Genomic DNA, 55,318 nt, shown 5'->3' with positions numbered 1-55,318 from the left:
CATCGCCACCGAGCCACCGGCGGCGTCACCGGCCTGAGTCACCACCACCGTCTTGAGTCACCCGCCACGTACCGGCGGGTGGCTCAGCCGCGTGCGGTGTGCCGGTCGGTGATCGGTGCCCTGCTCGGGCCCAGTTCCGGCCAGTCGACGTCGGGCCGGTGCACCACCACGTCGCTGGTGCGCATCCCGTCCTGGTCCGCCCGCTCCGGGTCGAGCAGCGCCGAGAGGAGCGAGATGCCCGGGTTGTGCGCGATCAGCAGCACCGTACGGGCGGTCGGGTCCACGTCCCGGACCAGTGTCAGCAGGTCCTCCGGGTGCGCCTCGTACGCGTCGGTCTCGTAGCGCACGACGGGAGCGGGGCCGGCCGAGCCGCCCTCCGGTGGGGAGCCGGTCATGCCCATCGCCACGCCGTGCCACGTCTCCCGGGTGCGCCGGGCGGCGGAGCAGATGACCACGTCCGGCAGCAGGTCGTGCTTGGCCAGCCAGGCGCCGGCCGCAGCCGCGTCGGCCTGACCCCGTACGGCCAGGGGGCGCTGCACGTCCGGCACCACCTCGCCGGGCGGCTCGGCCTTGGCGTGCCGGAGCAGCACCAGCGTGCGTTCCCGGGCGGAAGCGTCGGTCATGTCCTCAGCTTGCCCGATTGGCGATCAGAGCGCTTGGGTAAGTCGATGGGTGCCGCAACCTCTCCGATGGCCGCGGCGGAAGGAAACGCCAGGGGACAGCCGAGGAGGCGACGAGATGGGTTTTGGTGGCAGTATCTTCCTGATCGCGTTGGGTGCGATCTTCGCGTTCGCCGTGGAGGCGGATCTGGGCTGGCTCAACCTGGCCGTGGTGGGTTGGGTGCTGATGCTCGCCGGCGTGGCCGGTCTGCTGCTCACCCTCCACTTCTGGAACTCGCGCCGTCGGGCCGTGGTCGCCCCGGTGCGCGGTGAGCGCGTGGTCGCCGAGCAGGTCGTGCCGGTGCGGGACGACCGGGTCGTGGAGGAGTACCGCGAGGTGCGTCAGCCGCGCCGCACCGTCTGACGTCAGGACGGGACATCTTCTTTTCCGGGGGCTCCGCCACGCGGCGGGGCCCCCGGATGCGTGTCCGTCAGGCGAAGAGGGCGAAGTAGATGGCGATGTGGTGGCAGAGCGCGGCCACGAGCGTGCAGGCGTGGAAGAACTCGTGGTGGCCGAAGACGGTGGGCCAGGGGTCGGGCCGGCGGAGCGCGTAGAAGACCGCGCCGACGCTGTAGATCGCGCCGCCCACGATGAGCAGCACCAGGGCGGTGACGCCCCCCTGGTGCAGGATGTCGGGCAGCATCGCGACCGAGACCCAGCCGAGCGCCAGGTAGAGCGGCGCGGAGACCCAGCGCGGGGCGTGCGGCCAGACCAGCTTGAGCGCCACGCCGGCGAGCGCGCCGCCCCAGACCAGCACCAGCATGATCGTGGCCGGCCGGGGTTCCAGCAGCAGTACGCAGAACGGCGTGTAGGTGCCGGCGATGAACACGAAGATCATCGAATGGTCCATCCGGCGCATGATCTGGTAGCCGCGCTCGGACCACACCCGCCGGTGGTAGAGCGCGCTCGTGCCGAAGAGCCCGCAGACCGTGAGGCTGTAGATGAGGCAACTGACAAGCGGGGCCCAGCCGGGTCGGGTGGCGGCGACCGCGCTGAGCACGATGCCGCAGAGTCCGGCGACGAAGAAGGCGTACGTGTGGAGCCAGCCGCGCATCCGGGGCTTACCGATGTCGACCGGCTTCAGTCGAAGCGGGGCGGGGGTGGTCACGCCATTAGGTTACGACACCGTAGGTTACTTTCAAGTAGTGCGTCCGGTCACGTGGGACGACGGTCGACCGACCCTGGTGCCGTGCGCCGGTCGGGGAGTATGGCGGCATGCGGATCCGACCCGTCGGTGCCCACGCCCTGCTGATCGACTGTGCCGACGCCGACCAGGTGGAGGCGTGGCGGGCCGAGCTGTGGCGGCGGCGGGAACGCGGCGAGCTGACCGCCGTCGAGATCGTGCCGGCGGCCACCACCGTCCTGCTCGACGGCGTGCCGGACCCGGCCACGGCGGCCGCGCGGATCGCCGCCTGGCCGCCCCGACCAGGCGCACCGAGGACCGAGGCCGCCGCCGGACTGGTCGAGGTTCCGGTGACGTACGACGGGGAGGACCTGCCACTCGTCGCCGAGCACTGGGGCGTGGACGTGCCGGCGGTGGTGGACCAGTTGCTGCGTACCCCGTTCCGGGTGGCCTTCTGCGGCTTCGCCCCCGGGTTCGCCTACCTCACCGGGCTTCCCGCCGAACTGGCGGTGCCCCGGCTGTCCACCCCGCGCTCCCGGGTGCCGGCCGGCTCGGTCGCCCTGGCCGGCCCGTACGCGGGAATCTATCCGGCGGCCTCGCCCGGCGGCTGGCTGCTGGTCGGGCGTACCGCGATGGGCCTCTTCGACGTGCACGCCGACCCGCCCGCCCGGCTCACCCCGGGCACCCGGGTACGCCTGGTGGCCGCGTGAACCCGATGGTCGAGGTGCTCCACGCCGGGGCGCTGACCACCGTCCAGGACCTGGGCCGGGCCGGCTGGGCGCACCTCGGCGTACCCCGGTCGGGCGCGCTCGACCCGGCGGCGCTGCGGCTGGCCAACCGGCTCGTCGGCAACCCGGAGTCCGCCGCCGGCCTGGAGATCACGATGACCGGCTGCGAGCTGCGGTTCCTCCGCGCGACTGCGGTCGCGGTGACCGGTGCCGGTGCCGCCGTGCGGGTCGGCGACCGCCCCGGTGACGTGGGTCGGCCGCTGTCGGTGCCGGCGGGCGCCGTGCTGCGCATCGGCCCGCCCCGCGACGGCCTGCGCAACTGGCTCGCGGTCGGCGGCGGGATCGCCGTCGAACCCGTGCTCGGCAGCCGCGCCACCGACACCCTCTCCGGGCTCGGCCCGCCGCCGCTGCGCGACGGCGACCGGCTGCCCCTGGGCGCACCGGCCGGACCGCCCGCCCCGGTGGACGTCACCGTCCCGGCGCCCACCCTGACCGAGCTGCGGCTGACCCTGCGCCTCGGCCCGCGCGACGACTGGTTCACCGCCACCGCGCTGGACCGGCTGTTCGGCAGCGCGTACACGGTGAGCCCGGTCAGCAACCGGGTCGGCGCGCGACTCACCGGCGCGGCGCTGCCCCGCGCGGTGGCCGGGGAACTGCCCAGCGAGGGCATCGTGCTCGGGGCGGTGCAGGTGCCGGCGGACGGCCAACCGTTGATCTTCCTCGCCGACCATCCGACCACCGGCGGGTACCCCGTCGTCGGGGTGGTGGACGACGTGACCCCGCTCGCGCAGGCCCGGCCAGGGACTACGGTCAGGTTCCATGGACCTCAACGCTGACCTCGGCGAGGGATTCGGCATCTGGCGACTCGGTGACGACGCCGCGTTGCTGGACCTCGTCACCTCCGCCAACGTCGCCTGCGGCTTCCACGCCGGCGACGCGTCCACCATGCGCCGGGTCTGCGAGGGCGCCGCCGAGCGCGGGGTGGCCGTCGGCGCGCAGGTCGGCTACCGGGACCTCGCCGGCTTCGGCCGGCGGCACATCGCGTACGCCTTCGCGGAGCTGCGCGACGAGGTCACCTACCAGCTCGGGGCCCTGGACGCGTTCTGCCGGCTGTTCCGCACCCGGGTCCGCTACCTGAAGCCGCACGGGGCGCTCTACCACGCCGCCGCCTGCGACGAGACCCAGGCGGCGGCGCTGGTCGCGGCGGTCGGCGACTACGACGACCAGCTGCCGGTGCTCTGCCTGCCCGGCTCGGTCCTCGCCCAACTCGCCGCCGGCGCCGGGCTGCGGGTGGTCGCCGAGGGCTTCGCCGACCGGGGTTACCTGCCCAACGGCTCGCTGGTGCCGCGAACCACAGCCGGGGCGCTGGTCACCGACCCGGAGGAGGTGGCCGCCCGGGCCGTGCGGATGGCCACCGAGCGGACCGTGGTCGCGGTCGACGGCAGCGTCGTCCCGTGCCCGGTCGAGTCGATCTGCCTGCACGGCGACACCCCCGGCGCGGTCCGCTGCGCCGAACTGGTGCGCGCCGCCCTGATCGACGCGGGGGTCGCGCTCACTCCGTTCGCGTGACGTCAGGCGTCGTCCAGGCCCCTGAGCACCAGCGGGAGCCGGGCGGCGGCACCCTCGACCACCCGCACCGGTACGCCCCAGTCCTGCCGGGTCAGGTGGCAGGCCGCGTGCTCGACGTCCGCGTCGCAGGTCGCCGCCTGCGCGGTCACCTGGAGCACACCCCCGGCCACCGTGCCGTCGACCACCAGCCGGCGGAACAGCTCCGTGCCGGTCCCCGCCCCCTCCAGCAGCAGCTCCGGCGGCGACGCCGACACCACCAGTCGCGTCGACGGGCCGTACGTCTCGTCGAGCTTCTGCCCCGGCGCGGGCGTGAAGATCACGTCCAGGGTCACCTCGCCGGCCGCCACGTCGGTGGGCTTGCGTTCGGTGCGGTGCCGGGGACCGTCGACGGTGCTCGCGCCGGCCGCCGAGAGCGCGCCGGGCGCCAGCCGGGTCAGCCGGTGCGCGGCGGACTCCACCACCAGCACCTCGCCGGCCGGGGTGAGCACCAGGTCGCTCGGCTCGGCGAGCCCCTCGGCGACCGTCGAGACCCGGTTGCTCTCCGGGTCGAAGCGGCGGACCGCCCCGTTGTACGTGTCGGCGACCAGCACCGAGCCGTCCGGCAGCGCGCACACCCCCAGCGGGTGCTGGAGCAGCGCCTCCGCCGCCGGCCCGTCGACGTGCCCGAAGTCGAAGAGCCCCTGCCCGACGGCGGTGCCCATGACGTCGTTCTCGACGTACCGGATCGCGCTGGTCTCGCTGTCGGCCACCCAGAGCCGGGCGCCGTCGGCGGAGACGGAGAGGCCGGACGGCTGCGCCATCCACGCCTCGGCCAGCGGGCCGTCGCGCAGGGCCTCGACGGTGGTGCCCGCGTACATGCCGGCGGTGCGCTTCACCGGGTCGAACCACCAGAGCTGGTGGATGCCGGCCATCGCGACGACGACCTTGTCGTCGTACCAGGCCAGGTCCCAGGGGGAGGAGAGGTCGACCGAGAGCGCGTCGTGCGAGTGGTCGTCGACCGTGGAACGCCACTGCCGGCCGGTGCCGGCGACCGTCACCACCTCGCCGTCGGCCAGCCGTACGCCGCGCAGCAGATGGTTGACGGTGTCGGCGACCACGAGGTCGTAGCCGGCCACCTCGGCGGTGTGCGCCGGCAGCAGGCACAGCCCCTGCGGCTCGGAGAAGGTGGCCGCCCCGGCGGGACCGTCGACCCGGCCCCGGCTGCCCGTGCCGATTCGCCGTACCAGCGTATCGCCGTCGGGGGCCAGTTCCGCCAGCGAGTGCCGGGCCGAGTCGGACACCAGCAGGTTGCCGTTCTCCAGCAGCACCGCCTTGCCCGGGAAGCGCAGCGTGGTCTGCGGCTCGGCGGGCGGGACGTACGGGCCGTCGCCCCGGTGCAGGGTGCCCTTCGCCTCGTGGGTGGCGATCAGGTCGTCGACGAGGCGGGCGAGCCCTTCGGCGTGACCCTCGCCGGCCATCGTCGCCACCACGTAGCCCTCGGGGTCGATCACCGACAGGGTGGGCCAGGCGCGGGCCGCGTACTGCTGCCACATGTCGAGCTCGGGGTCGTCGAGCACGGGGTGGTGGACGCCGTACCGCTCCACGGCGGCGGCCAACGCGTCCGGGTCCTTCTCGTGCTCGAACTTCGGCGAGTGCACGCCGATCACGACGAGCACGTCGCCGTACTTCTCCTCCAGCGGGCGCAGCTCGTCGAGCACGTGCAGGCAGTTGATACAGCAGAAGGTCCAGAAGTCGGCGATCACGATCTTGCCCCGCAGATCGGACAGCTTCAGCTCTCGCCCACCCGTGTTGAGCCACTGCCGGCCCCGCAGTTCGGGGGCACGTACGCGCGGTGTCGTTCCCATGCCCGCCAGCCTGCCACGTCGGGCTCGCGTCAAGTCGGACCCGTGACCCGGACGACAGCGGCGAGCCGGGCTAGCGGGCGCGGGCCCAGCCGGTGAAGCGCACCGTCAGGTCCGCCGGCGGGCTGCCGTGGTCCAGCCCGGCGAGTTCCTCGGCGGCCTCGTCGCACAGCGCGGCGAGGTGGACCATCAGCGCGTCGCGGTCCTCGCGGTACTTCGCGAGCAGGAGGAGCTTCGCCGTCGAGCAGGGCCACGCCACCCCGCAGGCGCCACAGCGCCAGGTGGGCCGGCTGGGGACGTGGGCGCGGACGTGCACCATCAGCCCACCGCCGTGCGGGGGCGGGCCGGCGGCCGTCGGGCGGGGGCGGGCCGCGCCGGGGGCGGCGCGGTGACGACCCACTCAAGGCCCTCCCGCAGTACGAACAGCTCGCGCTTCGCCACCGCGCGGCCCTTGGCGTCAAGCTGGTAGCCCTCGAACCAGAGCCAGCCGTACGGCGGGAAGCGGTCGACGAGTTCGCGGATCACGCGGACGCGCATCGGGGTCACGAACTGCGGCGACGCCGCCCGGGTCAGGTGGAGGACCTCGCCGGCCCGCAGCATCCGTACGGGAGGTGGCGGTTTGCTCCTCGGCGTGGGTGTCGGTGTCGGCCTCTCCGCGGGCATCGCTCCCCCTCGTGCGGCGGGTGGTGGGAGGGGCCGCCCGGTTGCTCGCCCAGGGCGACCCCGCAGCGCGACCGGCGGGCGTCCATCGCCCCACCGGCTCACGCCGTCTAGAAAGCACCCTGCCGAGGGTTGCCGGACAATCACACAGCGTTGTCTAATCTCCTTCGGGCAACTAGTTTGTTCCTGGGAAGGGCTGGCATGAATCACGCCTTTGTCGCGGCGCTCGCCGAAGCGGGCCACACGGCCGAGAGCCTTGCAGGTCACATAGGAGTGCACCCGAAGACGGCGGCGCGCTGGGCAAACCCTGGGCACATTCCACAGAGCCGGCATCGCGTTGAAGTAGCAAACCTGCTCGGGCGAGATGTGGACACCCTGTGGCCGGACGTCGGCCGACGACGAGAGCCGGTGTGGTTCCGGCCGTGGGTGGACATCGAGCGAGAGGCGGCCACCCTGCGCGCGTTCGAACTCGCGTGGGTACCCGGTCTTCTCCAGACTGAGGCGTACGCACGGGCGACGCTCGCGGGCGGGGTACTGACGGCCGACGCCGTAGACGACCTCGCCGACGCGCGGATCAGCCGGCAAGCGATTCTCAGACGCGAGCGCGGCCCTCTACTGGTTGCCGTACTGGACGAGGGGATCCTACGTAGACGGGTCGGCGACGACCCAGCCCTCATGGCAGCTCAGATTGCGCATCTCATCGCGTGCGTCGAACTGCCGAGCGTGCAGCTGCACGTCGTCCCGGCCGATGCGCCCAGCTATCCAGGACTGGACGGGGCTTTCACCATCGCCGACATGCCGGACGGCACGCGGGTCGCGCACGTCGATAGCCCCGCTCAGGCTCAGATCCTGGACCAGGCATCCGACCTTGTTACGCTTGAACGACGTTGGGAACGCATTCGTGGGGAGGCGCTTCCCCGGGGGCGGACTCTGAATCTCCTGAGAGAAGCGGCGAGATCATGGACATGACCGGCGCACGGTGGCGCAAGAGCACGAAGAGCGGCGGCAACGGCGGAAACTGTGTCGAGGTCGCCGACAACCTTCCCGGCGTCGTAGGAGTCCGGGACTCGAAGGACCCGACCGGCCCGGCCCTTCTCTTCGCCCCGGCCGCCTGGCAGGCCTTCGTCGCCCAGGTCGCCGACCAGTCCTGACCAACCAGACTCCCGAAAGCGCCCGTCCCTGATCCCCGGGGCGGGCGCTTTCCGTTCCCGTACCACGGTCACTGCCGTTTTCCGCATCCGCTCCACGGCGCTGCCGGCCGGAGAAACGACGGGGGGGCCACGGTCTCCCGTGGCCCCGCCGTCGTTTCGTCTGCTACTGGCCCGCCGGCTTGAGGCAGAGCACGCGGTTCGTCCCGCCGCCCTTGAGCTCCACGTGCGGCTGGGTCGGGTCGGCGCACTTGTCCTTGGCGTCCACCTTGGAGACCACGGTGAAGGCGCCCGCCTCGCCGCACTCCGCCGCCGCTGCCCCGGCCTCGCCCGACTTCTTGACGCAGCTCCCGACCGCCGGGTCGAACGCCGGGGCCGGGTCGTCGCCGCCGACCTTGCCGAGCAGCATGAGCAGCCCCAGCGGCACCGCCAGGATGAGCACCGCCGCGACGAGCACCGCAGCGAGCACCCGGCCGTTGCGGACCTTGGGCGTGGGGGCCGGCTCGGCCTTCGGCTCCGCGATCGGCTTGAACGAGTCGAAGCGGTTCGGCTCCTGCTCCGGGCCGCCCTGGTCCCACGGGCCGGGCTGCTGCGGGGGCGGCGGGAACGCCGACGGGAACGCGCCGCCCGACGTGGGCGCGGCGGTCGGGGCGGGCCCGTAGCCGGGTGCCGCGCCGGCGGCGTTCGGCGTACCGAAGGGGTCGGCGGGCCGGTCGGCGCTGTCGTGCGGCCGGACCCCGTTGACCGGCCGGTCGCTGGCCGGCGGATCGACGAAGGACGGTACGCCCGGCGGGAAGGCCGGAGGCGCGGCCGGCGAGGCGGGCGCCATCGGGGCGACCGCGCCGAAGACGGCGGTCCCGCTCGGTGCCCGGTCCCGGTCGTCGAAGCGGCCCTCGTGGCCCTGGTCGAACCGGTTGTCCTGACCCTGGTCGAACCGGTTCTCGGTGCCCTGGTCGAACCGGTTGTCCTGACCCTGGTCGAAGCGCGGGTCCGGCCCTTGGCCGAAGCGCGGGTCCGGTCCCTGCTCGAAGCGCGGGTCCGGTCCCTGGCCGAAGCGCGGATCCGGCCCCTGGTCGAAGCTGGGCGCCGGCGCGTGGTCCGGCCGGTGTCCGCGCGGGTCCTCCTGCTCCGGCTCGTCCGCCGGCTCAGGGCGGGCCGGTCGGCCGTACACCCGGGGCTGCGGCGCGGGCGCACCGCCCGGTCGCAGGGCCTGGTCGGTCGGCGGCAGCACCCGGCTGGCCAGCGGCACCGAGGCGCTCGCCGACACGCTGCCGGCGGCCGGTTCGGCGCCCTCCGACGACGGTACGGCCGCCCGCCCGCCCACCTCCGGCGAGGTGCGCGGCGCGGGGACCACCGGACCGGCGGGCGACTGCGGCTCGTCGTGCCGGGAGCCGGCCTGGGCCCAACCCGGCTGCTCCTGCTCGTACGCCGGCAGGCCGCCGTCCCGGCCGGGCTGCTCGGGGGCGAACTGGGCCGGCGGCGCGTAGTCGACGGGCGGGGCGGAGGCCAGGCTGGCGCCGGGCACCCGCTGCTCCTGCGGCGGCAGCGGCACGGCGTTGGCCGGCGAGATGCCGGGCCCCGGTGCGGGCTGGTAGATCGGGGGTTCCTCGGCCCGCTCCGGCTCCCAGCCGTTGCCGGCCCGGCCCGGGGCGGGCTCGCCCGCCTCCGCGCGGCCCCACACCTCGTCCGCCGACCACGGCTCGACGTCCGGTACGGCCGGGCGCTCGGCGGCGTTGCCGGCCCACTGCGGCGGGTTCTCCGCAGCGGGAGCCCACGGCTTCGGCCCGCCGTCGCCGGGTGCCGGGACGGAGGCGCGGCCGGGCGGGGTGGAGGTGGGCTGCGGGGCGCCCCAGCCGTTCGCGTCCCGGTCGTCGGACTGCGAGGGCATGGACGCGGCACCCCGTGCGGAGCGCTCGTCCCGGGCCGGCCACTCGCCCTGGGGCTGGTCGTCCCGGGGCGCGTCGTCGCGGGAGGCGGCCCAGGCGCCACCCGGAGGCTGCTCGCCCTGCTGCTGCTCGGTGCCGGCCCAGCCGCCGGAGCGGTTGGGGTCGTCCTGCTGCTGTCCGGGGTTCCAGCCGTTGGCGGGGTCCTGAGGGGACTCGGCGTTCCAGCCGCCGGAGCGGTTGGGGTCGTCCTGGGCGGGCCAGGGCTGGGGGGTGGGTGCGGGTGCGGGCTGCGGGACCCGGGCGGCGCCGCGGGCGGCGGGCTCGGGCTGCGCCCAGGCGGGGGACGCCTGCTCGCCGGATCCCCAGGCGGGCTGCTCGGCCTGCTGCTGGCCGCCGGGCCAGGCGCCGGAGCGGTTCGGGTCGTCCTGCTGCCAGCCGCCGGAGCGGTTCGGGTCGTCCTGCTGCTGGCCGTCGCCGGGGCGGTCGGCGTCGTTCTGCTGCGCGGCCCAGTCGCCCTGCGCGGGCCGGTCGTCCGGGGTGGCGCCGCCGGCCCAGCCGCCGGGCCGGGGCTGCTCGTCCTGCTGCTGGTCGCCGGCCCAGCCGCCGGAGCGGTTGGGGTCGTCCTGGGCGGGCCAGGGCTGGGGGGTGGGTGCGGCCGCCGGTGCGGGCTGCGGGACCCGGGCGGCGCCGCGGGCGGCGGGCTCGGGCTGCGCCCAGGCGGGGGACGCCTGCTCGCCGGATTCCCAGGCGGGCTGCTCCGGGGCGGCGTGTGGCGGCTGCGGAGCGGCGGCAGCCCAGGCCGGACCGGCCTGCTCCTGCGCGCCCGGCCATGGCGGCTGCGGCGGCTGCGGCGACGCGCCGGACGGTCCCCACTGGCCGGACTGGGCCGGGTCGGTCTGCTGCGGCGCCTGGGCGGCCCACGCGGGGGCCGGCTGCTGCTCACCCTGCGCGCCCCAGGCGGGCGGGTTCGGTCGCTCCGACGGGGGCGGGGGTGCCCAGCCCAGATCGGGGGCGCCGGCGCCGTATCCGTTGTCCTGCTGTGCCGGGCGGTCGCCGTACGGCGCCGGTCCGCCGGCGCCCGGCGACACCTCGTCCGGCTGCTGGCCGGGGTGGTGCGTGCCCTCGGACGTCATGCGTGCGCCTCCTCCATCACCTGTCGGCCGCCACTGCCGATCGGTCTTCTCGGCAGGGTGGCCGGCGTCGCCGGTGTACCGGCCGTGCCGGCTCCCCGCACCGTATCCGGTGACCGCCCGAGGGCGACCGGGGAGCACGATCGTCACTCCCCGTGGCCGGATGGTGTCGAGCGGCTTCTATCGACTCGACTGCTCCGGGTCGGCGGGCGACGACCGAAGCCCACCGTACCGGGCGCTGAGGCGAGGTGGAATCCCGGTGTCAGCCGCTGCGAAACGCCGATGACCCGCCCGGGCGGACCGGGCGGGTCATCGATCTGGAGGAGGTGAGAAAGGTTCCGGGCGTCAGCTCATGTGACGCTGGGCGATGGCGAGGATCTCTTCGCGGACCGCGGGCGAGTTGGCGGAGCGCAGCGCGTGCTCGATGGCACGGGCGCGGCGGTTGGCGTCGCGGCGGTTGCGGATTCGCTCGATCATGCTCATGGGTCTCTCCTCCTGGCTATTCGGTTGTCAGCCCCTTGATGTCTTCCATTGAACACCAAGACGGGCGCAACTTCCATCGATTGTTAGGTGAGCTGGAACACGGGCCGAACAATCGAAGGTGAGGGGGGCCTGTGACCCACGTAATCCTCTGTCTCTGGAGGCTGCCGATGCCGGGCGGTGCGCGCGCCACAAAAGGACACGGCCGGTGTGCCGGGCGTCAACCCGTCGCACACCGGCCGTTCGGCTGGCGTCAGGACCGTCAGGTCCAGGCGAGCAGCGCCGCCTCCGGGTCGGCCAGGAACTCCCCGATGTCGCGCAGGAACTTCGAGCCCAGCTCACCGTCGATGATCCGGTGGTCGAAGGAGAGGCCCAGCGTGGTGACCTGACGCGGCCGGACCTTGCCCTTGTGGACCCAGGGCATCTCGCGGACCGCGCCGAAGGCCAGGATCGCCGACTCGCCCGGGGGCAGGATCGGCGTGCCGGTGTCCACCCCGAACACGCCGACGTTGGTGATCGTCAGCGTGCCGCCGGACATGTCGGCCGGCGAGGTCTTCCCGGCCTTGGCCGTCTGCACCAGGCCGGTCATCGCGTCCGCCAGTTCGCGCAGCGAGAGCCGGCCGGCGTCCTTGATGTTCGGCACGATCAGCCCGCGCTCGGTGGCCGCCGCGATGCCCAGGTTGACGTAGTCCTTGACGACGATCTCGTCGCCGGCCCAGGTCGAGTTGACCATCGGGTGGCGCTTGACGGCCAGCAGCACCGCCTTGGCCACCAGCAGCAGCGGCGAGACCCGCACGTCGCGCCACTCCCGCCGGTTGCGGAGCCGGTCCAGGGCCTTCATCGCCCGGGTCACGTCGACGGTGAGGAACTCCGTCACGTGCGGCGCGGTGAACGCCGAGCGGGACATGTTCTCGGCGGTGAGCTTGCGTACCCCCTTGACGTGGATGCGCTGCTCGCGGTCCGCACCGAAGCTCGCGACCGCCGTGGCCGGGGCCGACACCGCGAGCGGCTCGGCCGCCGCCGTGGCCCCGCTCGCCGCCCGCTGTACGTCCTCCCGGGTGATCGAGCCCAGCGGCCCCGACCCGGTCAGCGCGGACAGGTCGACGCCGAGATCCTTGGCGAGCTTCCGCACCGGCGGCTTGGCCAGCACGGGCCCGCCGGCCGGGCCGTGACCGTTCGACGGCGCAGTGGCCACCGGGGCCGGCTGCGTCGGTGCGACCGGCTGCGCGGCCTGGGCCGGCACCGGTGTGTCGCCCTTGCGCGGTCGGCGCTTGGCCGCCGTGGTGCGCGGGCCGTAGCCGACCAGCACGGCGGTACGGCCGCCCGGGGCGGGACCGCCGATCAGGCCCGGCTCGACCGCGCCCTCGGCCGGCGCCACCTGGACCGCGGCCAGCGACGCCGCCGACGGGGTGGGCAGGGCCGCGTCCGGGGCGCCGGTCGTCGACGCCTCGATCGGCCCGGCACCCGGGTCGGTGTCGATCGCGATGATCGGCGTGCCGACCTCGACCGTGCTCCCCTCCGGGTGGAAGATCGACTGCACCTGGCCCGCCCACTTCGCCGGGATCTCGACGGCCGCCTTGGCCGTCTCCACCTCGACGATCGGCTGGTTCAGCTCGATGACGTCACCGACCTTGACGAGCCACGCGAGGATCTCGCCCTCGGTCAGGCCCTCGCCCAGGTCGGGCAGGTTGAACTCCTTGATCCGCGACATGCCGCTCACCAGCCGAAGGTGCGGTCGACGGCGTCGAGCACCCGGTCGAGGTCGGGCAGGTACTCCTCCTCCACCCGGGCGGCCGGGTAGGGGGTGTCGAAGCCGGTCACCCGCAGCACCGGGGACTCCAGGGAGTAGAAGCACTCCTCGGTGATCCGGGCCGCGATCTCCGAGCCCAGGCCCAGGTTGCCCGGGGCCTCGTGCACGACCACGCAGCGGCCGGTGCGCTTCACCGACTCGTACGCGGCGGTCAGGTCCAGCGGGGAGAGCGAGCGCAGGTCGATGACCTCCAGCTCCCGACCGTCCTCGGCGGCGGCGGTCGCCGCGTCCAGGCAGGTCCGCACCATCGGCCCGTACGCCAGCACCGTGGCGTCCGTGCCGGGCCGGACGACCCGGGACGAGTGCAGCGGGTACGCCCCCGACAGCGGGCCGTCCAGCTCGACCGGGCCCTTCTCCCAGTAGCGCCGCTTCGGCTCCAGGAAGACGATCGGGTCGTCCGAGGCGACGGCCTGCTGGATCATCGTGTACGCGTCCTGCGGGTTGGCGCAGGACACCACCTTCAGGCCGGCGGTGTGGGCGAAGTACGCCTCCGGCGACTCCGAGTGGTGCTCGACCGCGCCGATGCCGCCGCCGAACGGGATCCGGATGACCATCGGGATCCGCACCTTGCCCTGCGAGCGGTAGTGCATCTTCGCCACCTGCGACACGATCTGGTCGTACGCGGGGTAGACGAAGCCGTCGAACTGGATCTCGCAGACCGGCCGGAAGCCGCGGATGGCCAGGCCCACCGCGGTGCCGATGATGCCGGACTCGGCGAGCGGGGTGTCGATCACCCGCTGGTCGCCGAAGTCCTTCTGGAGGCCGTCGGTGATCCGGAAGACGCCGCCGAGCTTGCCGACGTCCTCGCCCATGATGACGACCTTCGGGTCGTTCTCCAGGGCCCTGCGCAGACCGGTGTTGAGGGCCTTGCCGAGGGTGAGCGTCTCCGTGGCCATCAGTGGGCGCTCCCCTCGAACGACTCCATGTACTTCGTGAACTGCGCCCGCTGCTCGTCGAGCTCGGGGGACCCGTTGGGGTAGACGTGGTCGAACATCGTCACCGGCTCGGGGTTGGGCATGGCGAGCACCCGCTCGCGCAGGTGCACCGACTCGGTGCGGGCCTGCTCGTCGACGGCCGTGAAGAAGTCCGCGTCGGCGATCTGCTGCTTCTCCAGGAACGCCTTCATCCGGGCGATCGGGTCCTTCGCCTGCCAGGCCTCGACCTCGCTGGCGATCCGGTAACGGGTCGGGTCGTCGGAGGTGGTGTGCGCGCCCATCCGGTAGGTGTAGGCCTCGATCAGGCTGGGGCCCTGGCCGAGCCGGGCGTTGTCCAGCGCGTGCCGGGTCACCGCGTACGACGCGAGCACGTCGTTGCCGTCCACCCGGACACCGGGGAAGCCGAAGCCGCCGGCCCGCTGGTAGAGCGGCACGCGGGTCTGGCGCTCCAGCGGCTCGGAGATGGCGTACTGGTTGTTCTGGCAGAAGAACACCAGCGGGGCGTTGAAGACGCTGGCCCAGACGAACGCCTCGTTGACGTCGCCCTGGCTGGTGGCGCCGTCGCCGAAGTAGGCGATCACCGCCTCGCCGTCCTCGGTGCCGGTCTTGCCGTCCATGTGGACGCCCATGGCGTAGCCGGTCGCGTGCAGGGTCTGCGCCCCGATCACGATCGTGTACATGTTGAACTTGAACTCGTTCGGGTCCCAGCCGCCCTGGTCGACGCCCCGGAACAGGCCGAGCGGCATGATCGGGTCGATGCCCCGGCAGTAGAGGACGCCGTGCTCCCGGTAGGTCGGGAAGGCCATGTCCTGCGTACGCAGCGCGCGTCCCGAGCCCACCTGCGCGGCCTCCTGGCCCAGCAGGCTGGCCCACAGGCCCAGCTCGCCCTGGCGCTGCAACGCGGTGGCCTCGGCGTCGAGCTTGCGGACCAGCACGAGGTCGCGGTAGAGCCCGCGGTACTCCTCGTCGGTGAAGTCGACGCGGTACTCGGTCCCGTCCGGGCCGGTCGCGCTCTCGATCCGCTCACCCTCCGGGGTGAGCAGCTGCACCAGCTGCGGGTCGCCGGTCGCACCCTTCTTGGACCGGGGTGCGGCCCGTCGGCCGCGACTGGAGACCCCGGGGTCGCCCTTTGCCATCCGTCTCTCCCTGTCTGTCTGCGTCGGCACCGGGGGGTCACCCGGCCGCGCAACTCGTGCGCCTGCCCGGCTGGTGCCGGACGGGTTCCTGGCGGCCGCGCCTAGCCCCGGTGGGGGTTGCCGCGCGGCGTGAGCCGGATTCTGGCCGAACCCGGATCGGGAGCGCCGGCGCCCAGCCGCGCCTGCCGCGAGGGTGCGCGGAGGTCGTGGCTGCGTTGCCGTCGTGGTCCATATTCGCATCACACGTGAGCGCGCCCACAGTGCGCCTGTCCCGGCCGATCGCGGTGGCCCGCTTCGTCGCACGGCGCGCCCGGTGTCCGTTGCATCGACGCGCGGCCGATCCGGCGATGGTTCGTCACCGTTCGGCCAGATACGCGTGTCGACACGCTGTGCAGGGTTGGCCGACCGACCGTCACTGGTCCAGGCTGATTGGCGCGGGATCGTCCGCGTCGGGGCGGTTTGCCGCTTCCTCGTGTCCGGGCGGTGCCCCGGGCGCTCGGGCCGGTCGCCGTACCGGCCCGTCCACCGTCGGAGTCGACGAAAAGGGGTGTGTGGTGTCCGAGCCAGGCCCAGATCCCACCGTTCCCCTCCTCGGCCGCCACCGGGCCGGCGGCTACCGCCGGCTGGTCGGCGCGCACCGGGCCCCCGGCTCGGGCGGGCCGTCCCGGGGCTACCTGTTCACGGTGGCACTGCTCGCCGGCACCGCGTCGATGCCGATCCTCGCCGCGATCAGCACCGGCTCCGCCACCGTCGGCAGCACGGCCCTGCCGGACGGCAGCACCCCGTTCCTCCCGACGCCCTCGGTCGGCCCCGTGGTGATCCCGGTGCCGGCGACGGGCCGCCCCCCGGTAGCCCCGTCGACCCCGTCCCCCGCCGTGGCCGACCCGGGCGACTGGCGGACCGTCGTGCCCTTCCCGCGTACGCCGATTGTCGCGGCGCCCGCCCCGCCGCCGCCACTCCGCCCGGCGGCGCGTCCGAAGCCCCCGTCCCGGCCCGGCGGCCGGCCGGTACCGCCGCCCTCGTCCCCGAAGCCCTCGGCACCCCCGTCCCCGAGGCCTCCGGCGTCCCCGAGCCCGTCGCCGAAGCCCTCGCCGAGCCCCAGCCCGAGCCCGGCACCCACGCCGACCGGCGAGCCGACGTCGGCGGAGCCGACGAGCACCCTCTCGCTACCACCGCCCGAGCCCACGGCGTCCCCGGCGCCCAGCGCGTCCCCGGCACCCGACGAACCGACCGCCAGCGCGACCGTCGACCCCGGCCCGACCACCGGCGATCCCGGCGGGACCGGGCACCGGGACGGCCGGCCGCGGGTACGGTGACGGTCGACGGCAGGTGATCCACGGCGGGGCCCCGGCCCGGTCGGAGCGCCGGGGTACGGACGGGAACGGTTCCGGGCGGCGGCCCGGGGCGGACGCAGAGGCGGGGCGCTGAGCGGGACGGGCGGTTCGGACGCGGAATCCCACAGCCGTCCGGCCGCCCCGCCACCACCCGGCCGGACCCTCCGGCTCGCCCGGTTCGTGACCGAGCTGACCGCGCCCGCCGTACTGGTCTCGGCGCTGACGCTGGCGGTCGGCTGGCACAGCGCCCAGGGCGCGCACGGGCTGGCCTGGGGACTGCTGGCCACGCTCTTCGTCAGCGGGATCCCGTTCGCGTACATCCTCGGCGGGGTGCGTCGCGGCCGGCTGACCGACCATCACGTGGGGATCCGCGAGCAGCGCCGCGTCCCGTTGCTGTTCGGGCTCTGCTCGGTCGCCGCCGGGCTGGCCCTGCTCGCCGTGCTCGGCGCGCCGCGACCGGTGCTGGCCCTGGCCGCCGCCGGGCTCGTCGGCCTGGTGGTCGCCGTGACGGTGAGCCACTGGTGGAAGATGTCGATCCACTCGGCGGTGGCCGCCGGCACGGTGGTCGTGCTGGTGCTCACGTTCGGGGCCGGGTTGCTGGCGACGGCGCCACTGCTCGTGCTGGTCGGTTGGTCCCGGGTCCGCCTGCGCGACCACACCGTGCCCCAGGTGGTCGCGGGCCTCGCCCTGGGCGCCCTGGTAGCCGCCCTCTTCTTCGCCCCCCTCCGCTAACCCACCCCCACCCCTTCCTCCCCCCTCCGGCGCCGCGCGGGCGCGGGGAGGGGAGAGGGTGGGTCAGGCGGGGTCGTCCGTGAGGCGGTGGCGGTTGGCCTCGATCCAGGCGTCGAGGGCGGCCGGGTCGTCGGGGTCGACGCCGTCGGCCATCAGCTGCGCGACGGCGGCCGTGGCGGGGCTGCGGCGTTCGCCCGTGCTGTAGAGGCGGGCGAACTCCGGCACCATCTCCTCGACGGCCGTGTCGATCTGCGTCGCCGCCTGCTCGGGCAGCCCGCGCTTACGGGCGGCGTAGCCGGCCCAGGCGCGCAGCACCCGGGGCAGCAGCGCGGCGTCGTCCATGTCCAGCACCGCGCGCCGGTGCACCCAGTCCAGCAGGAACAGCCCGGCCACGGTGGGGCTCCACCGCAACGGGTCGGCGTCCGGGAAGCTGGCCGCGTGGTCCAGCAGCAGGCTGAGGCAGAAGTGCAGCGAGGCCAGCTCTGCCCCGTCGATGGTGTCCAGGCCGAAGCGGGCCGCCTCGGGCGAGGCGAGGAACCGGCGGACCAGGTCCGTACGCTCGGCGGCGGAGAGCGGCTCGGTGGGCGCGGGGGCCGCCCCGGCCGCCTGCGGCAGCCGTGCCAGCCGGGCGCCGAGCAGGGCGCGGTCGGTGGCGAGCGAGCCCTCCCCGGGCAACTCGGTCAGGCCGTCGGTGATCGCGAGGTGGCGGGTCACCTCGGCGCGCATCCGGGCCGGCTCCTCGTCGCGGAACCAGGTCAGCTCGTCCCCGGCGCACATCTGCCGGACCTGGTCGAGGATGCGGTCGGGTGGCCCGCCGACGAAGACGTCCTTGGTGATGCCGATGTTGTGGTCGAGCAGCGTCACCACGGCGTGCGCCGGACCGCCCGCCGGGTCGTCGTAGGCGAAGGTCGCCAGGTAGGAGGTCTGGTCGCCGTACACGTCGCCGTAGGACCAGCAGCCGGTCAGGTGCACGCGGCCGAGGTGGCCGGCCCAGGCGGGGGTGGCGGCGCCCGGACGGACCCGGTCGGTGCCCTCGGCGTCGGGCACCAGCGCGGCGAACACGGAACGGATGGTGGTCGCCGCGGCCGAGCGGCGGCGGGAGGTGGCGGCCAGGAAGCCGGCCACGAAGTCCCGGACGGCGGCGTCACGTTCGGTCTCCGCGACCGAGTAGACGCTGCCGAGCAGGGCCGCGCCGAGCATCTCCGCGTCGAGGGCGTTGTCCAGCTTGGCCACGTCGCGGGCGGCGTGCAGCACCGCGTCGTACGGGGTCTGAGGCGTTCCCATCCACCGACCCTACGCCGCCGCCCGCCCCGGGACGGTACGAGCGACCCGAGCGTCCGGCCCGCGTCGCGCCGCCACGCCGCCGACCTGCGGTTGTCGTGGGACGGGATTTTCGGCTCAGCGGCCGGCGGCCTCCCCCAGGGCCGTACGGGCCTCGGCGTAGGAGGCGAGCACCGTCCGCACCGGGGCCAGCACGTGCTCCTCGCCGACCGTCGCCACCGCGTCCGTGAGGCGCCGCTCGGCCCGGCGGCGGGCGCGGCGGGCCGCCCAGCGGACGATCGGCCTGGTCAGGGCGGCCACCAGCAGCCCGGCGAGCAGGCCGCCGAGGAGCAGCAGGGTGGGCAGCGGCACCTCGCCGACCATCGGGTGCTCCAGCGCCGGCAGGCCCAGCGCGCGCAGCGCGTAGCCGAGCGCCAGCCAGCCCAGCCCGGCCAGCGCGGCCAGCGTCACCAGCCACTGGAGGCCGCCGACGAACCGCCACCAGAGCGGTCGCCGGTCCATGCCCAGGTCCGTGCCGGCCACCGCGCGGTCCAGCGCGTCCGGCAGGTCGGCGAGGCGGGAGCGGGCGGCGGCGGTCACCGCGGCCGGCCAGGCGGCGGGCAGGTCCGCCCCGGTCCGGTCGGCCACCGACCGGATCGCCAGCCCGAGCGCCGCGCGCTGCGCTGCGGTGGGGTCGGGCACCGAGGTCGCGGCGACGAGGCTCTCCGCCGGTTCGTCGCGGCCGGCGGCCGGGCCGGGCAGGTGCAGCCGGCGTAGCGGGTCGGGCCGCAGCCGCCGCCAGCCCCGGACCAACGGCCAGCCGGTGGTGGCGGCGCCCCGGTGCCGGTACGCCTGCTCGACCGCCTCGGCGACCGCCGGCACCCCGGCCGCGCCGGCGAGCGCCCGGTGCAGCCCGCTGACAGCGGCGTCGTCGGGTCCACCGGCCGGCGAGGCACCGCCGACCAGTTCTTCGAGCCCGGCCACCACCGCGTCCACGTCGCCCTGGAGCCGCCGCAGCGCGGCCTGCCGCTCGGCCACCGTGCGTTCCAGCGCCTCCCGCAGCCCGACCATGCCCGCCGGGTCGACGGCGGTGGTCGCCAGTAGCGGTACGCCCTCCAGGCCGTCGGAGTCGAGCAGCCGGCGCAGGTCGGCCAGCACCCGGGGCAGCTCGGCCGGTGGCAGCCGGTCGGCCTGGTTGAGCACGACCAGGGTGACGTCCCGGTGCCGGTGGAACTCGCGCAGGTAGTTGGTGTGGATGACGCGGTCGGCGTACTTCTGCGGGTCGACCACCCACACCACGAGGTCGACCAGGCCGAGCAGCCGGTCCACCTCCAGCCGGTGCGACCGCTGCACCGAGTCGAAGTCGGGCAGGTCGAGCAGGATCAGCCCGTGCAGGGCGGACTCGTCGTCGCCGTCCAGCACGCTCTCCCGGACGAACCGGTGCCGGGGCAGCACGCCCACCCAGTCGAGCAGGCGGTTGCCGCCGTCGAGCGGCCCCCAGACGCAGGCGTGCGCGACGCCGGTGGTGGGGCGGCGCACGCCGACCGTGGAGAGTTCCATCCGGGCGAGCGCGTTGAACAGGCTGGACTTGCCGCTGCCGGTCGCGCCGGCCAGGGCCACCACGGTGTGGTCGCGGGAGAGCGCCAGCCGGGTGCCGGCCCGCTCGACGAGGGTGTGCGCCGACACGAGCCGCGCGTCCGGCAGGTGGCCGTCGACGACCGTGAGGAACCGGCGTACGGCGTCGAGGCGGGCGACGAGCGCGTCGGCGTCCACCCGCTGGTCACCGCGGAACGCCTCGCGCATCCGTCCGACGATGTTGGTCATGACCCTCCGTCCCCGGTACCGGGCGGGCCCGCGACGGCCGCGCCGGAGAGGTCGCTGCGGTTGCGGGCGATCTCCACCCGGTTGGCGGCGCCGCGCAGGGCCTCCGCGGTGTCCGCGGCGGGCCGCGCCTGCGCCGTCCGGTCCAGGTAGCGGGCGGCCTCGTCGTCGAGCAGGGCCCGCACCCGGTCCAGCAGGTCGGCCCGGGCCTTGGCGGCCAGCGTACGCACGGCCTGGTCGCCGAAGATCGCCTGGAGCACGGTCTGCGCGGCGACGGTCGTGCCGGCCCCGGTGGCCACCTCCAGCCCGGTGGGGATGAACGCCGTCGAGGCGAACACCGCGATCATGACGGCGAGCCCGGTGGCGTTCACCGCGTACGCGGCCGTCCGGGCCACGAAGCGGCGGTCGCCGCCCTCGGCGCGGACCAGCTCCAGCACGCCCCGCTGCCACTCCCGCACCAGCCGCTCGGCCCGTTCGGGCAGGTCGGCGGAGGGGTGGGCCAGCTCAGGTTCGAGTAGCGCCGCCCCGGCGGGATGCGCCTTCCACCCGGTGTACGCGTTCTCGGCCGCCTCGGCGGCGACGCCCCGCAGCAGGGTCACCAGCTGGGACTCGATCGCGTCCCGCAGCTCGGACGCGGGCGCGGGCCGGCCGGTGACCGCCGCCACCACCCGGTCGCGGAGCCGCCCGATGCGGGCCTCCATGGTGCGGAAGAACTCGCCGGTGCCGACGAACTCCTGCCAGCGGGCCAGCACCTCGCCGCGGAGCAGCCGGCCGTCCTTCAGCCCCTGCCCGACGGTCCGGTACGCCCCCCGGTACGCGGCCAGCACCCGCTCGTCGAGCGCGTCGGCGGCGGTGACCTGATCCTCGGCGGCGTCGGCGAGCCCCTCGACCGCCGGGTGCAGCGCGGCGAGCGCGCCGTCCAGGGTCTGCCGGACCACGGCGGCGCGGGCGTCGGCGTCGGCGGCCAGCCGGGCGAACCAGGCGGCGAGCGGCGCGGTGACCCGCTCGGGCAGCAGGCCCTGCCCGTCGACCCAGGTCTCCGGCAGCACGAAGAGCGGGGCCGCCCCCAGCTCCTGCGCGGCGAGCATCTCCGACAGGTGGGCGGCGATCTCGTCGGCCGCCTCCGCAGGCACCCGGTCCAGCACCATGGCGATGACCGCGCCCCGGGCCCGGGCGCTGCGCAGCAGCTCCCAGGGGACGGCGTCGGCGTAGCGGGCGGCGGTGGTGACGAAGAGCCAGAGGTCGGCGGCGGCCAGGAGTTGACCGGCCAGGGCCCGGTTGGCGTCGACGACCGAGTCGATGTCGGGGGCGTCGAGGAAGGCCAGCCCGGCCGGCAGGGCCGGGGCGGTCACCAGTTGCAGGGTGCGCGGGTCCTCGCTGGGCTCGGTGGTGCGGGTGAGGCCGGGCAGCAGCTCGCCCTGGCGGAACCAGCCCGAGTCGGCCGGGTTGCAGACCAGCACCGGGGAGCGGGTGGTCGGCCGGAGCACCCCGGCGGCGCTCACCCGCGCCTGCACCAGGCTGTTGACAAGCGTGGACTTGCCCGCGCCGGTGGACCCGCCGACCACCACGAGCAGCGGCGCGTCGAGCCGGCGCAGCCGGGGCAGCAGGTAGTCGTCGAGCTGGTCGGTGAGGCTCCCGCCGGCGCGCCGGGCAGGCTCGGCGGAGGGCAGCGCGAGCGGGAACCGGGCCGCCCCGATCGCGGCGCGCAGGCCGGCCAGTGTGGCGGGCAGGCTGTCGTCCCCGGTGGTGGCGGGCCGGTCCTCCCCGGCGTCCGTGGGGCCGGTGCGGGCTGCGACGGTGGGCGTGCCGGCCGGGGTGGCGGGATCGCCGTGCGTCGTCACCGCTAAAGCGTGCCCGACCGACGCAAGGGAAGACAACCGATCGGTACGAACCTGGGGTTGCGTCGGGTCGGCTCAACCCCGACTTGACGATTTCGCGGGGCGTGGCACTATTGAGTCAAGTTCACTCAACTTGTGGTGGGGTCGCTGCGGGCGACGCCCGCCGGGCAGCTCGACGGGCGTCGCCCGTCACCTGCCCACGACGTGATGAAGCGAGGAAGCGAAGATGGCACGTGCGGTCGGTATCGACCTGGGCACGACGAACTCCTGCGTCAGCGTTCTGGAGGGCGGTGAGCCCACCGTCATCGCCAACGCTGAAGGCTCGCGGACGACCCCGTCGATCGTCGCGTTCGCCCGCAACGGCGAGGTGCTCGTCGGTGAGGTCGCCAAGCGCCAGGCGGTGACGAACCCGGACCGGACCATCCGCTCGGTCAAGCGGGAGATCGGCACCAACTGGTCCGTCGACATCGACGGCAAGAAGTACACCCCGCAGGAGATCTCGGCCCGCACGCTGATGAAGCTCAAGCGGGACGCCGAGGCGTACCTGGGCGAGCAGATCACCGACGCGGTGATCACCGTCCCGGCCTACTTCAACGACGGCCAGCGCCAGTCCACCAAGGAGGCCGGCGAGATCGCCGGCTTCAACGTGCTGCGGATCGTGAACGAGCCGACCGCGGCGGCCCTGGCGTACGGGCTGGACAAGGGTTCCAAGGAGCAGACCGTCCTGGTGTTCGACCTCGGCGGCGGCACCTTCGACGTGTCGCTGCTGGAGCTGGCCGAGGGCGTCGTCGAGGTCAAGTCGACGAGCGGTGACAACAACCTCGGTGGCGACGACTGGGACCAGCGGATCATCGACCACCTGGTGAAGACCTTCCGCGGCGAGCACGGCATCGACCTGGGCCAGGACAAGATGGCCCTCCAGCGGCTCCGCGAGGCGGCCGAGAAGGCCAAGATCGAGCTGTCCGCCGCCACCACCACCAACATCAACCTGCCGTACATCACGGCCGGCGCGGCGGGCCCGCTGCACCTGGACGTGACCCTCAGCCGGGCCGAGTTCCAGCGGATGACGCAGGACCTGCTGGACCGCTGCAAGGGCCCGTTCGAGCAGGCCGTGAAGGACGCCGGCATCAAGGTCTCCGACGTCGAGCACGTCATCATGGTCGGCGGCTCGACCCGGATGCCGGCCGTGACCGACCTGGTCAAGCAGCTCACCGGCAAGGAGCCCAACAAGGGCGTCAACCCGGACGAGGTCGTCGCCGTCGGCGCCGCCCTTCAGGCCGGCGTGCTCAAGGGCGAGGTCAAGGACGTCCTGCTGCTCGACGTGACCCCGCTGAGCCTGGGCATCGAGACCAAGGGCGGCATCTTCACCAAGCTGATCGAGCGCAACACCACCATCCCGACCAAGCGCTCCGAGGTCTTCACCACGGCGGACGACAACCAGCCGTCGGTGCTGATCCAGGTGTTCCAGGGCGAGCGGGAGATCGCGGCCTACAACAAGAAGCTCGGCACCTTCGAGCTGACCGGCCTCCCGCCGGCGCCGCGCGGCGTGCCGCAGATCGAGGTCACCTTCGACATCGACGCCAACGGCATCGTCAACGTCCACGCCAAGGACCTCGGCACCGGCAAGGAACAGAAGATGACGATCACCGGCGGCTCCTCGCTGCCGAAGGACGACATCGAGCGCATGCGTCGCGACGCCGAGGAGCACGCCGAGGACGACAAGCGTCGCCGCGAGGAGGCCGAGACCCGCAACCTGGCCGAGGCGCTCCAGTGGCAGACCGAGAAGTTCCTGGCCGAGAGCGGCGACAAGCTGCCGGCGGAGTCCCGTGACAAGATCAACGAGGCACTCGGCGAGCTGCGCGGCGCGCTCGGCGGCCAGGACATCGAGAAGATCAAGTCGGCCCACGAGCGGCTGGCGCAGGTCTCCCAGGAGGCCGGCTCGCTGCTCTACGCCCAGCAGGGCGAGCAGCCGGGCGAGGCCGGTCCGGGCGCGGCGGGTGCCGCGGGCGCCGGGGCGACCGGCGGTACGCAGGCCGGCGGGCCCGCCGGCGGCGCGGACGACGTGGTCGACGCGGAGATCGTGGACGAGGACAAGGACAAGAAGTGACGGTTCGTCCCGGACACGGAACCACGGCAGAGGGATGAGGTAGCCCCATGACGGAGAAGCCACGAGCCGCCGACCCGGGTGCGACCGGGTCGACGCCGGGTGGCTCCGCGCCCGCCGAGCAGGCCGGCGACGGGCCGCGGGTCGTCATCCGTGACAACCGCAAGATCAGCGAGACGTCCGAGCCGGCTGCCGCCGACGCCGGCTCGGACGCCCCGGCCGAGGGTCTGGTCGAGGAGTCCGAGGTCGTCGTCGACGAGATCGAGGTCGAGGCGACCGAGGTGAGCGGCCCGCCGGTGGTGGACGCCCCGGCCCAGCCGGTCGACGGCGGCCCGAGCGGGCTCGGCGCCGAACTCGAGGCGCTGCGCAAGGACCTCGACGAGCGGACCCGGGACCTCCAGCGGGTGACGGCGGAGTACGCCAACTACCGCAAGCGGGTGGACCGGGACAAGGGTCTGGTCACCGAGCAGGCGACCGGCGCGGTGCTCGCCGCGCTGCTGCCGATCCTCGACGACCTGGACCGGGCCCGCGAGCACGGCGACCTCGTCGGGCCGTTCGGCAGCGTGGCCGACCAGCTCGTCGCGGCGCTCGGCAAGTTCGGGCTGACCCCGTTCGGCGAGCAGGGCGACCCGTTCGACCCGACCCGGCACGAGGCGGTCGCCCACCAGACCTCGGCCGACGTCACCGAGCCCACCTGCGTACAGGTGATGCGTCGGGGCTACCAGGTCGGTGAGCGGCTGTTGCGGCCCGCGATGGTCGCAGTCGCCGACCCGGAGTAGTGCGGAACGACGACCGGACCGTCCCGCCCGCCCGCAGAGGGCCGGCGGGACGGTCGGTCCCCAGCTAGGGAAGGGGGTGGACCGGTGAGTTCCAAGGACTGGATCGAGAAGGACTTCTACGCCGTGCTGGGCGTGGACAAGGCCGCCACCGCCGACGACGTCAAGAAGGCGTACCGGAAACTGGCCCGGGATTCGCACCCGGACCACAACCCCGGCGACCCGAAGGCCGAGGAGCGTTTCAAGGCCGCCTCCGAGGCGTACGCCGTCCTCGGCGACGACGCCAAGCGGCGGGAGTACGACGAGCTGCGGTCGCTGTTCGGCTCGGGGGCGTTCCGGCGCGGGGCCCGTGGCGCCGGTCAGCCCGGTGGCGTGCCGTTCGACGTCTCCGACCTGTTCGGGGGCGCCGCGGGCGGGGGCGGTGACCGCCGCTTCGGCGGGGCCGGCTTCCAGGACCTGTTCAGCTCGATTTTCTCGGGCGGTGCCGGCGGTCCCGCCGGCGGGGCGGCGGCCCGTGGCCCGGCCCGGGGGCGGGACGTCGAGGCCGAGGTGGCCCTCGACTTCGACGACGCCGTACGCGGGGTGACGCTCCCGCTCACGCTGCGCGCCCCCGGGGTGTGCGACACCTGCCACGGCAACGGGGCCAAGCCCGGCACCCAGCCGCGCACCTGCCCGGTGTGCCACGGGGCCGGGGTGACCAACCGCAACCAGGGGTCGTTCAGCTTCTCCGAGCCGTGCCGCAACTGCCAGGGCGTGGGCACCGTCGTGGACGAGAAGTGCCCCGAGTGCCAGGGCACGGGCGGGGTCACCAAGACCCGCACGCTGAACGTCCGCTTCCCGGCCGGCGTGGCGGACGGTCAGAAGATCCGGCTGGCCGGGCGGGGCGAGCCCGGCGCGCGAGGTGGCCCGGCGGGCGACCTCTTCGTGCACGTGAAGGTGCGGCCGGACGAACTGTTCGGGCGTACCGGCGACGACCTCACGCTGACGGTGCCGGTCACGTTCGCGGAGGCCGTGCTCGGCACGGACCTGCGGGTGCCCACCCTCGACGGCACGGTGACCCTGCGGGTGCCACCGGGCACGCCGAGCGGCCGGATCCTGCGGGCGCGGGGCAAGGGGGTGGTCCGCCGTGACGGTCAGGCGGGCGACCTGCTGGTGACCCTGGACGTGGTGGTACCCGCGAAGGTGTCCGACGAGGCGCGAGCGGCGTTGGAGGACTTCGCCGCGCAGACCCCGCCGGCCGCCCGGGAACATCTCGAGGCGCGGGTACGTCGATTCAGTTGACCCGGTGTTCAGTCGGCTCGGTGGAGTGCACGCGGAGGTGAGCGGGATGTCGGACGAGTTCGTCGGCTCGGGTGACCCTGCCTACGAGGCCAAGGTGCTGATGATCTCGGTGGCGGCGCGGATGGCGGGGATGCACCCGCAGACCCTGCGCCAGTACGACCGGTTGGGCCTGGTCCAGCCGGGACGTGCCGCCGGCGGCGGGCGCCGCTACAGCGTCCGCGACGTGGTGCTGCTGCGCGAGGTGCAGCGGCTCAGCCAGGACGACGGGATCAACCTGGCCGGAGTCAAGCGGATCATCGGGCTGGAGCGGCTGCTGGAGCAGGCGCAGCAGCGGGTGGCCCGGCTGGAGGCGGAGCTGGACGCCGCGTACCGGCGGATCGCCGAACTGGAGGCGCTGGCCCGCTTCCCGGGCAGCGACCTCGTGCCGACCAACCGCACCTCCACCGCGCTGGTGGTCTGGCGTCCCCGCCGGGGCCCCGAGCGCTGACGACACCTCGCGCGCCCGGCCGCTCTCCCGCGGCCGGGCGCGGTCGTCTTTCCGCTCCCCGGCCCGGGGCCCTCGGCGGGCCAGGTGCGGTCGTCCTTCCGTTCGCGCTCGACTGCGCGGCGGCGGGCGTGGTCGCCACTGCCGGTCCGCCGCGCCCGAACGTGGCCATCCTTCCGGCCCTGGCCCCGGGTGTGCCGCCGTCGGTCGCTGTCGGCCTAGCCGTCCGCGTCGCCGTCGGCCGCTGCCGCTGCCGCTGTCGCTGTCGGCCTAGCCGTCCGCGTCGCCGGCGGAGCAGGCCTTTCCGGTGCGTCACGTCCGCCGTGTCGCCGAACACCGCTCCGCCTGAGCCACGAGTGGAACACCACGGGTGTCTCCACCCCCGGATGACACCCGTGGTGTTCCACTCGTCGCGGTTGCCGGTTTGCCGGCGGGGGAGGCACCGGATCCGCTAATCTGCGAATCAGGTCCAACCCGCTTAATCCGGACTCCAATGGCAGGGGGAGCCATGACGGAAGCCGCGAGGAAGCCTGCCCAGCAGGCGGAGGAACGGCTCGAAGAGGTGGCGAAGAACGTCCGGGAGAGATTCGACCGGGTCACCGAGGGCCGCTTCACCGACAAGGTCAAGAACGGCGCGTTCGCCGACCGGGCCGACCACGGTACCGAGCAGGGACGCGACGAGGCGAGACGCCGCGAAAAGGGTGGATCGGAGCACTGACGTTCCGCCGACGTGCGGGCCGGGACCCACGGGGGGCCCCGGCCCGTTCGTCGTCGGGGCTGCGGGCCGGGACGTTCGTGCGGGGTCCCGGCCGTTCGTCGTCAAGGCGCGGACCGGGATGCCCGTGCAGGGACCCGACCGTTCGTCGTCGGGGGCGCGGGCCGGGACGCTCGTGGGCTCCGTGCGGGGGCTGCGGCCCGTTCGTCGTCGGGGTGTGGGCCGGGACGCCCGTGCGGAGCTCCGGCCCGTTCGTCGGCGGAGAGTGCCTGCGTTGCTCAGCTCAGGCGATGCGGCGGTTCTCCCGTACCAGGCCGCCCTCGCACCAGTCCCGGTAGACGAAGAGTTCCGGGCGGGCCAGCAGCACCCGGCTGTTGTACGCCCAGGTGCGCATCAGGTCGTCGCCGTCGCGCTCGGCCTGCTCCACGAGCTTGCGGAAGCGCCGCTTCGGGTGGGCGCGGAAGTTGGTCCGGATGCCGTCGGCGGCGTAGATGTAGAGGCAGTGCAGCGCGAAGCGGCGTGCCGGGCAGGCCGGGTCCATCGCCAGGCCGAAGAGCACCGCCACCAGCCGGTCGCCGGAGACCAGCAGGTCCCAGTCCGGCGGCATCGAGGCCAGCGGTACGGAATCCGGCTGGTAGGCCCACGCCCGCAACTCGGCGGGGGTCGGGTCGACGGGGTTGGCGAAGCCGTGGAACGTCGACTCCTGCACGCTCACCGGCCAACCTTCCGCTCTGAGCCCGCGCCGACGTCGGCCATCCGCGAGCTCTGGCTGCTGGGGCGAAACGGTAACCCGGAGCGCTGATCGGCGGTAGACCCCGTGCGGAGCAATTCGGCATCCGTTGGCCGAGGGCCGACCCGACCGTACGGTCGATGCGGCCCTCGGCCAACGTCGATCAGTCCGCCACGGGTGCCGGCTGGGCCCGTTGCGCGGCGCCGCGCTGCCGCAGCCAGCGCTTGAACCACGCGAAGTCGGGCAGCCGGGCCAGCATCGGCCCGGTCACCACGGTGATCAGCACGTACGCCGTCGCGAGCGCCGCCAGTTTCGGCTCGACGCTGCCGGCTGCCACCGCGAGGCCCGCGATGACGATGGAGAACTCACCCCGTGGCACGAGGGCCAGACCGGCGCGCCATCGACCGGGTTCGGCGATGCCGACGCGGCGGGCGGCCAGGTAGCCGGTGAGGGTCTTCGTCGCCATGGTGACGATGGCCAGCGCGAGCGCGGGCAGCAGCACCGGCGGGATGTCCCGGGGATCGGTGACCAGGCCGAAGAAGACGAAGAAGACCGCCGCGAAGAGGTCGCGCAGCGGCGTGAGCAACTCCGTGGCGTTGTGCGCCACCGGCCCGGAGAGCGCGATGCCGACCAGGAACGCCCCGACCGCCGCCGACACCTGGAGCTTCGCCGCGATGCCGGCCACCAGCAGGGTCATCCCGAGTACGCCGAGCAGCAGCGCCTCCGGGTCCTTCGCCGACATGGCGGTGGAGATGAGGTTGCCGTACCGGATGGCGACCACCAGCACCAGGAGCACGGTGCCGACCGCGACGCCGAGCGCGATCCCGCCGCCGAGCAGGCCGGTGCCCGCCAGCACGGCCGTCAGCAGGGGCAGGTAGAGCGCCATGGCCAGGTCCTCGATCACCAGGACCGAGAGGATCACCGGCGTCTCCCGGTTACCGAGGCGACCGAGGTCGGCGAGCACCTTGGCGATGACACCCGACGAGGAGACCCAGGTGATGCCGGCGAGCACCAGCGCGGCGACCCAGTCCCAGCCGAGCAGCAGTGCGAACGCCGCCCCGGGCAGCGCGTTGAGCAGCCCGTCGATCAGCCCGGCGGGGGCCGCGGCGCGCAGGTTGCCGACGAGCTCGTTGGCCGAGTATTCGAGGCCGAGCATCACCAGCAGCAGGATCACGCCGATCTCGGCGCCGACCGCGAAGAACTCCTCGCTGGCGGCGAGGGGGAGCAGGCCGCCATGCCCGAAGGCGAGCCCGGCGAGCAGGTAGAGGGGGATGGGCGAGAGGCCGATCCGGCGGCTCAGCCGGCCCAGCAGGCCGAGCAGGAACAGCAGCGCGCCGACTTCGATGAGCAGTGTTGTCGTGTGGTGCATCCGCGCCTCAGCCGTCCGGGTCGTTGTCGGCGAGGATGGCTGTCACGCCGTCGAGGCCCTTGCGGGTCCCGACGACGACCACCACGTCACCGGCCGCGAAGCGGAAGGACGGGTCCGGCGAGGCGATCACCTCGCCGTGGCGCAGCACCGCGACGATCGAGGCGCTCGTACGGGAGCGTGCCTGCGTGTCGCCGAGCTTGCGGTTGACGTACTTCGACCCGGCCGGAATGGCGATCTGCTCGGTGAGCAGCCCGGCGGCCTGGTCGCGCAGCCCGGAGAGCTGGCCCAGCATCAGGGACGCCCCGAGGATGTCGGCGAGCGCCTCCGCCTCGTCGTCGGTCAGCGGTATGTCGTGCTGGCATGAGTCGGGATCGTCCGGGTCGTAGAGGACGAGGTCACGGCGGCCATTGCGGTGGGAGACGACGCCGAGGCGGCGGCCGGATTCCGTCAGCAGATCGTGACGGACCCCGATGCCAGGCAGGGCGGTCTGTTCGACACGTACGCGCACGCGGTCAGGCTACTCCCCGCCGTCACCTGCGGATCCAGTCAGGACGTCGCCTGTCGCTGAGTGATCTGTCAGTGCTTCTCCGCCACGGGCGCGGACGGCTCGGCTCACCGGAGGCCGGACCCGGGGCCGGGGAGTTCGGCCCCAGCACGGGACACGTGTGAGTCAGCTCACGTGGTCAGGGTTGAGCGGAATAGGCTCAACTCTGGTTGTGTCCTTCCCAGTGGACACGCCGATCCGGGGGAGCCCATGAACACGGAACGTCTCACCACCAAGAGCCGCGAGGCCATCACCGGTGCCGTCGCGCTGGCGAACCAGCGCGGCCACGCCACCGTGGAGCCCTGGCACCTGCTGCTGTCACTGCTGGACACCGACGGCTCGACCGCCGCCGGCCTGCTGCGCGCCGTCGGGGCCGACCCCGGCGAGCTGCGCCGGGCGGCCCGGCGCTCGGTCGACGGCCTGCCCGCCGCGCGGGGCTCCAGCATCGCCGAGCCGACCCTGGCCCGGGAGTTCGTCAACGCCATCGGGGCCGCCGAGCAGATCGCCCGGCCGCTCGGCGACGAGTACACCTCCACCGAGCACCTGCTCGCCGGTCTGGCCCGGGTGGGCGGCGCGGTGTCGAACGCGCTGAAGTCGGCCGGTGCCACCGAGGAGACGCTCGTCGCCGCCTTCCCGTCCGTACGCGGCGGGGACCGGCGGGTCACCAGCGCCGACCCCGAGCAGACCTACCAGGCCCTGGCCAAGTACGGCGTGGACCTGACCGCCAGCGCCCGCGACGGCAAGATCGACCCGGTCATCGGCCGGGACTCGGAGATCCGTCGGGTGATCCAGGTGCTGTCGCGGCGTACCAAGAACAACCCGGTGCTCATCGGCGAGCCGGGCGTCGGTAAGACCGCCATCGTGGAGGGCCTGGCCCAGCGGATCGTCGCCGGCGACGTGCCGGAGTCGCTGCGGAACAAGAAGCTCGTCTCGCTCGACCTCGGCGCGATGGTCGCCGGCGCCCAGTACCGCGGCCAGTTCGAGGAGCGGCTGAAGTCCGTCCTGGAGGAGATCAAGAACTCCGACGGGCAGGTCATCACCTTCCTCGACGAGTTGCACACCGTCGTCGGCGCCGGCAAGGGCGAGGGCTCGATGGACGCCGGCAACATGCTCAAGCCGATGCTGGCCCGCGGTGAGCTGCGGATGGTCGGCGCGACCACGCTTGACGAGTACCGCGAGCACATCGAGAAGGACCCGGCCCTGGAGCGGCGCTTCCAGCCGGTGCTGGTCGGCGAGCCGACGATCGAGGACACCATCGGCATCCTGCGCGGGCTCAAGGAGCGCTACGAGGTGCACCACGGCGTACGCATCACCGACGCCGCCCTGGTCGCCGCCGCCGCCCTGTCGGACCGCTACATCACCGACCGGTTCCTGCCGGACAAGGCGATCGACCTGGTCGACGAGTCCGCGTCCCGGCTCCGGATGGAGATCGACTCCCGGCCCGTCGAGGTGGACGAGATCGAGCGGGCGGTGCGCCGGCTGGAGATCGAGGAGATGGCGCTGGCCAAGGAGCCGGACGCCGCCTCCGCCGAGCGGCTGGAGCGGCTGCGCAAGGAGCTGGCCGACAAGCGCGAGCAGCTCACCGTCCTGTCGGAGCGCTGGCAGCTGGAGAAGAGCCACATCACCAAGCTCTCCACGGCCAAGGAGGAGCTGGAGCGGCTCGGCGGCGAGGCCGAGCGGGCCGAACGCGACGGCGAGCTGGAGCGGGCCGCCGAGCTGCGCTACGGCCGAATTCCCGCCCTCAAGGCCGAGCTGAAGCAGGCCGAGGAGGAACTGGCCCGGCTCCAGGCTGAGGGCGCGATGCTCAAGGAGGAGGTCGGCGCCGACGACATCGCCGCCGTGGTCGCCTCCTGGACCGGCATCCCCGCCGGCCGGCTGCTGGAGGGCGAGACCGCCAAGCTGCTGCGGATGGAGGAGTCGCTCGGCACCCGCGTGGTCGGTCAGGCCGAGGCCGTCGGCTCGGTCTCCGACGCGGTCCGCCGCGCCCGGGCCGGCGTCGCCGACCCCGACCGCCCGACCGGCAGCTTCCTCTTTCTCGGCCCGACCGGCGTCGGCAAGACCGAGCTGGCCAAGGCGCTAGCCGAGTTCCTCTTCGACGACGAGCGGGCCATGGTCCGCATCGACATGAGCGAGTACGGCGAGAAGCACTCCGTCGCCCGGCTCGTCGGCGCCCCGCCCGGCTACGTCGGCTACGAGGAGGGCGGCCAGCTCACCGAGGCGGTACGCCGCCGGCCGTACTCGGTGATCCTGCTCGACGAGGTCGAGAAGGCGCACCCGGACGTCTTCGACATCCTGCTCCAGGTGCTCGACGACGGCCGGCTCACCGACGGGCAGGGCCGTACGGTGGACTTCCGCAACGCAATTCTGATCCTCACCTCCAACCTGGGCTCGTCGGTGATCGGCGACCTGACGCTGGCCGAGGAGCAGCGACGGGAGGGCGTCCTCGCGGTGGTCCGCTCGCACTTCAAGCCGGAGTTCCTCAACCGCCTCGACGACATCGTGGTCTTCGCCGCGCTGCTCGGGAACGACCTGCGGGCGATCGTCGACATCCAGCTCGACCGGATGCGCAAGCGTCTCGCCGACCGCCGCCTGGGCCTGGAGATCACCGAGCCGGCCCGGGTCTGGCTCGCCGAGCACGGGTACGACCCGATCTACGGCGCCCGCCCGCTGCGCCGCCTGGTCCAGACGGCCATCGGCGACCAACTCGCCAGGGCACTCCTGTCGGGCCAGATCCGCGACGGCGACACGGTCAAGGTCGACCTGGCACCCACCCCCGACGCCCTAACGATCACCCGGGCCTAACCCACCCCCACCCCAGGTCCCGTTGATCATGAAGTTGTTGTCGCGACACGCCGATTTGGCGGGCAACAACTTCATGATCAACAGGGTGGAGGTGGGGGTGGGTGGGGAAGGGGGTGGGGAAGAGGTTGGAAGAGGTTGAAGAGAGGAGGGTGGAGGGTGTTTGGGATGGGGCGGAAGAAGGATCGGGAGGTCGAGGCGGCCTTCGACGAGCTGCGGCAGGCCGAGACGGTGGCGTTCGGTGGGGTGGGGATCGCCGGGACGCTGCTGCCGGTGACCGAGGCGTACCGGCGGGTCGAGGCCGCACTGGGCGACGACCCCGAGGACCTGCGTGGACAGCTCGACCGGCTGCTCGCCGAGGGCACCCCGGCCGGGCGCGTCTACGCCGCCACGCTGCTGGAGCGCGTCGACCCGACCGCCGGGCGCGTCGCCTGGACGGCGTTGCGCGACGACCCTGCCGAGTTCGGCACCTTCACGGGCTGCGTCATGGGCCGCACCACGCTGCGCGAGTACGCCACGGACCGCCCCGACGGGCCGTAGAGGCTCGAAGAGCGGGCCCGGGGGAGGGCAGCCGCCGGGCACGTGGCGTAACCGGCCTCTCACTCCCCGACCAGGCATTTTCCCCAGGTGCGCGGGGTTGTTACCGTCTGCGCCGACGTACCTGGGGAGGTGGTCGGGTTGAGCGGAACGCTCGCGTACGTGCTGGCGGCGGTCGGCTGTCTGGTCGGAGTGGCGGGCCTGGTGGTGGCCGCGGTCGCCTGGAACCGGACGCGTTCCCGCCCGCAACAGCGGGCCAAGGGGCCGGGTGACCCGCTGCGGGACCGGGACGCCGACGCGCTGCGCGGTGACCCGCGCCGGCTGAAGCCCGGCGACATCGTCGAGATCCGGGGCGTGTCGTACGCGGTGCGCGGCTCGATCCGCCTGGTCGAGGGCGGCTGGAGCTGGGCCGAGCACCTGCTCGACGACGCCGGCGGCGTGCGGCGCTGGCTCTCCGTCGAGGAGGACCCGGAGCTGGAGCTGGTGCTCTGGGGAGCCGAGCAGGGCGCCACCGTGACCCCCGGCGCCCCGACCATCGACTTCGCCGGCCGCCGTTACAACTGGAACGAGTCCGGCCAGGCCCGCTTCACCGCCGTCGGCAACACCGGGCTCGACCCGACCGGCACGATGCGGTACCACGACTACCAGGCGCCCGGCGGCGCCCGGCTCTCCTTCGAGGCGTACGGCGAGGCGGGCTGGGAGGTGGCGCTCGGTGAGCTGCTGCACCGCGGCGACGTGATGATCTATCCGCAGTCCGAGGTGGGCTGATGCTCGTCACCCTCGACGCCCCGTACGTCGACACCAGCGCCGCCGACCTCAGCCTGGCGCTCGACGACGTCGAGCGGCCCGCGCTGCACGTGCTCGACCTCGACCTGCCCGACGGCGTCCGGCTGCGGCTGCGGCTGCTCGGCGCCTCGCACCAGGTGGTCCTGCACGCGCCCGGCGCCGCGCTGACCGAGACGGTCGCCTGCCTGCCCGGCCGCCCGCCGGAGCTGCCCGGTGCGGTACGGGACGAGGCGAGCGGCTACCACTTCACGGCGACCGTGCTGCGCCCCGCCGGCGCGGGGCTGAGCGAGCAGGTGGCCGCCCTCCGTGCCGACCTGGCCGACGACCCGTACGCGCTGGTGGGCGTGTTCCCCGGCGACGCCGACGCGGTGACCGCGCTGGCGGTCCGCCCCGACCCGCCGGCCGGCACCCTCGCCTGGCGCACCTGGCACGCGTATCCACAGACCAACGAGCTGGTCCTGACCGAGACGGTGGTGGCACTGCGATGACGTACCGACGCTGGTTCGTGGTGGGGGCGGCGTTCGCCGTCATCGGCGCCCTGGTCGCCGCCTTCGCGATCTTCTACGGCAGCTTCTCGCCGCGCGGCTACGTCGAGGACAAGTACAAGCGGGCGGCGAGCCGGGACATCGGCCGCAACGCCGTCGCCTACACCTCGCCCCGTTCGCCGAGCCAGGTGGCGAAGGAGGTCACCGACGCGTGGCAGCCGGCCGACCAGTACGTCGACGGCAGCGGCGTCTACCTGCGCTACGACGACGACTCGGTGGTGATCCTGCCGATCGCCGCCGGCTCGGTGATCCTGCTGGAGCGCATGAGCACCGCCTACCCCCGCTACCACTCCACGGTCGGCTCCCACTGGGGCTGGGGCCGTGGCAGCACCGTCCGGGGCGGCGGCCCCGGCAGCGGCAAGTGACGCACCGACCCCCCTCACCCTGGAGCCTCCTGTGCAGACCCTCGTCACCGATCTGCTGGTCACCCTCGCCTACGGGGCGGTCGGTGTCCTGCTGATGGGCATCGGCTACGTCCTGGTGGACCTCGCCACCCCCGGCAAGCTCAACCAGCTGATCTGGACCGAGCGCAACCGCAACGCCGCGCTGCTGCTCGCCTCGAACCTCGCCGGCGTCGGCATCATCGTGGTCGCCGCCATCGCCGCCAGCGAGGACGACTTCGCGCTCGGCATCGTGGGCGCGTCCGCGTACGGGATCCTCGGCCTGGTGATCATGGCGGCGGCCTTCGTGCTGCTCGACGTCGCCACGCCGGGCAAGCTCGGCGAGATCCTGGTCGACCAGCAGCCGCACCCGGCGGTCTGGGTCTCCGCCGTCGTGCACCTCGCCACCGGTGCGATCATCGCCGCCGCCATCAGCTGATGACCACGGCGAAGCAGCCCGTCGCGCCGCGACCGGCGCGCGAAGGCCCGATGAAGAGCGGCAGCTGGGTCATCTGGGTGATCGTCGGCGTGGCCTTCCTGTGCTGCGTGGGCATCGGCGTGGTCAACAGCCGCGACGGAGGCGACGACGTGCTGCCGCCGACCTCGCAGGAACGCGGCGACACCGTGCCGATCCTGCAACGCGCCAGCGCCAGCCAGGGCATCTGCTACGGCTGGGTGCTCCAGGACTACTACGGCTACACCGAGCTGAGCGTCGGGTCGAACCTCGGCGACGGGGTGGCGGTCGAGGAGAACCCGGCCTGCCCGCGCTGGGCGCAGGTGGTCGCCCGGGTCGCGTACACGTCGGAGAGCAGCGAGAGCAACGACTTCGCCCGCATCACGGTGGAAACCTCCGACGACGTCTCCGCCACCGCCCGCCTGCGGATGCAGAGCGGGCTGGAGCGGCTCGGGCTGACCGAGGACGCCTTCGTCGACGAGCCGGGTTGGGCCGTCACCCGGGCCGCCGTCTCGCTGCCGCTGCTCGCCGCCGAGGCGGGGGTGGTGGAGCCGGCTGCGACCCCGGCGGCCGCGACGGCCGACGCGCCACCGCTGCCGGACGCCGGTAGCGACCTCTGGCGTGACCGCTGGGGCTACCTGCTCGCCGCGGTCGGCCTGCTGCTGTTCACCGCGCTGCTGTTCGCCGTCGGCTTCTGGCAGCGCGGCCGGCAACGCCGCGAGGAGGCCGAGCGGCAGGCACAGGCGGCCGCCCGGATGCAGAATCCCCGCGTCGCCCGGCAGGCCGCCGCGCGGGACCCCAGGCGTACGCCGGAGGGCCGGTGACCGTCGACGCGCAGGCACCGCCCGCGCGGTGGCGGCTGTCCCGCGCGGCGGTGCTCGTCGCGGTCTTCGTCTGTGCCGCCTGCGGCCTGGTCTACGAGCTGGCCCTCGTCGCCCTGGGCAGCTACCTGATCGGGGACACGGTCGGGCAGGCGTCGATCGTGCTCGGCGTGATGGTGTTCGCGATGGGCGTGGGGGCGCTCGCCGCCAAGCCCCTGCAGCCCCGGTCCGCTCCCGCGTTCGCCGCGATCGAGCTGGCCCTGGCCCTGCTCGGTGGCCTCTCCGTGCTCGGCCTCTACGCGGCCTTCGCGTGGCTGGACCTCTACGGCCCGGCGCTGGTCGCCACCGCCTTCGTGCTCGGCCTGCTGATCGGCGCGGAGATTCCGCTGCTGATGGTGCTGCTGCAACGCATCCGGGAGCAGGCGGCGGGTAGCGCGGTGGCGGACCTGTTCGCCGCCGACTACGTCGGCGCGCTGCTCGGCGGGCTGGCCTTCCCGTTCCTGCTGCTGCCGGTCTTCGGCCTGCTCAAGGGCGCGCTGGTGGTCGGCGCGGTGAACGCCGTCGCCGGGCTCGCACTGGTCTGCACGGTCTTCCGGCGGGAGCTGAGCCGCCGGGCGCGCATCGCGCTCGGCGCCGGCAGCGTCGTGGTCTTCCTCAGCCTCGGGTACGCGTGGGTGACCGCGCACGACTTCGAGCTGACCGCCCGCCAGCAGCTCTACCGGGACCCGGTGGTGCACTCCGAGCGCAGCCGCTACCAGGAGATCGTGCTCACCCGCTCGGTCGCCGAGACCGGCCGCTCCGGCACCGACCTGCGGCTCTTCCTCAACGGCGACCTCCAGTTCAGCTCCGTCGACGAGTACCGCTACCACGAGGCGCTGGTGCATCCGGTGCTGAACGGCCCGCGCGGCGAGGTGCTGGTGCTGGGCGCCGGGGACGGTCTCGCCGTACGCGAGCTGCTGCGCTATCCGGACGTCCGGCGGATCACGGTGGTGGACCTGGACCCGGCGGTGGTGGCGCTGGCCCGCAGCGAGCCGCAGCTGCGCCGGCTCAACGGCGGGGCGCTCGACGACCCCCGGGTGCGGGTGGTGCACGCCGACGCGTTCGCCTGGCTGCGTACCGCCCCCGACCGGTTCGACGCGGTGGTGGCGGACCTGCCCGACCCGGACGAGACGGCCACCGCAAAGCTCTACACGGTCGAGTTCTACGCGCTGGTGCGGGCGGTGCTCGCCGAGGGCGGGCGGCTGGTCGTGCAGTCCGGCTCGCCGTACTTCGCGCCCCGGTCGTACTGGTCGATCGAGGCGTCGCTGCGCGAGGCGGGCTTCGCCACCACGCCGTACCACGTGGACGTGCCGTCCTTCGGCGACTGGGGTTTCCTGCTGGCGGCCCCCGGCCCGACCGCGCCCGCCCTGGCCCTGCCGCCGGACGCGCCCGCGCTGCGCTTCCTCGACGCGGCGACGCTCTCCGCCGCCGGGTCCTTCCCCGCCGACCGGGGCCGGGTGGACGTGCCGGCCTCCACCCTGCTCCAGCCCCACGTGCTGGAGTACGCCCGCGCGGAGTGGCGCGGCTACTGAGGTGCCGCCCGTGGCCCGCGATCGCCGCCGTCCCGGCGGGTCAACGCCCGTCTGACGTGCCGGACTGGCTCGACCTGGATACGGTGTGACCGCGATCTAGGGAAGGAGAATCATGGTCGATTCCCACAACACGCCGGCCCGCACCCGGCCGGGTGTGGTGACCATATCCACGTATCTGCTGTGGCTGTTCGCGCTCACCCAGCTGATCGGCCTCATCATCACTCTCTCCACCGTCGGCACCATGTCGGAGGTGCTCGACGACGCGTACCGGGGCACCGACGCCAACGGCACGCAGAACCTGGCCGACATCACCACGATGATCGCCATCGGTGGCGCCGTCTTCGTGCTCCTGCTCGCGGTCGTGCTGGCCGTGCTCGGGGTGTTCAACAACAAGGGCAGCAACGGCTCGCGGATCACCACCTGGGTGCTCGGCGGCATCATGGTCTGCTGCACGGGCGGCGGACTGGTCAGCGGAGTGGGCGGCGGCATCGGCACCGGTCAGACGACCGGCGACGCGCCGAGCGCGGAGGAGATCCAGCGCCGCCTCGACGAGGCGCTGCCCGGCTGGTTCACCCCGGTCACCACGCTGCTCAGCGTGCTCGGGCTGCTCGCGCTGCTCGCCGCGCTGATCCTGCTGGCGCTGCCGAAGGCCAACGAGTTCTTCCGCAAGCCGAAGCAGGGCTGGGAGCCGCCGGTCCCGGGTGCGGCCTACCCGCAGTCCGGTGGCCAGCCCGGCTACCCGCAGTCCGGCCAGCCCGGCTACCCGCCCACGCCGGGGTACCCGCCCACGCCGGGCCAGCCGCAGGCGTCCGACCAGCCTGGCTACCCGCCGGCCCCGGGCGACCAGCCGCCGTCCACGCCGTACGGCGGGGACCAGCCGGGGTCGAACCCGGGTGGCGAGCAGCCCGGGTCGGATCGTCCCGGACCGACCCCGCCGCCGGTGAGTTGACCGGTCGATAACAGCGACGCCGACGGTCCCTCCGAGTAGGTTGCAACCCGACGCCTACCGGAGGGACTCGTCGTGTCGCACCCCGATCGGGCACCGGCCCGCCGCCCGGCCGTGGTCACGGCGGCCGTGGCGCTGCTGGCGCTGATGGCGGTCGCCGCCCTCGCGTACGCCGCCGCCGGTGTGGCGACCCGGAACGGCACCGTCGACCGGTTCCGCGCCGCCGCGGCGGACACCTCGGCGCTCCCGGACCAGATCGACGGGACGGTCACCCTGCTGAGCGTGTCCACCGTGCTGACGGCGGTGGTGAGCCTGCTCGCGGGGCTGCTCCTCGCCGGTCTCGCCCTCGGCCTGCGCGCCGGCCGGGACGGCGCCCGCACCGCCACCTGGGTGGTCTCGGGGCTGGGGCTGATCGCCGGGTGCTGCGGGCTCGCGCTGCTGGTCGGGCAGCGCGCCACTCCGCTCGGGTCGGGCGAGGACGAGCGGCCGACGGCGGAACTCCTCGGCCTCCTCGCCGACGCCTACCCGTCCTGGTGGATTCCGCTGGGCGCGGGGCTTTCCGTCGGCCAGGTGCTCGGTTACCTTGTGGTAGCCGTGCTGCTGGCACTGCCGGCGGCGGGCGTCTGGTTCCGTCCGCGACCCGCGCCGTCCGCCCCGCACCACCCTCCGGCGTCGCCCGCGCCGCCACCCGTCCAGCCCCCGCACCAGCCGCCCGCGCCCCCGTACCCGCCGAGTGAGGACCGCCCGTGACGCTCGACCAGTCGGCCAGCGAGCGGTGGGCCCTGATCACCGGAGCGACCGCTGGCATCGGTGCCGCCTTCGCTCGCAGGCTGGCCGCCGACGGTTGGCACCTGGTGCTGGTGGCCCGGGACGCGGACCGGCTGGCCGCGACGGCCGCCGAGCTGACCGGGCGGCACGGCCGGGAGGTCGAGACGCTCCCGGCCGACCTGTCCACCGACGACGGTTGCGCGACGGTGGAGCGGCGCCTGGCCGAGGGCCCGCCGATCGAGTTGCTTGTCAACAACGCCGGGATCAGCCTGAACACCCCCTTCCTGCGCTCGTCCGCCGAGGACGAGGCGCGGCTGCTGCGGCTCAACGTGCACGCCGTGCTGCGGCTGACCCTCGCGGCCCTGCGTCCGATGACCGAGCGGCGCCGTGGGGCAGTGATAAATGTCTCTTCGGTGGCGGGGTTCGGCGTGGTCATGCCGGGGTCGACATACTCCGCCAGCAAGGCGTGGGTCACCAACTTCAGCGAGTCCGTCGGCCAGTCCGCCCGGCCCTTCGACGTGCGCGTGATGGCGCTCTGCCCCGGCTACACGCGTACGGAGTTCCACGAGCGCGCCGGCATCAACATGTCGAAGACGCCGGAGTGGATGTGGCTGCGGGCCGACGACGTGGTCGACGAAGCCCTGCGTGACCTGCGGAAAGGCAAGCTGGTCAGCGTTCCCGCGTGGAAGTACAAGCTCGCCGTGGTGGGGCTGCGGCACGCGCCCCGGCGGCTGCTGGAGGCGGTGTCCCGGGACACCCGGGGCCGGATCGGCCGCGACGGCGGCTGAGCGGCGGGTCGGGGGCGGCTCGCCCCGTCGACCTCCGTCGATCGTCCGATATGTCCGGCTGAACGGTCGCTCAGCGTAGCCGGCCATCGCCACCCGTCGGTCGCCCCCAGGGCTGATCCCGGTGGACCCCGCACACGACTCCCAGACTTGAGCAGTACCCTCTATCGGCATGGGGGACCACGACGACCTGCGTAAATTCATCACTGACCTGGCGGTGGTCCACGGCCGGGTGGTGCTCTCCTCAGGCCGCGAGGCCGACTGGTACGTCGATCTACGTCGCGTCACGCTCCATCACCAGGCCGCTCCGTTGGTGGGGCGCGTGATGCGTGACCTGACGGCCGACTGGGAGTACGACGCGGTGGGCGGGCTGACCCTTGGCGCCGACCCGGTGGCGCTGTCGATGGTGCACGCCGCGTCCGGGACCGACCGTCCGGTGGACGCGTTCGTGGTCCGCAAGGCGGGTAAGACGCACGGTCTCCAGCGTCGGATCGAAGGGCCGGACGTGGCCGGCCGGCGGGTGTTGGCGGTGGAGGACACTTCCACCACCGGGGGAAGTGTGTTGACGGCGGTCGAGGCCCTTCGCGAGGTCGGGGCCGAGATCGTGGGTGTGGCGGTTATTGTTGATCGAGGCGCCGGCGACGCGGTGCGAGCCGCCGGATTGCCGTATCGAGCGGCCTATACGTTGGCTGACCTCGGCCTTGTGGCGTAAAAGTCTGCCGATTCGGATCCGCCGATATGCAGGCGGATCGATGCTGCTGGTGGAAGGATGGAATACGTGGGAACTGCGTTGGCCGAAATGACTATGCCTCAGATCTCGCCGCTTGCCGGCGAGCCGATCGAACGTGCCGATGCCGAGCGTCTGGCGGGGGTCCTCAAGGCCCTCGCCGACCCCGCTCGACTTCGGCTGCTCAGCCTGATCCAGTCGGCGCCCGAGGGCGAGGCGTGCGTGTGCGACCTGACCGCACCCCTCGGCCTCTCGCAGCCGACGGTCAGTCACCACCTGCGTATCCTCACCGAGGCCGGCTTGCTGGAGCGGGAGAAGCGCGGTGTCTGGGCGTACTACCGGCTGGTGCCGACGGCGATCGCCACGATCGCCGATCTGCTGACCCCGCCGCGCAAGCGCGCCACCAAGAAGGCGCGCTGACCTTCACCGTTCGTCCGGTGCCATCCCCCACCGGGGGCGGCACCGGACGGCCGGTCGGTCAGTGCTTGCCGTAGTGCTCGCGGGTCTCCCGGATCGCCTCCTCGGCGGCGGCCCGTTCCTGGGCGGTGGTGCCACGCTTGGCGGCCATCCGCGCCCGCAGCAGCTCGACGGCGATCGGGACAACCGAGATCACCACGATGGCGATCAGGATCATCTCGATGTTCGCCTTGACGAACGGGATCTGGCCGAGGAAGTAGCCGAGCACGGTCACGCCCGTGCCCCAGAGCACGCCGCCGATCACGTTGTAGATCACGAACGTGCGGTAGTTCATCCGGCTGACCCCGGCAACGATCGGCGTGAACGTCCGCACGATCGGCACGAAGCGGGCCAGCACGATGGAGCGCGCGCCGTACTTCTCGAAGAACTCGTGCGCCTTGAGCACGTTCTCCTGCTTGAACAGCTTCGAGTTCGGCCGGCGGAACAGCGCCGGGCCGACCTTGCGGCCGAACGCGTACCCGACCTGGTCGCCGGCGATCGCCGCGATGGTGATGAGCAGGCAGACCAGCCACAGCGGGTAGGTGATGTACTTCCCGTCCGCGGTGAGCAGCCCCGCGGTGAACAGCAGCGAGTCGCCCGGCAGGAAGAACCCGATCAGCAGGCCGGACTCGGCGAAGACGATCACCAGGATGCCGATCAGCCCGAACGTCGAGATCAACACCTCTGGATCGAGCCAGCTCGGCCCCAGGGCCAGGGTGGTGGTGGGCGTCGGCACGAGGCGACCTCCGATGTATGCCGGTCGGTGATGGAACGTCCGTAGTCTAGGTGGCTGCCGGCCTGCCCGGTGCTCGACGTCACAGCGCGCGAGGCGGTGCCACCCCGGCCGGGCAGGCACATCCGGCACCGGGCCCCCGCCCGCCGCGCCGCCTCAGCGGGGTGCGACGACGAGCGTCTGCACCGCGCCGCCCACCGTGCCGTCGGCGTCGGCCAGCCGGCTCGACGCCACGCCCGAACCGTGCGGCCCGATGGTGGTGGCCGAGTCGAGCAGGAGCCACTCGCCGCGCGGCGGCCGGTGCAGGGTCACCGTCAGGTCGACGTTCACGAACAGCCACCGGGCCAGGTCCAGGCGGGCACTCACCCCGCTGCCCGAGTCCGCCACCAGCAGCGCCAGCTCCGCGGGGCCGACGGGCTCGCCGGGCAGCAAGGGGATCCGGGGCCGTACCCACACCCGGGCCGGGCCCGGCTCGACGAACGCGCCGGAGACGAAACGCCACTGCATGGCCGACAGGTAGCCGGCGGAGTGCGCGGCGGCCCAGTGCTCCGGCTCGGTGCCCGCGTCCGGCCCCGGCACCGGCGGCCCGTCGTCGGCCGTCGCGGGCGTCGGCTCGGCCGGGGCCAGGACGCGCCAGCCCCGGGCGTGCAGCACCTCCTGCCCGCCGGCCTCCGCGATCCCCTCCACCAGCGTGATCCGGCGGCCGGCCCGGACCGTACGGACCCGCAGCGTCAGCTCCGCCACCGGCACCGGGCGCAGGATGTCCACCGACACGCGGGTGAGGAGCTGGCCGTCGACCGGTTCGTGGCCGGCGAGCGTCCGGGCGAGCAGGGCCGACGGCGGGCCGGCGTGCTGGGCGGCCGGATCCCACGGGCCGGCGGTCGCCGGCGTCGACCCGAACCGACCACCGTCGGCCGGCTCGTAGAACGCCTCGTACGTCATGGCCGGCGACCATACCCGCAGGAACCGACAGCCGGCGCCCGGCGGTACGGGTGACGGCCGCCGTCGACCGCCGTCACCCGTCGCGCGTCGTCACAGCCGGGGGTCGACCGGCTCGGACTCGCAGGCCAGGATCGCGAAGACCAGCTCGTGCCGGCGCCACAGCGGAGCACCGGCGACCAGCGCGTCCAGCGCCGCCAGCCCCAGCCCGTGCTCGCGCAGCGCCAGCCCCCGCTTGCGCCCCAGCGACCGGCGGCGCAGCGCGGCCAGCTGCTCCGGCTCGTCGTAGCCCGGGCCGTAGATGATGCGCAGGTACTCCCGGCCCCGGCACTTGATGCCCGGCTGGAGCAGCGAGCCCCGCTCGGTGCGGGCGGCCGGGCCGGCGTACGGCTTCACCACCATGCCCTCGCCGCCGGCCGCCGTCAGCGCCAGCCACCACTCGGTGGCCGCCGCCTCGGCGGCCGGATCGGCCAGTTCGACGACCTGGCGGCGGGTCGGCGTGAAGAACTCCGGATCGGCGGCGCAGAGCCGGTCGGCCAGCCCGAGGTGCCAGCCGTGGTCCCGGTCGGCGTAGCTGGCCTTCGCACCGGCCAGCACCGCGAACGGGGCCAGGGTCACCCCGCGCAGCCCGTCGGTCGGCCCCACGTACGCCCGGTAGGCGTCCGAGTAGGCCAGGATCTCGTCGCGGCGACGGGCCATCCGGTCACGCAGCTCCGCCACGGGCAGCCCCCGCCCGGCAGCGGCCTCCAGCGCGGCCAGCGTCGCCGGCAGGGCGGCCCGGCCGGCGGCGCCGACCCCGGCGTACTGCTCGCGGATCAGGCCGCCCGCCTTCGCCGACCAGGGCAGCAGCTCGCAGTCGAGCAGCAGCCAGTCGGTGCCCAGCTCGTCCCAGAGTCCCGCCCCGCCGACCGCCGCGCGCACCCGGTCGAGCAGCTCGGTGTCGAGCGGCGCGCCGAAGAACGGGCGGCCGGTGCGGGTGTGCACCACCCCGCCACCCGGACCGAAGGGCCCGCCGTCGGGCTCCCGGCAGACCAGCACCACGGCCCGCGAGCCCATGTGCTTCTCCTCGCAGACCACCCGGTCCACGCCCGCCGCGCGGTAGTCGGCGAACGCCTGCGCCGGGTGCTCCAGGAAGCCGCCCGCCGTCGCCGTCGAGCAGGGCGCCATCGTCGGCGGCAGCCAGGCCAGCCAGCGCGGGTCGACCGCGAAGCGGCTCATCACCTCCAGCGCGGCGGCCGCGTTCTCCGCCGGCACGGTCAGCGACCCGTACGGGTGCTCGACGTGCCGCCGGCCGGTCACGTCGGTCAGCTCCAGCACCTGGTCGGGTCGGGCCGGCGCGGCGGCCAGCGGGCGGGTCGGGGCGTACCACTCCCGCTCCGCCGGCACCGAGACCAGCTCCTTCTCCGGGTAGCGCAGCGCGGTGAGCCGGCCGCCGAAGACGCAGCCGGTGTCGACGCAGATGGTGTTGTTCACCCACTCCGGGACGGCGGCCGGGGTGTGCCCGTAGACCACCATCGCCGAACCCCGGTACTCCCGCGCCCACGGGTAGCGCACCGGCATCCCGTACTCGTCGGTCTCGCCGGTGGTCTCGCCGTACAGCGCGAAGGAGCGCACCCGGCCCGACGCGCGGCCCTGGTACGCCTCCTTCAGCCCGGCGTGCGCGACCACCAGCCGGCCGCCGTCGAGCACGAAGTGGCTGGTCAGTCCGTCGATGAAGCCCGCCACCTCGGCCACGAAGGCGTCCGGCTCGGCCGCCAGCTGCTCCATCGTCTCGGCCAGCCCGTGGGTGAGCCGCACCTCGCGGCCGCGCAGCCGGCGCAGCAGCTTCTGCTCGTGGTTGCCGGGCACGCAGATCGCGTGCCCGGCGGCGACCATGCCCATCACCAGGCGGAGCACGCCGGGCGAGTCCGGGCCGCGGTCCACCAGGTCACCGACGAAGACGGCGGTACGCCCCGACGGGTGCGTCGCGTCCACCGGCCGGCCCCGCTCGTCGCGGCGCAGCTCCCAGCCGAGCCGGACGAGCAGCGTCTCCAGCTCGGCGCGGCAGCCGTGCACGTCCCCGACGATGTCGAACGGCCCGGTCAGCTCGCGCCGGTCGTTGAACAGCTTCTCGTAGCGGATCTCGGCGGCGTCGATCTCCTCGACGCCGCGCAGCACGTGCACCTTGCGGAAGCCCTCCCGGGCCAACAGCTTGTACGAGCGGCGCAGGTCGCGCTGCATCCGGGCGAGCACGTGCCGGTTGAAGGTGCGGTCGGCGCGGCTCTCGGTGCGTTCCCACGCCAGCGCCTCGGGCACGTCCAGCACGACGGCCACCGGCAGCACGTCGTGCTCGCGGGCCACCCGCACCAGGCCCGCCCGGGCGTGCGGCTGGAGGTTGGTCGCGTCGACCACCGTGAGCCGGCCCCGGCGCAGCCGCGTGGCGGCGACGTGGTGCAGCGCGTCGAAGGCGTCGGCGGAGGCGGACTGGTCGTTCTCGTCATCGGCGACCATCGCCCGGAACGTGTCCGAGGAGAGCACCTGGCTGGGCGCGAAGTGCCGGCGCGCGAAGGTGGACTTGCCGGAGCCGGAGACGCCGACGAGTGCGACCAGGGCCAGCTCGGGGATGTCGAGGGTGGTCACGGGTTCTCCTTCCGGGTCAGCACGACGAGCTGGGTGGGGGCGCCGACCTCGGGATCGTCGTCGCCGACCCCGCTGATCGCGGCGGTGTAGCCGTACGTGGTGGACACCCGGTCGACCCAGGCGGCGAACTCCGCGCGGGTCCACTCGAAGCGGTGGTCGGCGTGCCGGAACCGCCCGGCGGGCAGCCCCTCGTAGCGGACGTTGTACTCGGCGTTCGGCGTGGTCACCACGACGGTCGCCGAGTTGGCGTGACCGAGCACGGCGTCCTCCAGTGCCGGCAGCCGGGGCGGATCGACGTGCTCGATCACCTCCATCAGCACCGCCGCGTCGTACCCGCGCAGCCGGTCGTCCCGGTAGGTCAGCGCGGACTGCCAGAGCCGGATGCGGTCCCGCTGCCGCTCGGGCAGCCGGTCCAGCCGCAGCCGCCGGGCGGCCAGGGTCAGCGCGTGCGTGGACACGTCGGTGCCCACGATCTCGGTGAACCGGCGGTCGCCGACCAGCGCGGCGAGCAGGGCACCGCCGCCGCAGCCGAGATCCAGCACCCGGCTCGCACCCGCGCCGGCCAGCGCGCCGAGCACCGCCTCCCGCCGGCGCGCGGCCAGTGACGCCCGGCGGGCCGAGACCTGCCCGCCCTCCCCGGTCGCCCCGTCCGTGGTCGTGCCGTCCCCCGTCGCCTCGTTTTCGGTCGTCCCGTCGGCGGCGGGCTCGTCGGTCGGGTGCCGCTCGGCCAGGCGGGCCAGGGCCAGCCCGGCCAGCGCCCGCCGGTGCGCCAGGTAGCGGCGGGTGATCATGTCGCGCTCCGGGTGGTCGGCCAGCCAGCCCTCGCCCGCCCGCAGCAGCTTGTCGACCTCGTCCGGGGCGACCCAGTAGTGCTTGGCGTCGTCCAGCACCGGCAGCAGGACGTAGAGGTGGTTGAGCGCGTCGGCGACGCGCAGCGTGCCGGTCAGCGTCAGGTCGACGTACCGGCTGTCGCCCCACTCCGGGTGCCGCTCGTCGAGCGGGATCGGGGCGGCGGTCACCGCCCAGCCGAGCGGGCCGAACATCCGGACCGCCACGTCCGCGCCACCCCGGCAGCGCAGCACCGGCACCCGCACCTCCAGCGGGATCGGCGTACGGGCCAGCTCGGGGCGCTCGCGGGACTCGCCGCGCAGGGCCGAGCGGTACACCTTGGACAGCGCGGAGGAGAGCAGGCTGGACGCCGCGTAGGGCCGGTCGTTGACGTACCGCCCGAGGGTGAAGCTGTCCGGGGTCGGCGCCTGCTGCCGGCCGCGGCCCCGCGCGCCGGCCAGCCGAAGCGGGTCGACGTCGAGCAGCAGGGCGGCGGTGCAACGCTGCTCGTCCGCCTCCGGGTAGAACACGTGCGCGGTGCCGACCGGCACGTCGAAGGCGTGCGCGCGGTCGGGGTGCTTGATCAGCAGGTGTCCGAGGTCGGTGGCCGGGCGGTGCGTGGTGGTCAGGGTGAGCAGCACGCGCCCAATGGTGTCAGTCGCATCGATCTTGCGTCGTCCCGTTTTTGGTTGCTCGTGGGTCGGTGGGATTCGGGGGGGTCCGTGGGTGGGGTTTCCGGGGGAGCCCCGCCCGCTCCGGGCGGTCAGGCTTGATCCCTGCGCGGGCGGGGCTCCCCCGGAAACCCGTCGTGGTTGCGGTTCGTCCGACCGCTCGGGCGGGGGCGCGTGCCGTCGGTTGGGGTGTCTGTGGGGGGCGTGTGCCGTCGGGGTGGGCGTCTGGGGGCGTGGCGTCGGGGTGGGTGGTTGCGGGTGGGGTGGGGTGGGGTGGAAATGGTGGTGCCCCGCCGACCAGTGGTCGGCGGGGCACCGGGGGTGCGGGTGGGTCAGGCGACGAAGTGGGTCTTGCGGCGCTTGGTGACCACGTAGCCGCCGACGCCGGCGACGAGCAGCAGCCCGCCGATGCCGGCGATCAGGCCGGTGGACTCACCGGTGATCGGCAGCGTGCCGCCGTCACCGTCACCGCCTCCGCTGCCGCCGCCGGACGCGTTCACGATGAGCTTCGCCTTGTCGTTGGCGGGCTTCAGGTCCTCGTAGAAGCCCCCGTCGCACTGGCACGGGATGTTGATGTCGACGGCGCCCGTCGCGTTGGCGACGACCTTGTCGATCCGGAGCCCGAACTCGAAGGTCTCCGCGTCGCCGGCCTTGAGGAGCGGCTGGGCGTAGCAGAAGTAGGTGCGGGCGCCCGGCTCGCCCGGCTCGCCCCGGTCCTCGCCCTTCACGGGCATGCACTCGTCGGGGGCGTCGACCACGGTGGCGCCCTCGGGAATCGCGACCTCCATGTAGGTCACGGAGGACCCGCCGCGCTGGTAGTCGAGGGTGGCGGGACCGTTGTTGCGGAAACCGACGGTCGCGGTGACCCGCTCGCCCGCCTTCCCCGTCACCGAGTCGCCGACGGCTTCGAGGTCGGTGCCGTTCTTGCCGGTGGCGGTGACCACCATGCTCGACCAGTTGTTCTCCGGGTTGATGTCGACCTGGGACGAGCGGGCCCGGACGTTCGGGGCCGAGAGGCTCAGGGCCGCACCGTCGCCGGGATCGCCGACCGAGTAGCCGTTGTCGGTGAGGTACTTGCTGAAGTCCTCGAACTCGGCGACGGTCATCCAGTTGTAGTAGCCGTAGTCCCTGCCCGGGGCGTAGGTGTCGGCGCCCAGCTGGTACGCCAGCGAACCCGAGTGGACGGCCCCCGGGGCCACGTCGTCCGAGAAGCGGCAGGTGCGGAGGTAGTCGCCCTCGTAGGTGCAGTTGCTGTGCCGCTTGTCGGGGCGGATGGCGTGGTCGTTGTCGAAGACGGCGACGGCACCCTTGGCGGTGGTCTGACCCGCGTTGCCGAGCACGATCGGGGCGGTGAACCGGCTGCCCGGCGCCGCCGAGACCTTCACCTCCGGACCACCGGCCAGGTCGACGCCCTCACCGACGCGGATCTGCGACGTGTGGCTCGTCGGCGCCAGGCCGTCGGCGCTCACCGTGACCTTGACCTTGCCGGTGTCACCGTCCTTCGCCTCCGCCGTGGGTACGACGGCCACGTTGAAGTAGCCGGAGGCCCAGTCGTACAGGTCGTGCTCGAAGGGGTCCGTGCACACCAGGACGCCCGTCTCCGGCGACGTGCACTCGGAATCGAAGTCCGACTTGATCTGCACCTTGTCCGCGAAGTCGCGGTAGTCGAACCGGGCCGTCAGGCCGAACACGGTGACGGGCTCGGAGGCGAACATGAGGGGCGATTCGTACTTGCCCTCGGATCCCGCCGCGACGGTCAGGTCGCTGAAGTAGACGCCGAGCTCGACGTCGGTGTCCTCGGCGGCGGCGGGGGAGGCGGAGGCGGCGACGAGCGCGCCTGCGACGCCCAGCCCGGCCAGCCAGCGCCGAGTGGAGTGCTTGAGCATGTGGGGGGTTCCTCCCGTGGGAATGCCAGGAGTGGCCAGCGGATCTTAAGGACTCCTTAAGAACCGCCGCTGCCCGGTCGGCCCCCGGCGGGCAAACATCGACCGAACGGCTGACCAGGATCGCCGCAACGTTCCGGCCGCCCGCATCCGTCATCAGGAGCAGGAGTCCGGGAGGTGCAGTGACGTACGAGGAGTTCGCCGACTCACGGCTGGCCGCGCTGCTGCGGTACGCGGTCATGCTGACCGGCGACCCGCACCAGGCGCAGGACCTGGTGCAGGACACCATGGTCCGGGTCCAGCTCAACTGGCGCCGGGTGGCCCGCGCCGACTCGCCCGAGCGCTACGTCCGCCGGATGCTGACCAACCAGTACGTCGACTGGCGGCGGGGCTCCTGGATGCGCCGGGTGCTGCTGCGCGCCGAGCCCGACGACGCGGTGCCGGCGCCGGCCGACCACGCCCAGCACGCCGTGGAGCGGGACCAGATCTGGTCCTGGCTGTCCCGGCTGCCGCGCCGGCAGCGGGCCACGCTGGTGCTGCGCTACTACGAGGACCTGCCCGACGCGGAGATCGCCGACATCCTCGGCTGCGCCGTCGGGACGGTCCGCTCGTCCATCTCCCGAGCCCTGGCCACGCTGCGCGCCGAATACGTGGAGGCCCGATCGTGATCGAGGACGACCTGCGTGCCGCCTTCGCCCGGCACGAGACCCTGACGCCGCCCGCCGGCCCGCTGCGGTCCGCCATCGACCGGCTCGCGGCTGCCCGCCGCCGTCGCCGGCTGCGGCTCCGGGCCGGCGGTGTCGCGCTGGCCCTGCTCGGCGTACTCGGGATCGGGGTGCCACAGCTCACGCCGGACCGGGGCGCCGAGAACGCCACCCTGCTCGCCGAGCCTGCCCGGCCGGCACCGACCGGCGCGCTGAACATCCTGCTGCTCGGCGCGGACGGCTCGGCGAAGGCCCCCGCCCGGATGGCGGACTCGATCCTGCTGGTGCACATCCCGGCGGACCGCAGCCGGCCGTACCTCGTCTCGCTGCCCCGCGACCTGGCGGTGCCGATTCCCGGGCACGGGACCGACAAGCTCAGCAGCGCCTTCCTGCACGGCGCCGGCGACGGCCGGCCCGACCTCGGGCGCGGCTACGAGCTGACCCGCCGGACGGTCGCCGACCTGACCGGCGTACGCGTCGACGCCGGCGCGGTGCTCACCTACCCGGTGTTGCGCCGGCTCACCGACGAGGTCCGCGGGGTGGAGGTCTGCCTGCCGCGCGAGGTGCGCTCCGTCCACACGAAGCGGGTCTTCCCGACCGGCTGCCAACGGCTCGACGGCGCCGCCTCGGTCGACCTGCTGCGGCAGCGGCGGGAACTGCCCGAGGGCGGGCTCGACCGGGACCGGCACGCGCAGCTCTTCGCCGCCGGGCTGATCCGCCGGGCCGGCGAACAGGAGGTGCTGACCAACCCCGTCAGACTCCTCGCGCTGGTCGACATCGTCGGCGCGGACCTGGTGGCGGGCGGCGACGGCACGCCTCTCGTGGACCTGCTGCGGGTGCTTCCGGATCTGAGGTCCGTCGACCCGGTCGGGCTCAGTCTCCCGGTCGGGCCGCCGGAGGGCCCCGGCTGGCGGCTGTCACCGGACCCGGAGGAAGCCCCGGGGTTCCTCGCGGCGCTGCGGGAGGACCGGCTGGCGCAGTGGGCGGCGCGGCATCCGGAACGGGTCAACCGCACCCGCTGACGCGCGGGCCGGACGCCACCGGGGTCGTCCGGCGGCGTCCGGCCCGCGTACGGCTCAGCGGTAGTCGTCCTCGTCGGCGGCGACCACCCGCGCCTGCTCCATCGCGTCCCAGTCGTCGACCTCCAGGCCACGGTGTGGCTCGGCGTCGGCGTCGCCGGGGTCGATCGCCGCGGCCTGCTCGATCGCGTCGGCCGGCTCCGCCTCCATGTCGCGTTCCTCGGGGCTGAGGTGGTCGCTGGGTGCGAAGTCCTCTTCGGGCTGACCCATATCAGTCCCTCCCGGGATCTCAGCGGACAGTTCCCCACACACCGTACGGGTTGCGCCCGCCCGCCGCTCGGAAGCCGAGTCGACCGAATCGACCCACCGGCCGCCGCCCCCGGTGCCAGGATGGGACGGTGGGCTTCCTGATCCGGTCGGCGGCCACCGCCGTCGCGCGGCCGCGTCCCGGGGTGCCGTCGTGCTGGCCGTCGCGACCTGGCTGATCGGCGTCTTCCGTGCCCGACAGGTGGGAGGGGCGGCGGGGCGGTGGCCAGGGACCGGGCGCGTACCGGGTCGGTTGTGCCGGCACCGGTCTTCTACGGGATACTGCCGACGGTGGACAGCGCGGTCCGGCGCACCCAGGGACAACAGCGGCCGGTGACGGCCGACAGCGGTAAGTAAGGAGCGTTCGACATGCCCATCGCTTCCCCCGAGACCTACGCGGAGATGCTGGACCGCGCCAAGGCCGGCCGGTACGCGTACCCCGCGATCAACGTGACGTCCTCGCAGACCCTGAACGCGGCGCTGAAGGGCTTCGCCGACGCGGAGAGCGACGGCATCATCCAGGTCTCGACCGGTGGCGCGGAATACCTCTCCGGCCCCTCCGTCAAGGACATGGTCACCGGCGCGGTGGCGTTCGCCGCGTACGCGCACGAGGTGGCCAAGAAGTACCCGGTCAACATCGCCCTGCACACCGACCACTGCCCGCAGGAGAAGCTGGACAAGTTCGTCCGGCCGCTCATGCAGATCTCGAAGGAGCGGGTGGCCGCCGGCCAGGAGCCGCTGTTCCAGTCGCACATGTGGGACGGCTCGGCCGTGCCGGTGGCGGAGAACCTGCAGATCGCGGCCGAGCTGCTCGACCGGGCCGCCGAGGCCAAGATCGTCCTCGAGATCGAGGTCGGCGTGGTCGGCGGCGAGGAGGACGGCGTCGAGAACGCCATCAACGACAAGCTCTACACCACCGTCGAGGACGGCCTGGCCATGGTCGAGGCGCTCGGCCTGGGCGAGAAGGGCCGCTACATGGCGGCGCTGACCTTCGGCAACGTGCACGGCGTCTACAAGCCGGGCAACGTCAAGCTCCGCCCCGAGATCCTCAACCAGATCCAGGAGGCGGTCGGCGCCAAGTACGGCAAGGAGAAGCCGCTCAGCCTGGTCTTCCACGGCGGCTCCGGCTCGCTGCTGTCCGAGATCCGCGAGGCGCTGGACTACGGCGTGGTGAAGATGAACATCGACACCGACACCCAGTACACCTTCACCCGGCCCGTCGCGGACCACATGCTCCGCAACTACGACGGCGTGCTCAAGGTGGACGGCGAGGTCGGCAACAAGAAGCAGTACGACCCGCGGGTCTGGGGCAAGGCCGCCGAGGCCGGCATGGCCGCCCGCGTGGCGGAGGCCTGCGAGCACCTGCGCTCGACCGGCACCACGCTGGCCAAGTGACGCGCTGAGCGGCCTCCACGCAGCACAGTGACGCGCTGACGCGTACCGCCGACGGCCGGCTCCCCACCAGGGGGCCGGCCGTCGCTGTCGTTGGGAAGGGCACCTTGCACATCGGAATGCGACAGGAAGGTGCCCTTCCTAACTGGCGGTGAGCACCCGGACCGCCTCGTGGACGTCGTCGGTGAGGTGCACGGAGGACGACAGGTCGCCGAACGGTGAGGCGCCCAGCAGCGGCCGCAGCAGCGACTCCACCGGAAGCTCGTCCGTCCAGTACGCGCGGTCCAGGAAGACGTACGCGCCGCTGGCCCCGTCGGTGCCGTAGTAGGTCTTCGTGGCGGCCTGGAACACCTCCTGCACGGTGCCCGCCCGGCCGGGGGCGAAGACGATCCCGCCCCGGGCCAGCCGCAGGATGGTGTCCTCGCGGATGGCGTTGGAGAAGTACTTGGCGATCCGCCCCGCGAACAGGTTCGCCGGCTCGTGCCCGTACAGCCAGGTCGGGATGGCCAGCCCGCCGGCGCGCGCCCAGTCCACGTCCCCGGCGGCCAGCGCTGCCGAGTCGGCGCGGGACACGCTGCCGGTGTCGGCGTCCCGGGGCCGGGGCGGCACCACCGGCTGGCCGTAGCGCTCCCGGACCAGCAGCGCCGCCGCCGTGTAGCGGTCGTGGTCGGTGAAGTCCGGCGCCCCGGCCAGCAGGTCGATCGCGGCGTCCAGGTCCTCGACCGGCCGCAGCGCGAGGTGGGCGCCGAGGTTGGCGGCCTCCATCACCCCGGGGCCGCCGCCGGTCACCACCAGCCGGTCGGCCCGCGCCAGCTCCCAGCCCAGCACCGCCGCCATCCGGTACGGCGCGCTGCCGCGCGGCACCGCGTGCCCGCCCATGATGCCGACCACCGACTGCGGCCCGTGGGTGGCCAGCCAGGCGCGGGTGGCGTCGGCCAGCGCGTTGTCCACGCCGTGGTCGTGCAGCCGCTGACCGAGCGCCTCCCGGACGTCCGGCAGCGCCCCGCCGTGCGCCCGGAAGTGCTCGTAGACGCGGGTGTCGTACATCCCGGCGAACCCGCCCTCGGCGAACCCGGCGGCCAGCTCCTCCGGGGTGTAGAGGTGGGACGGCTGGGTCGGGTAGGGCAGCCCGGAGAACGGCGGCACCACGTTCGCGCCGCGCCGGACCAGGTCGGCGCCGACCTCCCGGGAGGCGAAGCGGCAGCCCACGAAGAGGGTGCCGGTCACCTCGACGGCGGTGAGGTCGGGGACGGGATCGAGGTCGAGCCGTAGCCCCTGCACGGTCAGCCCGACGAGGCTGCCGGTGGTCAGCCGCCGGTCGAACTCGGCGCGGGTCTCGATCTCGTCGGTGCAGGTGTGCGGCTCGATGACGTCCGCGGGAGGTGGGGTCGGCACCCTGGCCATCCTGCCCCGCCGGGTCAACAGGCCAAACCTGGGAGCCCTCCGCGCTCCGGCGGCCCTGCCGCCGGAGGCCGCCCGATCCGCGCGGCCCGCACCCGCGCTGGACCGACGGAAGCCCGGCGGCCGTGACCACCGGGCTTCCGCGGTACCGGGTCCTGGGGAGGCTCCCGACCAATAGTTGTAGTCGAAAGCATCTGCCCGGGGCATGGGCCGCAGGCGTGACCAACTCCTCAGCCGTTCAGCCAGGCGGCTCGCCCAACCCCCTCGCGCGCCCCGGGGCGAAGCGGGTTGAATGGGGCGATGCAGAACCTGTTGCCGGAACCACCGGCCACTCTCCTCCCCGCGCACGACGAGGCCGACGCCGCCCTGGCCGCCGCCGAGCAGGCCGGCAGCGACGAGGCGTACGCCCAGGTGGCGGCGCGCTTCCCGACCTACAGCGCCGGCTGGGGTGCGCTGGCCGCGCGCGCTTTCGCCGCCGGCCAGGTCATCCCGGCGTACGCCTACGCGCGCACCGGCTACCACCGGGGCCTGGACCAGCTGCGCCGCAGCGGCTGGAAGGGATTCGGTCCGGTGCCGTGGTCGCACGAGCCGAACCAGGGCTTCCTGCGCTGCCTCTACGTGCTGTCCCGGGCCGCCGACGAGATCGGCGAGGCGGACGAGGCGGCCCGCTGCGCCCAGTTCCTCCGCGACTGCGACCCGGCCGCCGCGGACGCGCTCGCGAGCAACTGACGTCCGAGTCGACGGCCGGCGCGACGTCAGTCCCGCCGGCCGTCGGCTCGTCCAAGTCCACCGTCCCGCCGCGCCCGGCGAGGGCCTACAGCCCCTCCGCGACGGCGGCGGCGATCTTCAGCCAGGCGTCCCGGGCGGCCGCGGAGAGCCCCCCGTAGCGGATCGGCTCGCCGGTGTCGATGAGCCGCTCGTACGGCGCGAGCAGCACCGCCCGGGTGCGTGCCGCGAAGTGCTCCTGGATCGCCGGCAGGTCGATCTCCTTGCGCGACGGCGGCATGGAGACCACGGTGACCGCCTGCCGTACCAGCCGCTGCCGGCCGCTCTGCTCCAGGTGGTCCAGCATCCGGGCGGCCGTCTCCGCCGAGTCGTTGCGGGCCGACATGGTCACCACCAACTGGTCGGTGGCGTCCATGGCGGCCTGCCAG

Annotated in this window: 54 protein-coding genes (1 of these 54 only partly in view); 29 read left to right on the top strand and 25 right to left on the bottom strand. The window is 73.8% G+C overall.

The window, feature by feature from the left end:
• Positions 1-83: 83 nt before the first annotated feature.
• On the bottom strand, positions 84-623 hold the full coding sequence (locus ACGFNF_RS18265) for a SixA phosphatase family protein (RefSeq protein WP_393169185.1): 540 nt from the start codon (positions 621-623) through the stop codon (positions 84-86).
• A 115-nt stretch (positions 624-738) separates the two neighbouring features.
• On the opposite strand from ACGFNF_RS18265, the gene ACGFNF_RS18260 reads away from it, so the two are divergent.
• Positions 739-1,023, top strand: coding sequence for a DUF6458 family protein (locus ACGFNF_RS18260; RefSeq protein WP_132235282.1), 285 nt, complete (start codon positions 739-741; stop codon positions 1,021-1,023).
• Positions 1,024-1,090: 67 nt separating this feature from the next.
• On the opposite strand, the gene ACGFNF_RS18255 is transcribed toward ACGFNF_RS18260, so the two are convergent.
• Positions 1,091-1,768, bottom strand: a complete 678-nt coding sequence (locus ACGFNF_RS18255; RefSeq protein WP_393169183.1) for a hemolysin III family protein — start codon at positions 1,766-1,768, stop codon at positions 1,091-1,093.
• A 107-nt stretch (positions 1,769-1,875) separates the two neighbouring features.
• On the opposite strand from ACGFNF_RS18255, the gene ACGFNF_RS18250 reads away from it, so the two are divergent.
• The 3 genes from ACGFNF_RS18250 to ACGFNF_RS18240 are packed head-to-tail and all read left to right on the top strand — an operon-like array spanning position 1,876 to position 4,080.
• The gene (locus tag ACGFNF_RS18250) at positions 1,876-2,493 is read left to right on the top strand and encodes an allophanate hydrolase subunit 1 (RefSeq protein ID WP_393169181.1); all 618 of its coding nucleotides are present in this window, start codon (positions 1,876-1,878) and stop codon (positions 2,491-2,493) included.
• Between the two features lie 5 nt (positions 2,494-2,498).
• Positions 2,499-3,347: a biotin-dependent carboxyltransferase family protein gene (locus ACGFNF_RS18245; RefSeq protein ID WP_393169334.1), complete on the top strand. Its 849-nt coding sequence runs from the start codon at positions 2,499-2,501 to the stop codon at positions 3,345-3,347.
• On the top strand, positions 3,331-4,080 hold the full coding sequence (locus ACGFNF_RS18240; RefSeq protein ID WP_393169179.1) for a LamB/YcsF family protein: 750 nt from the start codon (positions 3,331-3,333) through the stop codon (positions 4,078-4,080). The genes ACGFNF_RS18245 and ACGFNF_RS18240 overlap by 17 nt, the downstream gene beginning before the upstream one ends.
• 2 nt (positions 4,081-4,082) lie before the next feature.
• Here the strand turns inward: ACGFNF_RS18240 and ACGFNF_RS18235 are convergent, their stop codons facing one another.
• The 3 genes from ACGFNF_RS18235 to ACGFNF_RS18225 form a co-directional block, all read right to left on the bottom strand.
• Positions 4,083-5,924: an NHL domain-containing thioredoxin family protein gene (locus ACGFNF_RS18235; protein ID WP_393169177.1), complete on the bottom strand. Its 1,842-nt coding sequence runs from the start codon at positions 5,922-5,924 to the stop codon at positions 4,083-4,085.
• A gap of 70 nt (positions 5,925-5,994) precedes the next feature.
• Positions 5,995-6,240: a flavin reductase gene (locus tag ACGFNF_RS18230; protein ID WP_393169175.1), complete on the bottom strand. Its 246-nt coding sequence runs from the start codon at positions 6,238-6,240 to the stop codon at positions 5,995-5,997.
• Complete coding sequence (locus tag ACGFNF_RS18225) at positions 6,240-6,584, bottom strand: hypothetical protein (protein WP_393169173.1); 345 nt, start codon at positions 6,582-6,584, stop codon at positions 6,240-6,242. Before ACGFNF_RS18225 ends, ACGFNF_RS18230 begins: the two co-directional genes overlap by 1 nt.
• A 198-nt stretch (positions 6,585-6,782) precedes the next feature.
• On the opposite strand from ACGFNF_RS18225, the gene ACGFNF_RS18220 reads away from it, so the two are divergent.
• Positions 6,783-7,550 (top strand): DUF5753 domain-containing protein, encoded by a 768-nt coding sequence (locus tag ACGFNF_RS18220; RefSeq protein ID WP_393169171.1) that lies wholly within the window; start codon positions 6,783-6,785, stop codon positions 7,548-7,550.
• Positions 7,541-7,732 (top strand): DUF397 domain-containing protein, encoded by a 192-nt coding sequence (locus tag ACGFNF_RS18215; RefSeq protein WP_393169169.1) that lies wholly within the window; start codon positions 7,541-7,543, stop codon positions 7,730-7,732. Before ACGFNF_RS18220 ends, ACGFNF_RS18215 begins: the two co-directional genes overlap by 10 nt.
• Positions 7,733-7,895: 163 nt before the next feature.
• On the opposite strand, the gene ACGFNF_RS18210 is transcribed toward ACGFNF_RS18215, so the two are convergent.
• The 6 genes from ACGFNF_RS18210 to ACGFNF_RS18185 all read right to left on the bottom strand — a co-directional run bounded on the left by ACGFNF_RS18210 (position 7,896) and on the right by ACGFNF_RS18185 (position 16,370).
• Entirely contained in the window at positions 7,896-10,748 is a 2,853-nt protein-coding gene (locus tag ACGFNF_RS18210) for a hypothetical protein (RefSeq protein ID WP_393169167.1), read from the bottom strand.
• A 342-nt stretch (positions 10,749-11,090) separates the two neighbouring features.
• Positions 11,091-11,228, bottom strand: a complete 138-nt coding sequence (locus tag ACGFNF_RS18205; protein WP_165947779.1) for a hypothetical protein — start codon at positions 11,226-11,228, stop codon at positions 11,091-11,093.
• Positions 11,229-11,487: 259 nt separating this feature from the next.
• Complete coding sequence (locus tag ACGFNF_RS18200; RefSeq protein ID WP_393169332.1) at positions 11,488-12,936, bottom strand: dihydrolipoamide acetyltransferase family protein; 1,449 nt, start codon at positions 12,934-12,936, stop codon at positions 11,488-11,490.
• Positions 12,937-12,941: 5 nt separating this feature from the next.
• Positions 12,942-13,931 (bottom strand): alpha-ketoacid dehydrogenase subunit beta, encoded by a 990-nt coding sequence (locus ACGFNF_RS18195; protein WP_357580647.1) that lies wholly within the window; start codon positions 13,929-13,931, stop codon positions 12,942-12,944.
• The gene (gene pdhA, locus ACGFNF_RS18190) at positions 13,931-15,106 is read right to left on the bottom strand and encodes a pyruvate dehydrogenase (acetyl-transferring) E1 component subunit alpha (RefSeq protein WP_357580646.1); all 1,176 of its coding nucleotides are present in this window, start codon (positions 15,104-15,106) and stop codon (positions 13,931-13,933) included. Before pdhA ends, ACGFNF_RS18195 begins: the two co-directional genes overlap by 1 nt.
• Before the next feature lie 670 nt (positions 15,107-15,776).
• Positions 15,777-16,370, bottom strand: coding sequence for a hypothetical protein (locus ACGFNF_RS18185; RefSeq protein ID WP_393169165.1), 594 nt, complete (start codon positions 16,368-16,370; stop codon positions 15,777-15,779).
• 250 nt (positions 16,371-16,620) lie between these two features.
• On the opposite strand from ACGFNF_RS18185, the gene ACGFNF_RS18180 reads away from it, so the two are divergent.
• Complete coding sequence (locus ACGFNF_RS18180; RefSeq protein ID WP_357580644.1) at positions 16,621-17,172, top strand: phosphatase PAP2 family protein; 552 nt, start codon at positions 16,621-16,623, stop codon at positions 17,170-17,172.
• Between the two features lie 63 nt (positions 17,173-17,235).
• Here ACGFNF_RS18180 and ACGFNF_RS18175 read toward each other — a convergent pair whose 3' ends face one another.
• The 3 genes from ACGFNF_RS18175 to ACGFNF_RS18165 form a co-directional block, all read right to left on the bottom strand.
• Positions 17,236-18,456, bottom strand: coding sequence for a hypothetical protein (locus tag ACGFNF_RS18175; RefSeq protein ID WP_357580643.1), 1,221 nt, complete (start codon positions 18,454-18,456; stop codon positions 17,236-17,238).
• A 114-nt stretch (positions 18,457-18,570) separates the two neighbouring features.
• Positions 18,571-20,256, bottom strand: a complete 1,686-nt coding sequence (locus ACGFNF_RS18170) for a GTPase (RefSeq protein WP_393169162.1) — start codon at positions 20,254-20,256, stop codon at positions 18,571-18,573.
• The gene (locus ACGFNF_RS18165; RefSeq protein ID WP_393169160.1) at positions 20,253-22,094 is read right to left on the bottom strand and encodes an ABC transporter; all 1,842 of its coding nucleotides are present in this window, start codon (positions 22,092-22,094) and stop codon (positions 20,253-20,255) included. The genes ACGFNF_RS18170 and ACGFNF_RS18165 overlap by 4 nt, the downstream gene beginning before the upstream one ends.
• Positions 22,095-22,317: 223 nt before the next feature.
• Here ACGFNF_RS18165 and dnaK point away from each other — a divergent pair, with 223 nt between their 5' ends.
• From dnaK to ACGFNF_RS18140, 5 genes are all read left to right on the top strand, one after another.
• Positions 22,318-24,198 (top strand): molecular chaperone DnaK, encoded by a 1,881-nt coding sequence (gene dnaK, locus ACGFNF_RS18160; protein ID WP_151455880.1) that lies wholly within the window; start codon positions 22,318-22,320, stop codon positions 24,196-24,198.
• A 47-nt stretch (positions 24,199-24,245) separates the two neighbouring features.
• Positions 24,246-24,974, top strand: a complete 729-nt coding sequence (gene grpE, locus ACGFNF_RS18155; protein ID WP_357580640.1) for a nucleotide exchange factor GrpE — start codon at positions 24,246-24,248, stop codon at positions 24,972-24,974.
• A gap of 84 nt (positions 24,975-25,058) precedes the next feature.
• The gene (gene dnaJ / locus ACGFNF_RS18150) at positions 25,059-26,252 is read left to right on the top strand and encodes a molecular chaperone DnaJ (protein WP_357580639.1); all 1,194 of its coding nucleotides are present in this window, start codon (positions 25,059-25,061) and stop codon (positions 26,250-26,252) included.
• A 46-nt stretch (positions 26,253-26,298) separates the two neighbouring features.
• Entirely contained in the window at positions 26,299-26,739 is a 441-nt protein-coding gene (locus ACGFNF_RS18145; protein WP_121399143.1) for a heat shock protein transcriptional repressor HspR, read from the top strand.
• A 505-nt stretch (positions 26,740-27,244) separates the two neighbouring features.
• Complete coding sequence (locus ACGFNF_RS18140) at positions 27,245-27,454, top strand: hypothetical protein (RefSeq protein WP_393169157.1); 210 nt, start codon at positions 27,245-27,247, stop codon at positions 27,452-27,454.
• A 280-nt stretch (positions 27,455-27,734) separates the two neighbouring features.
• On the opposite strand, the gene ACGFNF_RS18135 is transcribed toward ACGFNF_RS18140, so the two are convergent.
• The 3 genes from ACGFNF_RS18135 to ACGFNF_RS18125 form a co-directional block, all read right to left on the bottom strand.
• Entirely contained in the window at positions 27,735-28,166 is a 432-nt protein-coding gene (locus ACGFNF_RS18135) for a hypothetical protein (protein ID WP_357580637.1), read from the bottom strand.
• A gap of 178 nt (positions 28,167-28,344) precedes the next feature.
• Positions 28,345-29,550 carry a cation:proton antiporter gene (locus tag ACGFNF_RS18130; protein WP_311410085.1) on the bottom strand — a complete coding sequence of 402 codons (1,206 nt, stop codon included), beginning with the start codon at positions 29,548-29,550 and terminating at the stop codon, positions 28,345-28,347.
• 7 nt (positions 29,551-29,557) lie between these two features.
• Positions 29,558-30,058: a TrkA C-terminal domain-containing protein gene (locus ACGFNF_RS18125; protein ID WP_357580589.1), complete on the bottom strand. Its 501-nt coding sequence runs from the start codon at positions 30,056-30,058 to the stop codon at positions 29,558-29,560.
• A 246-nt stretch (positions 30,059-30,304) separates the two neighbouring features.
• Between ACGFNF_RS18125 and clpB the strand changes: the two genes are divergently transcribed.
• The 13 genes from clpB to ACGFNF_RS18060 all read left to right on the top strand — a co-directional run bounded on the left by clpB (position 30,305) and on the right by ACGFNF_RS18060 (position 41,633).
• Positions 30,305-32,896: an ATP-dependent chaperone ClpB gene (gene clpB / locus ACGFNF_RS18120; RefSeq protein ID WP_357580590.1), complete on the top strand. Its 2,592-nt coding sequence runs from the start codon at positions 30,305-30,307 to the stop codon at positions 32,894-32,896.
• Between the two features lie 165 nt (positions 32,897-33,061).
• Complete coding sequence (locus ACGFNF_RS18115; RefSeq protein WP_357580591.1) at positions 33,062-33,433, top strand: hypothetical protein; 372 nt, start codon at positions 33,062-33,064, stop codon at positions 33,431-33,433.
• 138 nt (positions 33,434-33,571) lie between these two features.
• Positions 33,572-34,198, top strand: coding sequence for a DUF4178 domain-containing protein (locus ACGFNF_RS18110; protein WP_357580592.1), 627 nt, complete (start codon positions 33,572-33,574; stop codon positions 34,196-34,198).
• Positions 34,198-34,704, top strand: a complete 507-nt coding sequence (locus tag ACGFNF_RS18105; RefSeq protein ID WP_357580593.1) for a DUF2617 family protein — start codon at positions 34,198-34,200, stop codon at positions 34,702-34,704. Before ACGFNF_RS18110 ends, ACGFNF_RS18105 begins: the two co-directional genes overlap by 1 nt.
• Complete coding sequence (locus ACGFNF_RS18100; protein ID WP_357580594.1) at positions 34,701-35,126, top strand: DUF4247 domain-containing protein; 426 nt, start codon at positions 34,701-34,703, stop codon at positions 35,124-35,126. Before ACGFNF_RS18105 ends, ACGFNF_RS18100 begins: the two co-directional genes overlap by 4 nt.
• A 31-nt stretch (positions 35,127-35,157) precedes the next feature.
• Positions 35,158-35,580 carry a DUF350 domain-containing protein gene (locus tag ACGFNF_RS18095; RefSeq protein WP_357580595.1) on the top strand — a complete coding sequence of 141 codons (423 nt, stop codon included), beginning with the start codon at positions 35,158-35,160 and terminating at the stop codon, positions 35,578-35,580.
• Between the two features lie 71 nt (positions 35,581-35,651).
• Positions 35,652-36,419 carry a hypothetical protein gene (locus ACGFNF_RS18090; RefSeq protein ID WP_393169330.1) on the top strand — a complete coding sequence of 256 codons (768 nt, stop codon included), beginning with the start codon at positions 35,652-35,654 and terminating at the stop codon, positions 36,417-36,419.
• The gene (locus tag ACGFNF_RS18085; RefSeq protein WP_393169152.1) at positions 36,416-37,987 is read left to right on the top strand and encodes a polyamine aminopropyltransferase; all 1,572 of its coding nucleotides are present in this window, start codon (positions 36,416-36,418) and stop codon (positions 37,985-37,987) included. The genes ACGFNF_RS18090 and ACGFNF_RS18085 overlap by 4 nt, the downstream gene beginning before the upstream one ends.
• Positions 37,988-38,099: 112 nt before the next feature.
• On the top strand, positions 38,100-38,936 hold the full coding sequence (locus ACGFNF_RS18080; RefSeq protein ID WP_393169150.1) for a hypothetical protein: 837 nt from the start codon (positions 38,100-38,102) through the stop codon (positions 38,934-38,936).
• A gap of 72 nt (positions 38,937-39,008) precedes the next feature.
• A complete protein-coding gene (locus ACGFNF_RS18075) occupies positions 39,009-39,683 on the top strand; it encodes a hypothetical protein (protein WP_393169148.1) in 675 nt (224 codons plus the stop codon).
• Positions 39,680-40,489: an SDR family NAD(P)-dependent oxidoreductase gene (locus tag ACGFNF_RS18070; RefSeq protein ID WP_393169146.1), complete on the top strand. Its 810-nt coding sequence runs from the start codon at positions 39,680-39,682 to the stop codon at positions 40,487-40,489. The genes ACGFNF_RS18075 and ACGFNF_RS18070 overlap by 4 nt, the downstream gene beginning before the upstream one ends.
• A 169-nt stretch (positions 40,490-40,658) precedes the next feature.
• The gene (locus ACGFNF_RS18065; RefSeq protein WP_121397268.1) at positions 40,659-41,198 is read left to right on the top strand and encodes an orotate phosphoribosyltransferase; all 540 of its coding nucleotides are present in this window, start codon (positions 40,659-40,661) and stop codon (positions 41,196-41,198) included.
• Positions 41,199-41,255: 57 nt separating this feature from the next.
• Complete coding sequence (locus ACGFNF_RS18060; protein ID WP_007073957.1) at positions 41,256-41,633, top strand: helix-turn-helix transcriptional regulator; 378 nt, start codon at positions 41,256-41,258, stop codon at positions 41,631-41,633.
• A gap of 58 nt (positions 41,634-41,691) precedes the next feature.
• On the opposite strand, the gene ACGFNF_RS18055 is transcribed toward ACGFNF_RS18060, so the two are convergent.
• From ACGFNF_RS18055 to ACGFNF_RS18035, 5 genes are all read right to left on the bottom strand, one after another.
• On the bottom strand, positions 41,692-42,405 hold the full coding sequence (locus tag ACGFNF_RS18055) for a DedA family protein (RefSeq protein ID WP_393169144.1): 714 nt from the start codon (positions 42,403-42,405) through the stop codon (positions 41,692-41,694).
• Between the two features lie 153 nt (positions 42,406-42,558).
• Positions 42,559-43,344, bottom strand: a complete 786-nt coding sequence (locus ACGFNF_RS18050) for a thioesterase family protein (RefSeq protein WP_393169142.1) — start codon at positions 43,342-43,344, stop codon at positions 42,559-42,561.
• A 90-nt stretch (positions 43,345-43,434) separates the two neighbouring features.
• The gene (locus ACGFNF_RS18045; protein ID WP_393169140.1) at positions 43,435-45,960 is read right to left on the bottom strand and encodes a polynucleotide kinase-phosphatase; all 2,526 of its coding nucleotides are present in this window, start codon (positions 45,958-45,960) and stop codon (positions 43,435-43,437) included.
• Positions 45,957-47,429 carry a 3' terminal RNA ribose 2'-O-methyltransferase Hen1 gene (locus ACGFNF_RS18040; RefSeq protein WP_393169138.1) on the bottom strand — a complete coding sequence of 491 codons (1,473 nt, stop codon included), beginning with the start codon at positions 47,427-47,429 and terminating at the stop codon, positions 45,957-45,959. The genes ACGFNF_RS18045 and ACGFNF_RS18040 overlap by 4 nt, the downstream gene beginning before the upstream one ends.
• Positions 47,430-47,791: 362 nt before the next feature.
• Entirely contained in the window at positions 47,792-49,345 is a 1,554-nt protein-coding gene (locus ACGFNF_RS18035; RefSeq protein ID WP_393169136.1) for an LPXTG cell wall anchor domain-containing protein, read from the bottom strand.
• A 179-nt stretch (positions 49,346-49,524) separates the two neighbouring features.
• Between ACGFNF_RS18035 and ACGFNF_RS18030 the strand changes: the two genes are divergently transcribed.
• Both ACGFNF_RS18030 and ACGFNF_RS18025 read left to right on the top strand, forming a co-directional pair.
• Positions 49,525-50,010 (top strand): SigE family RNA polymerase sigma factor, encoded by a 486-nt coding sequence (locus ACGFNF_RS18030; RefSeq protein WP_357580383.1) that lies wholly within the window; start codon positions 49,525-49,527, stop codon positions 50,008-50,010.
• Positions 50,007-51,068 (top strand): LCP family protein, encoded by a 1,062-nt coding sequence (locus ACGFNF_RS18025; RefSeq protein WP_393169134.1) that lies wholly within the window; start codon positions 50,007-50,009, stop codon positions 51,066-51,068. Before ACGFNF_RS18030 ends, ACGFNF_RS18025 begins: the two co-directional genes overlap by 4 nt.
• Before the next feature lie 54 nt (positions 51,069-51,122).
• Here ACGFNF_RS18025 and ACGFNF_RS18020 read toward each other — a convergent pair whose 3' ends face one another.
• A complete protein-coding gene (locus ACGFNF_RS18020; RefSeq protein ID WP_393169132.1) occupies positions 51,123-51,335 on the bottom strand; it encodes a hypothetical protein in 213 nt (70 codons plus the stop codon).
• 405 nt (positions 51,336-51,740) lie between these two features.
• Here ACGFNF_RS18020 and fbaA point away from each other — a divergent pair, with 405 nt between their 5' ends.
• Positions 51,741-52,766 (top strand): class II fructose-bisphosphate aldolase, encoded by a 1,026-nt coding sequence (gene fbaA, locus ACGFNF_RS18015; protein WP_334560023.1) that lies wholly within the window; start codon positions 51,741-51,743, stop codon positions 52,764-52,766.
• A 138-nt stretch (positions 52,767-52,904) separates the two neighbouring features.
• On the opposite strand, the gene ACGFNF_RS18010 is transcribed toward fbaA, so the two are convergent.
• The gene (locus tag ACGFNF_RS18010) at positions 52,905-54,158 is read right to left on the bottom strand and encodes an LOG family protein (RefSeq protein WP_393169130.1); all 1,254 of its coding nucleotides are present in this window, start codon (positions 54,156-54,158) and stop codon (positions 52,905-52,907) included.
• Between the two features lie 306 nt (positions 54,159-54,464).
• Here ACGFNF_RS18010 and ACGFNF_RS18005 point away from each other — a divergent pair, with 306 nt between their 5' ends.
• The gene (locus ACGFNF_RS18005) at positions 54,465-54,893 is read left to right on the top strand and encodes a DUF3151 domain-containing protein (RefSeq protein ID WP_132235196.1); all 429 of its coding nucleotides are present in this window, start codon (positions 54,465-54,467) and stop codon (positions 54,891-54,893) included.
• An 85-nt stretch (positions 54,894-54,978) separates the two neighbouring features.
• Here ACGFNF_RS18005 and ACGFNF_RS18000 read toward each other — a convergent pair whose 3' ends face one another.
• On the bottom strand, positions 54,979-55,318 hold the final stretch of the coding sequence (locus tag ACGFNF_RS18000) for a chromosome partitioning protein (RefSeq protein ID WP_393169127.1). It continues 1,001 nt past the right edge of the window; 340 of the gene's 1,341 nt are visible here — the last part of the coding sequence; its start codon lies beyond the right edge, outside the window; its stop codon occupies positions 54,979-54,981.

The sequence above is a fragment of the Micromonospora sp. NPDC048868 genome (assembly GCF_043198195.1).
GTDB lineage: Bacteria > Actinomycetota > Actinomycetes > Mycobacteriales > Micromonosporaceae > Micromonospora > Micromonospora reichwaldensis.
This window is presented reverse-complemented; position numbering and strand designations above follow the sequence as displayed.

Coding starts and splice junctions, on each gene's coding strand:
- ACGFNF_RS18250 (WP_393169181.1), top strand. CDS start 1,876: ATGCGGATCCGACCCGTCGGTGCCCACGCCCTGCTGATCGACTGTGCC.
- ACGFNF_RS18210 (WP_393169167.1), bottom strand. CDS start 10,748: ATGACGTCCGAGGGCACGCACCACCCCGGCCAGCAGCCGGACGAGGTG.
- fbaA (WP_334560023.1), top strand. CDS start 51,741: ATGCCCATCGCTTCCCCCGAGACCTACGCGGAGATGCTGGACCGCGCC.
- ACGFNF_RS18170 (WP_393169162.1), bottom strand. CDS start 20,256: ATGACCAACATCGTCGGACGGATGCGCGAGGCGTTCCGCGGTGACCAG.
- ACGFNF_RS18035 (WP_393169136.1), bottom strand. CDS start 49,345: ATGCTCAAGCACTCCACTCGGCGCTGGCTGGCCGGGCTGGGCGTCGCA.
- ACGFNF_RS18225 (WP_393169173.1), bottom strand. CDS start 6,584: ATGCCCGCGGAGAGGCCGACACCGACACCCACGCCGAGGAGCAAACCG.
- ACGFNF_RS18130 (WP_311410085.1), bottom strand. CDS start 29,550: ATGCACCACACGACAACACTGCTCATCGAAGTCGGCGCGCTGCTGTTC.
- ACGFNF_RS18265 (WP_393169185.1), bottom strand. CDS start 623: ATGACCGACGCTTCCGCCCGGGAACGCACGCTGGTGCTGCTCCGGCAC.
- ACGFNF_RS18105 (WP_357580593.1), top strand. CDS start 34,198: ATGCTCGTCACCCTCGACGCCCCGTACGTCGACACCAGCGCCGCCGAC.
- ACGFNF_RS18080 (WP_393169150.1), top strand. CDS start 38,100: ATGGTCGATTCCCACAACACGCCGGCCCGCACCCGGCCGGGTGTGGTG.
- ACGFNF_RS18050 (WP_393169142.1), bottom strand. CDS start 43,344: ATGACGTACGAGGCGTTCTACGAGCCGGCCGACGGTGGTCGGTTCGGG.
- ACGFNF_RS18215 (WP_393169169.1), top strand. CDS start 7,541: ATGGACATGACCGGCGCACGGTGGCGCAAGAGCACGAAGAGCGGCGGC.
- pdhA (WP_357580646.1), bottom strand. CDS start 15,106: ATGGCAAAGGGCGACCCCGGGGTCTCCAGTCGCGGCCGACGGGCCGCA.
- ACGFNF_RS18175 (WP_357580643.1), bottom strand. CDS start 18,456: ATGGGAACGCCTCAGACCCCGTACGACGCGGTGCTGCACGCCGCCCGC.
- ACGFNF_RS18140 (WP_393169157.1), top strand. CDS start 27,245: ATGACGGAAGCCGCGAGGAAGCCTGCCCAGCAGGCGGAGGAACGGCTC.
- ACGFNF_RS18235 (WP_393169177.1), bottom strand. CDS start 5,924: ATGGGAACGACACCGCGCGTACGTGCCCCCGAACTGCGGGGCCGGCAG.
- ACGFNF_RS18195 (WP_357580647.1), bottom strand. CDS start 13,931: ATGGCCACGGAGACGCTCACCCTCGGCAAGGCCCTCAACACCGGTCTG.
- ACGFNF_RS18240 (WP_393169179.1), top strand. CDS start 3,331: ATGGACCTCAACGCTGACCTCGGCGAGGGATTCGGCATCTGGCGACTC.
- ACGFNF_RS18230 (WP_393169175.1), bottom strand. CDS start 6,240: ATGGTGCACGTCCGCGCCCACGTCCCCAGCCGGCCCACCTGGCGCTGT.
- ACGFNF_RS18020 (WP_393169132.1), bottom strand. CDS start 51,335: ATGGGTCAGCCCGAAGAGGACTTCGCACCCAGCGACCACCTCAGCCCC.
- ACGFNF_RS18205 (WP_165947779.1), bottom strand. CDS start 11,228: ATGAGCATGATCGAGCGAATCCGCAACCGCCGCGACGCCAACCGCCGC.
- ACGFNF_RS18200 (WP_393169332.1), bottom strand. CDS start 12,936: ATGTCGCGGATCAAGGAGTTCAACCTGCCCGACCTGGGCGAGGGCCTG.
- ACGFNF_RS18220 (WP_393169171.1), top strand. CDS start 6,783: ATGAATCACGCCTTTGTCGCGGCGCTCGCCGAAGCGGGCCACACGGCC.
- clpB (WP_357580590.1), top strand. CDS start 30,305: ATGAACACGGAACGTCTCACCACCAAGAGCCGCGAGGCCATCACCGGT.
- grpE (WP_357580640.1), top strand. CDS start 24,246: ATGACGGAGAAGCCACGAGCCGCCGACCCGGGTGCGACCGGGTCGACG.
- ACGFNF_RS18145 (WP_121399143.1), top strand. CDS start 26,299: ATGTCGGACGAGTTCGTCGGCTCGGGTGACCCTGCCTACGAGGCCAAG.
- ACGFNF_RS18060 (WP_007073957.1), top strand. CDS start 41,256: ATGGAATACGTGGGAACTGCGTTGGCCGAAATGACTATGCCTCAGATC.
- ACGFNF_RS18260 (WP_132235282.1), top strand. CDS start 739: ATGGGTTTTGGTGGCAGTATCTTCCTGATCGCGTTGGGTGCGATCTTC.
- ACGFNF_RS18100 (WP_357580594.1), top strand. CDS start 34,701: ATGACGTACCGACGCTGGTTCGTGGTGGGGGCGGCGTTCGCCGTCATC.
- ACGFNF_RS18005 (WP_132235196.1), top strand. CDS start 54,465: ATGCAGAACCTGTTGCCGGAACCACCGGCCACTCTCCTCCCCGCGCAC.
- ACGFNF_RS18115 (WP_357580591.1), top strand. CDS start 33,062: ATGGGGCGGAAGAAGGATCGGGAGGTCGAGGCGGCCTTCGACGAGCTG.
- dnaK (WP_151455880.1), top strand. CDS start 22,318: ATGGCACGTGCGGTCGGTATCGACCTGGGCACGACGAACTCCTGCGTC.
- ACGFNF_RS18065 (WP_121397268.1), top strand. CDS start 40,659: ATGGGGGACCACGACGACCTGCGTAAATTCATCACTGACCTGGCGGTG.
- ACGFNF_RS18245 (WP_393169334.1), top strand. CDS start 2,499: ATGGTCGAGGTGCTCCACGCCGGGGCGCTGACCACCGTCCAGGACCTG.